Origin of the sequence: Streptomyces sp. NPDC086777, from assembly GCF_040702065.1 — a bacterium.
Taxonomy (GTDB): domain Bacteria; phylum Actinomycetota; class Actinomycetes; order Streptomycetales; family Streptomycetaceae; genus Streptomyces.
The window spans coordinates 57,672-113,842 of record NZ_JBFBJI010000019.1 but is presented as its reverse complement, the minus strand read 5'-3'; the positions used below and the strand labels follow the sequence as shown (position 1 = coordinate 113,842).

54 protein-coding genes and 1 tRNA gene (2 of these 55 cut by a window edge) are annotated in these 56,171 nt (G+C 70.9%); 25 read left to right on the top strand and 30 right to left on the bottom strand.

Going from position 1 to position 56,171, the window contains the following annotated elements; genetic code table 11:
• Positions 1-39: the beginning of an ROK family transcriptional regulator gene (locus AB0472_RS25945; protein ID WP_366359454.1), read on the bottom strand. The gene continues 1,203 nt to the left of window position 1, outside the view; only the first 39 of its 1,242 coding nucleotides appear in the window; the start codon lies at positions 37-39; the stop codon falls past the left edge of the window.
• 319 nt (positions 40-358) lie between these two features.
• Between AB0472_RS25945 and AB0472_RS25940 the strand changes: the two genes are divergently transcribed.
• The 6 genes from AB0472_RS25940 (at position 359) to AB0472_RS25915 (ending at position 7,847) form a co-directional block, all read left to right on the top strand.
• Positions 359-2,173 carry a peptide ABC transporter substrate-binding protein gene (locus AB0472_RS25940; RefSeq protein WP_366359452.1) on the top strand — a complete coding sequence of 605 codons (1,815 nt, stop codon included), beginning with the start codon at positions 359-361 and terminating at the stop codon, positions 2,171-2,173.
• Between the two features lie 166 nt (positions 2,174-2,339).
• Positions 2,340-3,299 (top strand): ABC transporter permease, encoded by a 960-nt coding sequence (locus AB0472_RS25935; protein ID WP_366359450.1) that lies wholly within the window; start codon positions 2,340-2,342, stop codon positions 3,297-3,299.
• A complete protein-coding gene (locus AB0472_RS25930; protein ID WP_366359448.1) occupies positions 3,296-4,195 on the top strand; it encodes an ABC transporter permease in 900 nt (299 codons plus the stop codon). The genes AB0472_RS25935 and AB0472_RS25930 overlap by 4 nt, the downstream gene beginning before the upstream one ends.
• Positions 4,192-6,006 carry an ABC transporter ATP-binding protein gene (locus AB0472_RS25925; protein ID WP_366359447.1) on the top strand — a complete coding sequence of 605 codons (1,815 nt, stop codon included), beginning with the start codon at positions 4,192-4,194 and terminating at the stop codon, positions 6,004-6,006. The genes AB0472_RS25930 and AB0472_RS25925 overlap by 4 nt, the downstream gene beginning before the upstream one ends.
• A gap of 41 nt (positions 6,007-6,047) precedes the next feature.
• A complete protein-coding gene (locus AB0472_RS25920) occupies positions 6,048-6,986 on the top strand; it encodes an ROK family protein (RefSeq protein WP_366359565.1) in 939 nt (312 codons plus the stop codon).
• A gap of 135 nt (positions 6,987-7,121) precedes the next feature.
• Positions 7,122-7,847 (top strand): transporter substrate-binding domain-containing protein, encoded by a 726-nt coding sequence (locus tag AB0472_RS25915; protein ID WP_366359564.1) that lies wholly within the window; start codon positions 7,122-7,124, stop codon positions 7,845-7,847.
• 52 nt (positions 7,848-7,899) lie between these two features.
• Here AB0472_RS25915 and AB0472_RS25910 read toward each other — a convergent pair whose 3' ends face one another.
• The 3 genes from AB0472_RS25910 to AB0472_RS25900 all read right to left on the bottom strand — a co-directional run bounded on the left by AB0472_RS25910 (position 7,900) and on the right by AB0472_RS25900 (position 9,755).
• Positions 7,900-8,352 (bottom strand): hypothetical protein, encoded by a 453-nt coding sequence (locus AB0472_RS25910; RefSeq protein ID WP_366359445.1) that lies wholly within the window; start codon positions 8,350-8,352, stop codon positions 7,900-7,902.
• Between the two features lie 180 nt (positions 8,353-8,532).
• Positions 8,533-9,204, bottom strand: coding sequence for a sigma-70 family RNA polymerase sigma factor (locus AB0472_RS25905; RefSeq protein ID WP_366359443.1), 672 nt, complete (start codon positions 9,202-9,204; stop codon positions 8,533-8,535).
• Positions 9,205-9,467: 263 nt separating this feature from the next.
• The gene (locus AB0472_RS25900) at positions 9,468-9,755 is read right to left on the bottom strand and encodes a hypothetical protein (RefSeq protein ID WP_366359441.1); all 288 of its coding nucleotides are present in this window, start codon (positions 9,753-9,755) and stop codon (positions 9,468-9,470) included.
• Positions 9,756-10,060: 305 nt separating this feature from the next.
• Between AB0472_RS25900 and AB0472_RS25895 the strand changes: the two genes are divergently transcribed.
• The 7 genes from AB0472_RS25895 (at position 10,061) to AB0472_RS25865 (ending at position 16,387) form a co-directional block, all read left to right on the top strand.
• Positions 10,061-10,351 (top strand): SDR family oxidoreductase, encoded by a 291-nt coding sequence (locus AB0472_RS25895; protein ID WP_366359440.1) that lies wholly within the window; start codon positions 10,061-10,063, stop codon positions 10,349-10,351.
• A complete protein-coding gene (locus AB0472_RS25890; protein ID WP_366359562.1) occupies positions 10,285-10,539 on the top strand; it encodes an SDR family oxidoreductase in 255 nt (84 codons plus the stop codon). The genes AB0472_RS25895 and AB0472_RS25890 overlap by 67 nt, the downstream gene beginning before the upstream one ends.
• 163 nt (positions 10,540-10,702) lie before the next feature.
• Complete coding sequence (locus tag AB0472_RS25885; RefSeq protein ID WP_366359439.1) at positions 10,703-11,173, top strand: MarR family winged helix-turn-helix transcriptional regulator; 471 nt, start codon at positions 10,703-10,705, stop codon at positions 11,171-11,173.
• A 222-nt stretch (positions 11,174-11,395) separates the two neighbouring features.
• Positions 11,396-14,266: an AAA family ATPase gene (locus AB0472_RS25880; protein WP_366359437.1), complete on the top strand. Its 2,871-nt coding sequence runs from the start codon at positions 11,396-11,398 to the stop codon at positions 14,264-14,266.
• Between the two features lie 63 nt (positions 14,267-14,329).
• Positions 14,330-14,911, top strand: coding sequence for a putative immunity protein (locus AB0472_RS25875; RefSeq protein ID WP_366359560.1), 582 nt, complete (start codon positions 14,330-14,332; stop codon positions 14,909-14,911).
• 109 nt (positions 14,912-15,020) lie between these two features.
• The gene (locus tag AB0472_RS25870; RefSeq protein WP_366359436.1) at positions 15,021-15,551 is read left to right on the top strand and encodes a GNAT family N-acetyltransferase; all 531 of its coding nucleotides are present in this window, start codon (positions 15,021-15,023) and stop codon (positions 15,549-15,551) included.
• A 353-nt stretch (positions 15,552-15,904) separates the two neighbouring features.
• Positions 15,905-16,387 carry an XRE family transcriptional regulator gene (locus AB0472_RS25865; RefSeq protein WP_366359434.1) on the top strand — a complete coding sequence of 161 codons (483 nt, stop codon included), beginning with the start codon at positions 15,905-15,907 and terminating at the stop codon, positions 16,385-16,387.
• An 8-nt stretch (positions 16,388-16,395) separates the two neighbouring features.
• Here the strand turns inward: AB0472_RS25865 and AB0472_RS25860 are convergent, their stop codons facing one another.
• Positions 16,396-16,959 carry a hypothetical protein gene (locus tag AB0472_RS25860; RefSeq protein WP_366359432.1) on the bottom strand — a complete coding sequence of 188 codons (564 nt, stop codon included), beginning with the start codon at positions 16,957-16,959 and terminating at the stop codon, positions 16,396-16,398.
• 227 nt (positions 16,960-17,186) lie between these two features.
• Positions 17,187-18,614, bottom strand: coding sequence for a ricin-type beta-trefoil lectin domain protein (locus AB0472_RS25855; protein ID WP_366359431.1), 1,428 nt, complete (start codon positions 18,612-18,614; stop codon positions 17,187-17,189).
• Between the two features lie 372 nt (positions 18,615-18,986).
• On the opposite strand from AB0472_RS25855, the gene AB0472_RS25850 reads away from it, so the two are divergent.
• Both AB0472_RS25850 and AB0472_RS25845 read left to right on the top strand, forming a co-directional pair.
• Positions 18,987-19,688 carry a hypothetical protein gene (locus tag AB0472_RS25850; RefSeq protein ID WP_366359430.1) on the top strand — a complete coding sequence of 234 codons (702 nt, stop codon included), beginning with the start codon at positions 18,987-18,989 and terminating at the stop codon, positions 19,686-19,688.
• A gap of 322 nt (positions 19,689-20,010) precedes the next feature.
• A complete protein-coding gene (locus AB0472_RS25845; RefSeq protein ID WP_366359429.1) occupies positions 20,011-21,441 on the top strand; it encodes an MFS transporter in 1,431 nt (476 codons plus the stop codon).
• 38 nt (positions 21,442-21,479) lie between these two features.
• Here the strand turns inward: AB0472_RS25845 and AB0472_RS25840 are convergent, their stop codons facing one another.
• Complete coding sequence (locus AB0472_RS25840; protein WP_366359428.1) at positions 21,480-22,916, bottom strand: glutamate decarboxylase; 1,437 nt, start codon at positions 22,914-22,916, stop codon at positions 21,480-21,482.
• 308 nt (positions 22,917-23,224) lie between these two features.
• Positions 23,225-24,484 (bottom strand): MFS transporter, encoded by a 1,260-nt coding sequence (locus AB0472_RS25835; RefSeq protein WP_366359426.1) that lies wholly within the window; start codon positions 24,482-24,484, stop codon positions 23,225-23,227.
• A 105-nt stretch (positions 24,485-24,589) separates the two neighbouring features.
• Here AB0472_RS25835 and AB0472_RS25830 point away from each other — a divergent pair, with 105 nt between their 5' ends.
• A complete protein-coding gene (locus AB0472_RS25830) occupies positions 24,590-25,171 on the top strand; it encodes a TetR family transcriptional regulator (RefSeq protein WP_366359424.1) in 582 nt (193 codons plus the stop codon).
• A gap of 566 nt (positions 25,172-25,737) precedes the next feature.
• Here the strand turns inward: AB0472_RS25830 and AB0472_RS25825 are convergent.
• The 4 genes from AB0472_RS25825 to AB0472_RS25810 form a co-directional block, all read right to left on the bottom strand.
• Positions 25,738-27,510: an ABC transporter ATP-binding protein gene (locus AB0472_RS25825; RefSeq protein ID WP_366359423.1), complete on the bottom strand. Its 1,773-nt coding sequence runs from the start codon at positions 27,508-27,510 to the stop codon at positions 25,738-25,740.
• A gap of 413 nt (positions 27,511-27,923) precedes the next feature.
• A complete protein-coding gene (locus AB0472_RS25820) occupies positions 27,924-28,226 on the bottom strand; it encodes a DUF3618 domain-containing protein (protein ID WP_366359421.1) in 303 nt (100 codons plus the stop codon).
• Positions 28,223-28,609, bottom strand: a complete 387-nt coding sequence (locus tag AB0472_RS25815; protein ID WP_366359419.1) for a phage holin family protein — start codon at positions 28,607-28,609, stop codon at positions 28,223-28,225. The genes AB0472_RS25820 and AB0472_RS25815 overlap by 4 nt, the downstream gene beginning before the upstream one ends.
• 358 nt (positions 28,610-28,967) lie before the next feature.
• Positions 28,968-29,450, bottom strand: a complete 483-nt coding sequence (locus AB0472_RS25810) for an MSMEG_6728 family protein (RefSeq protein WP_366359417.1) — start codon at positions 29,448-29,450, stop codon at positions 28,968-28,970.
• Positions 29,451-29,884: 434 nt separating this feature from the next.
• On the opposite strand from AB0472_RS25810, the gene AB0472_RS25805 reads away from it, so the two are divergent.
• Complete coding sequence (locus AB0472_RS25805) at positions 29,885-30,397, top strand: NUDIX domain-containing protein (protein ID WP_366359559.1); 513 nt, start codon at positions 29,885-29,887, stop codon at positions 30,395-30,397.
• A 321-nt stretch (positions 30,398-30,718) separates the two neighbouring features.
• Entirely contained in the window at positions 30,719-30,919 is a 201-nt protein-coding gene (locus AB0472_RS25800; protein ID WP_366359415.1) for a DUF397 domain-containing protein, read from the top strand.
• A 267-nt stretch (positions 30,920-31,186) separates the two neighbouring features.
• Here the strand turns inward: AB0472_RS25800 and AB0472_RS25795 are convergent, their stop codons facing one another.
• From AB0472_RS25795 to AB0472_RS25785, 3 genes are all read right to left on the bottom strand, one after another.
• Positions 31,187-31,675 (bottom strand): hypothetical protein, encoded by a 489-nt coding sequence (locus AB0472_RS25795; RefSeq protein WP_366359413.1) that lies wholly within the window; start codon positions 31,673-31,675, stop codon positions 31,187-31,189.
• Between the two features lie 48 nt (positions 31,676-31,723).
• Entirely contained in the window at positions 31,724-32,584 is an 861-nt protein-coding gene (locus AB0472_RS25790; RefSeq protein ID WP_366359411.1) for a helix-turn-helix transcriptional regulator, read from the bottom strand.
• A 459-nt stretch (positions 32,585-33,043) separates the two neighbouring features.
• A complete protein-coding gene (locus AB0472_RS25785) occupies positions 33,044-33,937 on the bottom strand; it encodes a DUF1963 domain-containing protein (protein WP_366359409.1) in 894 nt (297 codons plus the stop codon).
• Positions 33,938-34,157: 220 nt separating this feature from the next.
• On the opposite strand from AB0472_RS25785, the gene AB0472_RS25780 reads away from it, so the two are divergent.
• Together AB0472_RS25780 and AB0472_RS25775 are read left to right on the top strand one after the other, a co-directional pair.
• Complete coding sequence (locus AB0472_RS25780) at positions 34,158-34,553, top strand: MerR family transcriptional regulator (protein ID WP_366359407.1); 396 nt, start codon at positions 34,158-34,160, stop codon at positions 34,551-34,553.
• Positions 34,554-34,658: 105 nt separating this feature from the next.
• Positions 34,659-35,582: an NADP-dependent oxidoreductase gene (locus tag AB0472_RS25775; protein ID WP_366359405.1), complete on the top strand. Its 924-nt coding sequence runs from the start codon at positions 34,659-34,661 to the stop codon at positions 35,580-35,582.
• Positions 35,583-35,800: 218 nt separating this feature from the next.
• Here AB0472_RS25775 and AB0472_RS25770 read toward each other — a convergent pair whose 3' ends face one another.
• The 3 genes from AB0472_RS25770 to AB0472_RS25760 form a co-directional block, all read right to left on the bottom strand.
• Entirely contained in the window at positions 35,801-36,235 is a 435-nt protein-coding gene (locus AB0472_RS25770) for a GNAT family N-acetyltransferase (RefSeq protein ID WP_366359403.1), read from the bottom strand.
• Positions 36,232-36,648 carry a YbaK/EbsC family protein gene (locus tag AB0472_RS25765; RefSeq protein ID WP_366359401.1) on the bottom strand — a complete coding sequence of 139 codons (417 nt, stop codon included), beginning with the start codon at positions 36,646-36,648 and terminating at the stop codon, positions 36,232-36,234. The genes AB0472_RS25770 and AB0472_RS25765 overlap by 4 nt, the downstream gene beginning before the upstream one ends.
• A gap of 407 nt (positions 36,649-37,055) precedes the next feature.
• A tRNA-Met gene (locus tag AB0472_RS25760) sits at positions 37,056-37,130 on the bottom strand.
• A gap of 127 nt (positions 37,131-37,257) precedes the next feature.
• Here AB0472_RS25760 and AB0472_RS25755 point away from each other — a divergent pair.
• Both AB0472_RS25755 and AB0472_RS25750 read left to right on the top strand, forming a co-directional pair.
• A complete protein-coding gene (locus AB0472_RS25755; RefSeq protein WP_366359399.1) occupies positions 37,258-37,782 on the top strand; it encodes a hypothetical protein in 525 nt (174 codons plus the stop codon).
• Between the two features lie 329 nt (positions 37,783-38,111).
• On the top strand, positions 38,112-38,804 hold the full coding sequence (locus AB0472_RS25750) for a hypothetical protein (RefSeq protein ID WP_366359397.1): 693 nt from the start codon (positions 38,112-38,114) through the stop codon (positions 38,802-38,804).
• Between the two features lie 160 nt (positions 38,805-38,964).
• On the opposite strand, the gene AB0472_RS25745 is transcribed toward AB0472_RS25750, so the two are convergent.
• From AB0472_RS25745 to AB0472_RS25735, 3 genes are read right to left on the bottom strand one after another with little or no spacing between them, the layout of a single operon-like run.
• Positions 38,965-39,207 (bottom strand): non-oxidative hydroxyarylic acid decarboxylases subunit D, encoded by a 243-nt coding sequence (locus AB0472_RS25745; protein WP_366359395.1) that lies wholly within the window; start codon positions 39,205-39,207, stop codon positions 38,965-38,967.
• 60 nt (positions 39,208-39,267) lie between these two features.
• The gene (locus AB0472_RS25740) at positions 39,268-40,692 is read right to left on the bottom strand and encodes a non-oxidative hydroxyarylic acid decarboxylases subunit C (RefSeq protein WP_366359393.1); all 1,425 of its coding nucleotides are present in this window, start codon (positions 40,690-40,692) and stop codon (positions 39,268-39,270) included.
• 33 nt (positions 40,693-40,725) lie between these two features.
• Positions 40,726-41,325, bottom strand: a complete 600-nt coding sequence (locus AB0472_RS25735) for a non-oxidative hydroxyarylic acid decarboxylases subunit B (protein ID WP_366359391.1) — start codon at positions 41,323-41,325, stop codon at positions 40,726-40,728.
• 150 nt (positions 41,326-41,475) lie between these two features.
• Between AB0472_RS25735 and AB0472_RS25730 the strand changes: the two genes are divergently transcribed.
• Positions 41,476-42,369 (top strand): AraC family transcriptional regulator, encoded by an 894-nt coding sequence (locus tag AB0472_RS25730; RefSeq protein WP_366359389.1) that lies wholly within the window; start codon positions 41,476-41,478, stop codon positions 42,367-42,369.
• A 90-nt stretch (positions 42,370-42,459) separates the two neighbouring features.
• Here the strand turns inward: AB0472_RS25730 and AB0472_RS25725 are convergent, their stop codons facing one another.
• The 5 genes from AB0472_RS25725 to AB0472_RS25705 all read right to left on the bottom strand — a co-directional run bounded on the left by AB0472_RS25725 (position 42,460) and on the right by AB0472_RS25705 (position 48,571).
• Entirely contained in the window at positions 42,460-43,038 is a 579-nt protein-coding gene (locus AB0472_RS25725; RefSeq protein WP_366359387.1) for a helix-turn-helix domain-containing protein, read from the bottom strand.
• Between the two features lie 117 nt (positions 43,039-43,155).
• Entirely contained in the window at positions 43,156-43,947 is a 792-nt protein-coding gene (locus AB0472_RS25720) for an alpha/beta fold hydrolase (protein ID WP_366359385.1), read from the bottom strand.
• A gap of 76 nt (positions 43,948-44,023) precedes the next feature.
• Positions 44,024-44,923 carry an SDR family NAD(P)-dependent oxidoreductase gene (locus AB0472_RS25715; protein ID WP_366359383.1) on the bottom strand — a complete coding sequence of 300 codons (900 nt, stop codon included), beginning with the start codon at positions 44,921-44,923 and terminating at the stop codon, positions 44,024-44,026.
• Between the two features lie 311 nt (positions 44,924-45,234).
• Positions 45,235-47,361, bottom strand: coding sequence for a SpoIIE family protein phosphatase (locus AB0472_RS25710; protein ID WP_366359381.1), 2,127 nt, complete (start codon positions 47,359-47,361; stop codon positions 45,235-45,237).
• A gap of 358 nt (positions 47,362-47,719) precedes the next feature.
• Positions 47,720-48,571, bottom strand: coding sequence for a helix-turn-helix transcriptional regulator (locus tag AB0472_RS25705; RefSeq protein ID WP_366359379.1), 852 nt, complete (start codon positions 48,569-48,571; stop codon positions 47,720-47,722).
• Positions 48,572-48,664: 93 nt separating this feature from the next.
• On the opposite strand from AB0472_RS25705, the gene AB0472_RS25700 reads away from it, so the two are divergent.
• Positions 48,665-49,441, top strand: coding sequence for an alpha/beta hydrolase (locus tag AB0472_RS25700; RefSeq protein ID WP_366359377.1), 777 nt, complete (start codon positions 48,665-48,667; stop codon positions 49,439-49,441).
• 191 nt (positions 49,442-49,632) lie between these two features.
• Here AB0472_RS25700 and AB0472_RS25695 read toward each other — a convergent pair whose 3' ends face one another.
• From AB0472_RS25695 to AB0472_RS25680, 4 genes are read right to left on the bottom strand one after another with little or no spacing between them, the layout of a single operon-like run.
• Entirely contained in the window at positions 49,633-52,005 is a 2,373-nt protein-coding gene (locus tag AB0472_RS25695; protein WP_366359375.1) for a glycoside hydrolase family 3 N-terminal domain-containing protein, read from the bottom strand.
• 7 nt (positions 52,006-52,012) lie between these two features.
• A complete protein-coding gene (locus AB0472_RS25690) occupies positions 52,013-52,831 on the bottom strand; it encodes a carbohydrate ABC transporter permease (protein WP_366359373.1) in 819 nt (272 codons plus the stop codon).
• On the bottom strand, positions 52,828-53,784 hold the full coding sequence (locus tag AB0472_RS25685) for a sugar ABC transporter permease (protein WP_366359371.1): 957 nt from the start codon (positions 53,782-53,784) through the stop codon (positions 52,828-52,830). Before AB0472_RS25685 ends, AB0472_RS25690 begins: the two co-directional genes overlap by 4 nt.
• Before the next feature lie 7 nt (positions 53,785-53,791).
• Positions 53,792-55,093, bottom strand: coding sequence for an extracellular solute-binding protein (locus AB0472_RS25680; protein ID WP_366359369.1), 1,302 nt, complete (start codon positions 55,091-55,093; stop codon positions 53,792-53,794).
• Positions 55,094-55,235: 142 nt separating this feature from the next.
• Here AB0472_RS25680 and AB0472_RS25675 point away from each other — a divergent pair, with 142 nt between their 5' ends.
• Positions 55,236-56,171 carry the 5' portion of a LacI family DNA-binding transcriptional regulator gene (locus AB0472_RS25675; protein ID WP_366359367.1) on the top strand. 87 nt of this gene lie beyond the right edge of the window, so the window shows 936 of its 1,023 coding nt (coding positions 1-936); its start codon is at positions 55,236-55,238; its stop codon lies off the right edge, out of view.

Here is a 56,171-nt window from a genome sequence, read left to right as displayed (position 1 = left end):
CTTGTTGCTCTTGCGGTCCCGTGCACTTATTTCGGTCATGTACGAAGTAACTTCCGCAGTGATGGGTGTGCCGGAGACAGTACGCCCGATCCGGCACGTGGGGAACGGTTCCGTGGAGACGACCGAGGGTGATGACGCATGGCCGAGGTCGTACAAATCATCACAAAAGTATCGTCTATTGCACCCATGGTGAGCGGTTCCGGCTTTTTTCGAAAACGCAGTAACTTATTTGTTATTCATTCTTGTTTGTTTGTTCGACGCGTCCGTCGTTGACTGTCGCCGTACGCAGCGCCGACCCCGCGGCGCCGGTTTGGGTCCTCCCATGACGTTTGCGGGTCCTTTCACTCTGAGGAGAGCCATGTTCCTTGCTCCCACGGCCCCCGGCCGCCGCTGGGCCCTCGTCGCGGGTGCCGCCGTCATCACCGGCGCGCTGGTCACCGGCTGCTCCGGCGGTGGCACCTCGTCGTCCGGATCGGCGTCGTCGGACACGATCAACTACGCCCTCCCGGCGAACTTCACGCCGAACTGGATCCTCCCGATCGGCACCGCCGCGCACCTCAACACCAACAACTCCTCCATCTCCCAGGCCGTCTGGGAGCCGCTGATCTCGTACGACGGCTCCACCGGCAAGGTCGGCTGGAACAAGGACAACTCGCTGGCCACCGACGCGAAGTTCGCCGCCGACGGCAAGAGCGTGACGATCACCCTCGGTCAGCGCCACTGGAGCGACGGCAAGCCGATCACCTCGCGCGACGTCGAGTTCTGGTTCAACCTCGTCAAGGCGAACAAGGCCGACTGGGCCAGCTACAGCCCCGGCAAGGCCCCGGACAACTGGACGTCCTTCAAGACGGTCGACGACACGCACTTCACGATCACCTTCGACAAGGTCTACAACCAGCAGTGGATGCTCGCCAACGAGCTGAGCATGATCCGCACGATCCCGCAGCACGCCTGGGACAAGACCAGCGACTCGGGCGCCGTCTCCGACCTCGACCGCACGCCCGCCGGCGCCAAGCAGGTCTGGACGTACCTCAACAACGCCGCCAAGAAGATATCCGGCTACGCGACCGACCCGCTGTGGAAGACGGTCAGCGGCCCGTACACCATCAAGTCGTTCTCCACCGCCGGCCGGGTCGAACTCACCGCCAACGCGAAGTACGACGGCGGCGGCAAGGCCAACATCAAGAACGTCAACCTGCTGCCGTTCACCACCACCGAGGCCGAGGAGAACGCCCTCCGCGCCGGCACCGTCGACTACGGCTACATCAACGCCTCCGACCTGAGCCAGGAAGCCTCCTTCAAGGCCAAGGGCTACTCGGTGCAGCCGTGGAGCGGCTGGGCGATCACCTACATGCCGTACAACTTCAACAACCCGTCCATGGGACCGGTGTTCAAGCAGCTGTACGCCCGCCAGGCGATCCAGATGTCGGTCGACCAGACCACGCTCTCCAAGGTCGTCTTCAACGGCAGCGCCGTCTCCACCTACGGCCCGATCCCGCAGGGCCAGGAGTCGTCCTTCGTCTCGGCCGACCAGAAGAACAACCCGTACCCCTTCGACACCGCCAAGGCGAAGAAGCTGCTCACCGACCACGGTTGGACCGAGCAGGGCGGCACGATGGTGTGCAACGAGCCCGGCACCGGCGCGAACCAGTGCGGCGCGGGCGTCGACAAGGGCACCAAGTTCGAGATGCAGGTGCTGTCCCAGTCCGGTTCGACCGTGACCGACAACATGATGAGCGCCCTCCAGTCGTCGTTCGCGAAGACCGGCATCAAGTTCGGCATCAAGACCGCGCCGGTCAACTCCGTGCTGTCGCAGGCCGGCCAGTGCAAGTCCGGCGAGGCGAGCTGCTCCTGGCAGCTGTCCTTCTTCGGCACCGCGGGCAGCTGGTACTTCCCCGCCTACCCGAGCGGTGACTCGCTCTTCGCCACCGGTGGCGGCTCCAACTTCGGCAGCTACTCCAACCCCGCCGTCGACAAGCTGATCACGCAGACCACCACGTCGTCCTCGGACGAGGCGGTGCAGAACTACAGCGCCGCACTCGCCAAGGACCTCCCCGTGATCTGGCTGCCGGAGCCCGACTACCAGATCTCCGTGGTCCGCAACGGCCTCGGCGGCTTCGCCCAGGACTCGCTCGCCAACTTCCACCCCGCCATGTGGAAGTGGACCAAGTAGGCCCGGTCGGTGCCCGCGCGGGCCGACGGCGCCCGGCCCCACGGCCGGCCGCCCGAGGCCCGCGCGCACCCCTCGCGCACCCGCGCCGCACCGACGGCCAGTCGTTGTGACGCCCCTGTCCAGGTGACGCCCAGCGCGCCACGGAGACGAAGCGACCGGAAAACACATGAGCACTTCCTCGTACCTGATCAGACGCGTCCTCCAGGCCGTCGCGGTGATCGTCATCGTGACCGTCGTCGTCTTCGGCCTGTTGCACGCGCTCCCCGGAGGGCCCGCCCGCGGGATCCTCGGCCCCCAGGCCACCGCCCAGCAGATCGCGAGCTTCAACCACGAACAGGGCCTCGACAGGCCCCTGCCCGTGCAGTACTTCCACTACCTCGGCCGGCTCCTGCAGGGCGACCTGGGAACCTCCTACACCCTCAACGAGCCGGTCTCCCAGCTCATCGGCGAACGGCTGCCGAAGACCCTGGTCCTCACCCTGCTGTCGGCCGTCGTCGGCCTCGTCCTCGCGATCCCGCTGGGCATGTGGCAGGCCGTGCGCCGCAACAAGGCCACGGACTACGTCATCACCACCCTCAGCTTCATCGCCTACTCCACGCCCGTGTACTTCCTCGGACTGATCCTGGTGCTGGTCTTCAGCCAGGAACTGGCCTGGTTCCCCTCGCAGGCCCCGCAGGGGGAGACCGTGGGGCAGGTGTTCTCCGACCCGCAGGGCCTGGTGCTGCCGGTGTTCGCGGGCGCGGCCTCCATGATCGCCGTGTTCAGCCGGTACATGCGCGCGGCCACCCTGGAGAACCTCTCCGAGGACTACGTCCGCACGGCCAGGGCGGGCGGCTCCCGCTCCCGCGCCATCCTCGCGCGGCACGTGTTCCGCAACTCGCTGACCCCCGTGGTGGCCATGCTCGGCTACTACATCCCCGTCCTCTTCGGCGGCGCGCTCGTCGTCGAGCAGCTGTTCAACTACCCCGGCATGGGGCTGCTGTTCTGGACGGCGGCCCAGTCCTCCGACTACCCGGTCCTGCTGGGCTGCGTCCTGGTGATCGCCGTCGCCACCGTCACCGGCACGCTGCTCGCCGACATCGTCCAGCGGATCATCGACCCCCGAGTGAAGGCAGGCCGGGCATGAGCGCCGTCATCCAGCCGGACGCGGTCCCGACGAAGGCCACCGAGCCGCGCGAGGCCACCGGCACCCGCCTGGCCGTCCGCCGCTTCCTGCGCAACAGGCTGGCCGTCGTCGGCCTCGCCGTCGTGGTCCTCTTCTTCCTGTTCTGCTTCGTGGGTCCGCTGGTGTACTCCACCGACCAGACCCACACCCTGCTCGAACAGGTCAACCTCGCCCCCAGCGGCGCCCACTGGCTCGGCACCGACGCCGTCGGCCACGACGAGCTGGGCCGGCTCATGTACGGCGGCAAGGTCTCGCTCATCGTCGGCCTCGCCGCGGGCGTCCTCGCCACCTGCATCGGCACGCTGTGGGGCGCGGCCGCCGGTTACGCGGGCGGCTGGATCGACGCCCTGATGATGCGGATCGTCGACGCCGGCATCGCCATCCCCGCGCTGTTCATCCTGCTGGTGGTCTCCGCCATCACCACACCGGGCCTCGGCGGACTCGTCCTCATCCTCGGCCTGGTGTCCTGGCTGGTGCCCTCCCGGCTGGTCCGCGCCGAGACCCTGACCCTGAAGAACCGGGACTACGTGCTGACCCTGCGCGCCATCGGCGGCACGCACGCCCGCGCCATCCTGCGGCACATCCTGCCCAACTCGGTCTCCACCGTCATCGTCGCCGCCACCTTCCAGGTCGCCGACGCCATCCTGCTGGTCGCCTACGTCTCCTACCTGGGCATGGGAGTACGGCCGCCGCAGACCGACTGGGGCGGCATGCTCTCCGCCGGCCTCACCGCCGCCTACTCCGGCTACTGGTGGCTGATCCTGCCGCCCGGCCTGGCCATCATCCTGGTGGTGTGGGCGTTCAACGCGATCGGGGACGGCCTCCGCGACGCATTCGATGTGAGGGGACGCGGATGACCGCCACCACCGACGGCTCCGCCGCCCGCACCACGGCGGCCGAACCCGAACCGATCCTCGAACTCGACGGCCTCGGCGTCGTCTTCACCACCGAGACCGGCGACGTGCCCGCGGTCAAGGGCGTGTCCCTCCAGGTCCGGCCCGGCGAGACACTCGCCCTCGTCGGCGAGTCCGGCTCCGGCAAGTCGACCATCGCGCTCGCCGCGATGGGCCTGCTCACCGGGAACGCCCGCGCCACCGGCAGCGCCGTCATCGCCGGCACCCAGATCGTCGGCGCCTCGGAGAACGGCCTCGCGGCACTGCGCGGCAGAACCGCCTCCATGGTGTTCCAGGAGCCGGCCACCGCGCTCGACCCGCTCACCCGCATCGGGAAGCAGATCGCCGAAGTGATCCGCAACCACCGCGAGGTGAGCGCCAAGGACGCGGCCGCCGAGGCCGTCGACCTGCTGCGCCGGGTCGGCATCCCCGAACCGGAGCGGCGGGCCCGCGCCTACCCGTTCCAGCTCTCCGGCGGACAGCGCCAGCGCGTCGTCATCGCCATGGCCATCGCCAACGAGCCCCGACTGCTCATCGCCGACGAGCCCACCACGGCCCTCGACGTCACGGTGCAGGCCGAGATCCTCGACCTGCTGCGCCGGCTCGCCGTCGAGACCGGCACCGGCGTGCTCCTCGTCACCCACAACATGGGCGTCGTCGCCGACTTCGCGGACCGCGTCGCCGTCATGTACCAGGGCGGGATCGTGGAGACCGGGGCGGTCGAGGACGTCCTGCTGCGGCCCACCCACGACTACACCCGACGCCTGCTGGCCGCCGTACCGCGCCTGTCGGTGGCGGAGCCGGTGGCCCACGGGGAGACGGCCACGGCCGCCCAGTCCGTGACCGAACCGGCCGCCGTGCACGACGTGGTGGCCGAACCGGCGGACGTGCGCGACGTGGTGGCCGAACCGGCGGACGTCGCCGCCGAGTCCGGCGAAGCGGTGGTCGAACTGCGCGACATCAGCGTGGTGTTCGGTCGTGGAAAGACCGCCGTGCACGCCCTCGACGGAGTCTCCTTCCGGGTCGGCCCGGGACAGACCCTCGGACTGGTCGGCGAGTCCGGCTCGGGCAAGTCGACCGCCGCACGGGTCGCGCTCGGCCTGATCGCGCCCACCTCCGGCACCGTCTCCCTGTTCGGCACCGACCTGGGCCGTACCCGCGCCCGGGCCCGCCGCGCGCTGCGGGCCGGCATCGGCGTCGTCCTCCAGGACCCGGTGGCCTCCCTCGACGCCCGCATGACCATCGGCGAGTGCATCGCCGAACCCCTCCGGATCCACCGCCGCGACCTGACCGCCAAGGACCGCCAGGCCAGAATCGCCGACGTCCTCGACCGGGTACGGCTGCCCCGCGAAGTCGCCCGCCGCGCGCCCCGCGAACTCTCCGGCGGACAGCGTCAGCGGGTCAGCCTGGCCCGCGCCCTGGTCCTCGACCCCCGGCTGCTGGTCGCGGACGAGCCCACCAGCGCGCTCGACGTGAGCGTGCAGGAGGCGGTCCTGGAGGTGATCACCGAACTCCAGCGAGAACTCGGCTTCGCCTGCCTCTTCGTCTCCCACGACCTCGCCGTCGTACAGCACTTCGCCCAGCACGTCGTCGTGATGCGCGCCGGCCGGATCGAGGAGCAGGGCTCCACCGGTACGACCCTGCTGCACCCCGAGACCGACTACACCCGCCGGCTGCTGGCCGCCGTGCCGGTACCCGACCCGGTGGTGCAGCGGGGCCGCAGGGCCGAGCGCCTGGCCGCGCTCGCGGCCGGCCGTACGGAGGCCCAGGCGTGACCCGACCCCTTCTCTCCCCCCACACCCCGCAGGACCTCGCGATGCACACCTCCCACCGGCCGCTGTTCGCCGGTATCGACATCGGCGGCACCACCACCCAGGTGGTGCTCTGCTCGGACGACCTCACGGTCCTCGACCGGGCGGAGACGGCCACCCCGGCCCGGGAGGGCGGCGCGGCCATGGTCGGTACCGCGCTCGCTGCCCTCGCCCCGCTGCTGGCCCGTACGCCGGGCCGTCTGGTGGGCGCGGGAATCGGCGCCGCCGGGGTGGTGGACTCCGCGAACGGCCGCATCCTGGTCGCCAGCGACTCCTTCCACGGCTGGGCAGGCTTCGCCGTCACCGCCGCCGTCGAGGACGCGCTCGGCGTCCCCGCCTACCTGGACAACGACGTCAACGCCTTCCTCTACGGAGAGGTGTACGGCGGGGCGGTGCGCGGCGAGGCCGACGTGCTCGGCATGACCCTCGGCACCGGCGTCGGCGGCGCCCTGTGGACCAACGGCGCCCTGTACGCCGGCCCGCACGGCGCGGCCGGCGAGATCGGGCACATCCCCGGCTTCGGAGACCTGCCCTGCTCGTGCGGCGGCCGCGGCCACCTGGAGACGCTGGCCTCCGGCCGCTCCATCACGGCCCGCTACGCCGACCGCACCGGCCGGCGGCGTACGGCCCGTGAGGTCGCCGAGGCCGCGGCGGGCGGCGACGAGGACGCCCGCGCGGTGTACCGCGCCGCCGGATCGGGCATCGCCCGCGCCATCGTGATCACCGCGGGCGTCGCCGACATCACGACGGTGGTCGTCGGGGGTGGCGTCAGCCGGGCCTGGCCGCTGCTGGAACCGTTCATCCGGTCCGCGCTCGCCGCCGACCCGCCGGTCAGCGGGCACCCCGTACGCCTGGTCCGGGCCGCGCTGGCCGCCGACGCCGTCCCGGTCGGTGCGGCCGCCCGCGTGCGGGGTGAACTGGCCACGAAGCCGACGACGGCGTGACGAGAGGGCGGACGGATCGGCGCGCCGCCTGCCTGCCGACGCCGACAGGAAGCCCGCGCTGCCGTCGGGTGGGTGGACGAGCCGCGCGAGCGGCCCGTCCGGGCCCGCCCGCGGGCCCGTCCTATACTCCACACCATGGAGATCGTCGCCGCAGACGTCGTTGAAGACCTCGCTTCAACAGGTGTGCTGAGAGTCTCGATCAACCTGGGCAACCCCGTCCTCGCGCAGGGCACCTCCGCACAGCCCGCCGGTGTCACGGTGGACCTGGCCCGTGAGATCGGCCGTCGTCTCGCAGTGCCCGTGGAGCTTGTCTGTTTCGACGCCGCGCGAAAGTCGTTCGCGGCGATGGCCTCGGGCCGAGCGGATCTCTGTTTCCTCGCTGTCGAACCGGCTCGGGAGGCAGAGGTCGCCTTCACCGCCCCGTACGTGGTGATCGAGGGCGTGTACGCGGTCCCCGTGGACTCGGATCTCCGCTCCGCCGCCGACGTCGACCGGCCAGGCGTCCGGGTCGGCGTCAAGCAGGGCTCCGCCTATGACCTCTACCTGAGCCGTACTCTGCAGCGTGCGACCGTGGTACGTGGCGACGAGGGCGTGGACGTGTTCCTGAAGCAGGGTCTGGAGGCCGCCGCGGGCATCCGGCAGCCGATGTCCGTCTTCGCCGCGGCACATGCGGATCAGGTCCGGCTGCTGGAGGACCGCTTCATGGAGATCCGACAGGCTGTCGGGGTTCCCCGGAAGTCCGCTCCCGGGACCGTGCGCTTCCTGCACACGGTGGTCGAGGAACTGAAGGCGGAGGGGTTCGTGGCCGACGCCCTTCGCCGCTCGCACCAGGACCCGGCACTCGTCGCGCCGCCTGCCTAGCGTCCCGAAGCCGGACGGCGGCGAACCACAGCGTCGACCGTGGCTCCGCAGGTCACTTGGCGCGGTACAGGCCCCGGCCGGCCCTGTCGATCCGGGACGTGCCGACAAGCCGGTCCAGCGTGCTGCGGACAGCGTTGATGCTTCCGCTGTCGGTGTCACGACCGAGTGCCGCGGCCACGTCGCGGGCCCGGACCTTCGCATCGGGGACCTGCGCGAAGTATCCGAGGATCTGCTCGGTGAGCTTTCCGTACTGCTGCTGCCCGGGCCCGTCCACGGGGGAGGAGCCGTGCGCGCGCACCGTCTCCCCGGTGTCGGGCCGGTCGGCGGAGTGTCCCATCACGACCGACAGGGCCTTCAGAGCCCGTTGGACCGAGTCGAGGTGCGCGACGATGGCGGCCAGTTCCCTCTCCAGCGCCCGCTTCTGCAGCTCCAGACGGGCCAGGTCCTCCTGGAGGCTCTCAGCGGTGGCCTCGATGTCGTGCGCCGTGTGAGCTGCCGGGACCATGGCTGCCTCTCGTCCTCACTTCCCCACCCTTATGACACTGTACGGAAAAGGGTACCTGTCATCAGGGACACACTGGTGAGTCGCGCCGGGGAGACGCGGAGAATGGTCCCACTGTCCTGTGCGAACCACGTCCGACAGACGTGTGCTCTCGGCACCGGCACCGGGAACCTCCCGGCCCCGTCACCGGGCGTCCGCCAGGAGAACCCGCTCCAGGTGCGCCAGGTCGCCGGAACGCGCGGCCCCCAGGAACGCGTGCACCAGGCGACGGTGCGTGACGGCGTCGACCTCCTGGTGGTGCCGGTGGCTGCCGAGCCGCTGCTTCGCACGGGCCACCTGCTGCCGGGCGTTGACGACGCTGAGGTGGAGAAGCGCCGCGATATTGTCGTAGGAGTAGCCGAACCCCTCCCGCAGCACGTAGGCCGCACGCTGCCTGGGGGTCAGTGTGGCCAGCAGCAGGGCGACGCCGCGTGCCACGGAATCCCGCCGCTCGGCGACCGACTCCGGTGTCACGTCGGGGTCCGCCGAATCGGGTATCCACGGACTGGCGCTGAACTCGCGGCGTCTGCGGGCCGACTGCGCCACGTTCTTCGCCAGCCGCGCGGTGATCGTCCTCAGCAGGGCGGACGGATTGTGCACGGCCGCGCGATCGGTGCCCTGCAGCCGCAGCCAGACCTCCTGCACGACGTCTTCGGCCTCGGTCGGGCTGCCGACGATGCGGTTCGCTATGTACAGCAGCGAGGGGCGGGTCCGCGTGAACACGGCAACCGCGTCGTCCAGCTCCGCGATGTCCGGGATGGCGTGCGTGTCCGGCGCGGTGGGTGCGCGCCTTGCTTCGATGAGGCTGGTGTCCACGGTCTTCTCCTGCGTCGCATGGGGGTGGGCCGTCCGGAACGGCCGTGGAACCAACCTCCGGCCCGGAGGCGGTGGGCCGCGCCATTGACAGTCCGTGGCGAGCACGTGGTCACCACGTGGTGGACGCGTGGCCACGGACCACGGGGGAGTACGACACAGGACCGGGCGTACGTGGTGAAGTCGTCGGAGGTGCCGGATGCGAGCACGATCGACAAGGGCAGGGCCCGGCGCCGACCGTGGGGCGGACCTTGCTGTTCAGCCGATCAATGGTCGGACGAGTCCGTGCCCGGCTCGGGCACCCCGTCCGGCACGAAGAGGCTGAGCCGGTAGGTGGTCGGCTGCGTCAGGCGCCCGCAGAAGGTGTCCACCCGCGTCGCGGACCAGTCGATCCGGGTGTCCGATGCTCGCAGTCGGCGCATGTGCTCGCGCCACTCCGGCGCGTCCTGGGTCTCGAAGAGCACTTCCCAGCGGCCTGCCTCCGGCGCGAAACGGTCAGCGGCCCGCTGCCTCTCGTCCCTGTGCTGACGTCGTCTTTTGTGCTGCTCCGGCATCGGCCCAGCATCGCCGCCCGTGGCCGCCAGGACAAGGCCACAGCCCACCGCCCCGATCCGGCGGCCCCGGCACCAGGCAACGGCGGCCGGTGGTCGCCGGCCGCCGCGCCGGCCGAATCACATGTTTGACTCAATGGCACACGGTTACACATCATGTTTGATGTACGACGAGCTTCGAACAATGAGGGTCTCGTGATCACGAAATCAACCGACCGAACCCTCTCCGGACACGTCGCGATCGTCACCGGGGCCGGGTCGGCATCGGACGGGCCACGGCTGTCGCCTTCGCGCAGGCCGGTGCGCACGTGCTCGGAGTGGGCCGGCGGGAGAAGCCGCTGGTCGTGCTCGACCTGCTCGCCCTGAACGTCGTCGCCCCGAGCCGGCTCGCGCACGAGGCCCTGCCGCACCTGCGCGAGACCTCCGGCACGATCATCGACCTGTCCAGCACCTACGGGCACCGCCCGATGGCCGGGGGCGCCCACTACGCCGCCACCAAAGCCGCCGTGGAGCAGCTGACGCGCGGCGGGCGCTGGAGCTCGCCGCCGAGGGCGTCCGCGTCAACGCGATCGCGCCCGGGCCGACCCGGACCGACGTGATGCTGCACGCCGGCCCCAGCCCCGAAGCCGCCGACGACATGTACGCCTACGAGCGTGAGCGCATCCCCACGCACCGCATCGCCCACGCCGAGGAGGTGGCCCACTGGGTCCTGCGCCTCGCGGAGCCGGCCGGACGCCACGCGACGGGACAGGTGCTCACCGTCGACGGCGGTCTCGAACTCGTCTGACCACACCACGGGGAGGCATGCCGCGGTGATCCGTTTTCCGCCCGCTGTCACGTGGAGGGCTTCTGCGTTGTCTGGTCACCGGAAAGCGCGCCTTGGGCGCGGCAGCCAGGACGGTGGTCGTCCCACGATGTGACGGACGGGCCCAGGGAGTGAGCAGTCTCCGGTGAGCGACGATCTGGTGATGGTCAAGCGATGGACCGCGATGAACCGTGTCCACAGGAGCATCGAGGCGCGGATCGAACGAGATCTGCGACGGCACGTGGGACTGGGGGGCCGGGAGTTCTCCGCGTTGGGGGTGCTGCGGCGTGGGACATGGGTGGGCAAGGGATCGCTGTACCTCAGCGACCTGGCGGGCGCCGTCGGGCTGAGCCAGTCGGCGACCAGTCGCCTCGTCGCCCGGCTGCAGGACCGCGGCCTGATCACCGTCCGCACGTCCAGCGACGACCGTCGCAGCATCGAGATCGAACTCACCGCCGTCGCCCACGACACTCTCCGTATCGGCACGCCCGTCCTGCACCAGGCTGTCACCGGCGCCGTGGGACAGATGGGCGCAGAGGACCCCGACGGAGAGCTGCTGCGCTACCTGCGGGGGGAACCGGGCGCAACAGGTACGCCGACGGAGCGGTGCGTCTAGGCGACGACGCCGACGGGTACCACCGAACACACCACCAGGACCGTGCGTCATGGTCGGCCGCCCCGCGCCGGGCGGCGAAACGCTCTCTACCAGCGACAACGAACCAGTCGCGATCCGGTCGTCACAAATGCTGCCCCTTCCCGGTCAGTCGGGTGAACGGGCCTGTGCGCGCACATGCACAGTCCTGTCGAGGTCCCCGTAGTCCGATAGGAGTCGCGTCTCATGACCACCAGCACGCTTCCCGATCTGGTCGGCCGGCACCCTGAACGTGCGCTGCTCGACGAGTTGCTGGTGAGTCTGCGTGCGGGCGAGTCGCGAGTGCGGGTGTTCCGGGGCGAGGCGGGCATCGGGAAGTCGGTGCTGCTGGAGTACGCGGTCGCCCGGGCGGCACAGGTGACGGTCACGGTCACCCGGGCGCAGGGCGTCGAGGCGGACATGGAACTGCCCTACGCCAGCCTGCACCAACTCTGTGCACCGTTCCTGGGACAGCTGGACACGCTTCCGGGACCCCAACGGGACGCGCTCCGGGTAGCCTTCGGCGTGGCGGCAGGAGACCCGCCGGACCGTTTCCTGGTCGGGCTCGCCGTGCTGTCCCTTCTCACCCGGGCCTCGGAGACCCGACCGGTGCTCGTCGTGGTCGACGACGCCCAGTGGCTCGACCAGGTCTCCCTGCAGACCCTGGAGTTCGTGGCGCGACGGCTGCTCGCCGAGGCCGTCGCGATGGTGTTCGCCGTACGCGATCCCGAGGGGAAGGACGCGCTCGCCGACCTGCCGACGACGCGGATCGGTGGACTCGACGCCGCCGCGGCCGCGGAGCTGCTCGAATCCGCGGTGGGCGGGCGGCTGGACAAGCGGGTCCGGGACCGCTTCGTGGCCGAGATGCACGGCAATCCACTCGCCCTGCTGGAGTTCTCCCGGGGCCGTACCGCAGCCGAACTGGCGTACGGCCCGGATTCGTCCGCCTATCCGGGAGTCGAGGGGACGGTGTCGAGCCGACTCGAACGGGACTTCGCCGAGAGACTCGGTTCGCTCCCCGGCCCGACCCGTACCCTGCTGCTCATCGCCGCCGCGGAACCGGTCGGGGACGCCGGCCTGCTGACCCGCGCGGCGGCCGCGCTCGAGATCACTCCCGACGCCGCCCCGGCCAAGTCGGCAGGCCTGATCGACCTGCACGGGTTTCTCCGCTTCCGGCATCCGCTGGTCCGGTCCGCGGTCTATCACCAGGCCGACCCCGAGGAGCGCCGTGCGGTGCACCGGGCACTGGCCGCTGCCACGGACCCGGCCCTGGATCCCGACCGGCGTGCCTGGCACGCCGCCCAGGCCGCCGCCGGACCGGACGACGACGTCGCCGCGGAACTGGAGCGGGCCGCCGACCGGGCGCGGCAGCGCGGTGGCATCGCCGCCGAAGCGGTACTCCTGGAGCGCGCGGCCCAGTTGACGCCGGACATCTGGGCCCGGGGGCGGCGGGCCGTCGCCGCCGCCGAGGCCCACTTCTCGGCCGCCTCGCCGGATCGCGCCACGGAGCAGGCCACGCTCGCCGAACTGTGCCCCCTCAGCTCCCTGGACCGCGCACGCCTGGCGCGCCTGCGGGCCTGGATCCTCTTCGCCCGCAGCCGCAGCGACGAGGCGGCACCGCTCCTGCTGGAGGCCGCCGCACAGTTCACCGCCGCCAAGTCGCCGCTGGCACGGGAGACCTACCTCGAAGCGATCAGCGCGACCATCTTCGCGGGCAGGGTGCACGGTCCGGCAGGTGCTCGCGCCGCGGCCGTCGCGGCCCGCGCATCCGGTGCGCCGCCCTCGGGCTCCGAAGCCGCCGACCTCCTGCTGGAGGGTGTGGCGGCGATCCTCACCAGTGGCTACGAGAGCGGAGTGGTGGCCCTGCGCGGCGCGCTGGGCCTCCTCGCACAGGAGGAACTCCGCACCCGTGAGGCCACCATGCGCTGGCTCCTCCTGGCCCCGGTCGCTCTGGAGACGTTCATCCACTACGCCTGGGACCTGCACGCGTGGGACACCCTGGCGACGCGCGCGGTGCGGCTGGCCCGCGACGTCGGCGCGCTGGGCGCGCTGCCGCCGGCGCTGATCTACGCGGGCGGCGTCCACATCCATTACGGCGACTTCGCCGAGGCCGCCCGCATGATCGACGAGGCCGACACGATCGCCGCCGCGACCGGACACGCGACGCACAAGTACGCGGCGCTCGTCCTGGCCGCCTGGCGGGGCGAGGCGGACGCGGCCGCCCGCATCATCGACGAGGCCCGGGCCAGCGCCGTGGAACGCGGCGAGGTGTCCCTTCTGGGCGCCATGGGTTACATCCAGGGCGTGCTGTTCAACGGACTGGCCCGCTACGAGGAAGCCCTGGAGGCGGCCCGCTCGGGCATCGAGCACGACGGGTTCAACTTCACCGGCCTGTCGCTGGTCGAACACATCGAGGCCGCGACCCGGTGCGGCAGGCCCGACCTGGCCCGCGCCTCGCTCGCCCGGCTGCTCGAGCTCACCCGTGCCGCCGATTCCGGATGGGCCGCCGGCGCCGCGGCGCGCAGCCGGGCCCTGCTCGCCGACGGCGACGAGGCCGACGCCCTCTACCGGAGCGCGATCGAGGAGTTCGGCCGCGGCGGCGTGACCGTGGAAGTCGCCCGCACCCACCTCCTGTACGGCGAGTGGCTCCGCCGCAACCACCGTCCCGCGCTGGCCCGCGACCACCTTCGCACCGCCTACGAGATGTTCGACGGAATGCGGGCCGAAGCGTTCTCCGAACGGGCCCGCCGCGAGCTGACCGCCACCGGCGAGCACGTCAAGGCGCGCGTGACCAAGTCGACGAGCGCCCTGACCGCACAGGAGTCGCAGATCGCGACCCTCGCCGCCGACGGCATGACGAACGCGAGGATCGGTGCCGAACTGTTCCTCAGCCCGCACACGGTGGAGTGGCACCTGCGAAAGGTGTACACGAAGCTCGGGATCAACTCACGCCGCGCACTGCCGGACGCCCTCGCCGGTTCCGTGGCCCTGAACAGCGGGGAACGCCGCGACGGCGTGACTCGACCGGACCGGGCCAAACCACCGACGCGCCCGTCCGGGACCTCCAGGCCACGGTGAACACCGTTGCGGGCACGCGGCCGGCCGACGGTATCGAACGCTGATCCCCGGCTGCCCGGCGTGATGGTCGAGGATGGAGCCATGACAAGGGAACCGAGCGAGATCGCCCTGGGCATGCAGGATCTGCGTGAGGTCACCGGGTTCGCCGCGGCGTGCGCGGAAGTGGTGCTCGACGTGTTCGAAAGCGACCGGCCGGACGACTCACGACCCCGGGACGCTGTCAGCGCCGCGTGGGAGTTCGTTCGCGGTGGCGAGCGGGGGAAGGCCCTGCGCGACCGAGCGTGGGCAGCACTCAGGGCAGCCAGGAGCGCGGACACGGCTGCCGCGCGCGAGGCGGCTCGGGCCGCGATGGCCGCGGCGGCCGCCCCCTACCTGCATCCGCTGGCCAGAGCCACCCAGGTCAAGCACATTCTCGGGGCCGGCGCCCACGCGGCCAGAGCGGCCGAACTCGTCGCCGACGACGATCGCGGCGTCGGCGTCGAGCACCTTCGGCAGTTGGCGCAACGGGCCGCACCGGCCGTCGTCGACGTACTCGCACGCTTTCCGGCGGCGCCGGATGGCGGCGGACGCGTCGGCGAGCTGACCCGCATGCTGGACGACGGCCTGCGTGCACGCACCCGCATCGAGCAGGACGCGGACCGGTGACGACAGGGCGCAGGTGCGTTGGTGGCCGTCCGGCCCGCGGCGACCGCCCGCGACCGACCCCTCGCTGAAAGCGCGGGGCGCCCGTACCGGCCTGTGCGAGGATCTCGGCGTGGACGATCTGCGTTTGCGCCGGGCCGGGGAGAGGGACCTCGCCGCTCTCGTGCGGCTTCGCGACGATGCCGCCCGCTGGATGCTCGCCCGGGGCATCACCGGCCAGTGGCAGCCCGGTCAGCTCGGCGTGGACCACTTCCGCAGGGTCATGGCCGGTGCCGAGGTCTGGCTCGCCGAGGCCGGCGGCCGCGTGGCCGGGGCCTGGGAGCTGTGGTGGGACGACGAGGACGCGTGGGGGCCACAGCCACCGGTGGCCGGCTACGTGCACCGGCTGATGGTGGATCGCGGCAACGCCCGGCCCGGGACCGGGCGGGTCCTGCTCGGTGCGGCGGAACGCCGGGTCGCCACGATGGGGCGGGCGCTCGTGCGTCTGGACTGCCTGTCCGGCAACGCGCGCCTGAACTCCTACTACCTGCAGGCCGGTTACCGGGTCGTCGGCCACAAGGAGGGCAAACCGCAGCCGGGCGGCGTACCCAAGTCGTTCACCCTCATGGAGAAGCCCTGCGCGGCGGCGACGCCGGCCCCGTGACCGCACCCTGAGGAACGCCGCGGCCGAAGACGACGCCGCGAGGGACGGGGACCTGCACCTGCACCGGGGCTTGGCATGCCGCACTGCCCTGTCGATCATCACGCATATGCCCTACCAGGCCATCGAGGCGGTGAACTGCGGTGGCCGACAGGGCAGGTGTGAGGGTAGGCCGTGCACATGTGTGTTACATGCGTCGCATGTGGAGGAGTGTGGCAGAGACACTCTGTTCGGCAGCGTGATCACGCGAGGTGCAGCTGTCCGGGGCACCGACGCTCACGCGCCGGGACCGACACCGGACGACGGAGTTCCGCCGGTGCGCGTCCGAAGCACTCGGCAACAAGAAAGGCCGCCACGTGAATCGACCGCCCTTCGTGCCCGCCGTAGCCCTGGCGGCCAGGCAGAGCCTGGGGTTGTCGCCCCAGCAGGTGACGGAGCAGATGAACGCGTGTGGGGCGCTGGTCGACATCTCACATGTCCACGCCTGGGAGTTCGGCGATTACCACCCCACGGAGCAGGAGCTGTTCGCGCTTGCGGACGTGCTCTGGTGCCGTACGACGGACCTGATGGGGATCGACGAGCCACGCACGCTGACGGAACACCGTCTGGCGAGGCAGTTCTCCACGGCCAGACTGGCTCACTCCATCGGCATGGACGCGGTCCGGTACGAGCAGGCCGAGGAACGAAACCTGTGGACCGGCGACGGGCAGCAGACGGCCTCTCTGCTGCGACTGCTGAACCTCACCCCACTCCAACTCGCCAAGATCATCGAGCTGCCCGGCAGGCCGTGGTCGGACACCTGGACGCCGCCGGAACCGACCCCGAGCCGCGTCCACTGACGTGTGCGTCAGGGCCGGCGGGCGCGGTAGAGGCCTCGTCCGGTGCGCTGGATGCGCGAGGCGCCGACCAGGCGGTCGAGGGTGCTGCGGACTGCGTTGATGGCTCCGCTGTCGGTGTCGCGGCCCAGGGCGGCGGCCACGTCACGGGCGCGTACGTCGGTGTCGCCGGCCGAGTCGAAGAACTCCATGATCTGCTCGGTGAGCCGGCCGTACTTCTGCTCCCCGTCCGTGCCGTCCTCGACCGGAGCGGGACGGTCCGCGTCCTCGGCCTCGGCCTCCGCCGGGGTCTTCCGGGCACCGGACGCCGGTGGTGCCGGGACGGGCGCGGGCTCGGCGGCTGCTGCCGCCTCGCCGGTGGCGGGCTGAGGAACCGTCACCCGCTCCGTGGCGGCCTGGGCACGCATCAGTGTCCCGAAGGCGCCGAGCGCCTGGCGCACCGAGCCCAGATGCGCCACCACCGCGGCCAGTTCCCTCTCCAGCGCCTGCTTCTGGAGCTGCAGCCGGGCCAGGTCCTGCTGGAGGCGTTCGGCGGTGGCCTCGACGTCGTGCATCGAGTGGGTCGCAGAGCCCATGCGTGCCTCTCATCCTGTATGCGCTGCGGCCACATCTCGTCAGCAGCGTGTCGACCGGCCCGGACGCGGAAGTGGGTACGGCGCCCACATGATAGGCACGCTCCCGTCCTCCGGGACGCGTGTCACACCTTTTGGTCGGCGCCGGTCCATCCTCGGGCTCCTCGTCCGACGGCCGTGGCCCGGCGCGTTGTCGTCGCGTCGGGCCACGGCGGGCGTTCTCCCCGGTGTCAGGCCGGCAGGTGGAACTGCTGGTTGGTGCCGCCGGCGCAGGTCCAGATCTGCAGCCGGGCCCCGTTGGCCGTGGACTTGTCCGTGACGTCGAGGCACTTGCCGGACGCGGGGTTCACCAGGGTGCCGCCGCTGCCCGGCTGCCAGACCTGGGCGCCGGTGCCGTTGCAGTCGTACAACTGGACCTTCGTGCCGTTGGCGGTGCCGGCGGAGGTGAGGTCCATGCACTTGCCGAGACTGCGGACGGTGTTGTCGGAACCCACGGTCCACTGCTGGGCCGTGGTGCCGTTGCAGTCATACATCTGAACGGCGGTGCCGTTGGCGCTGTTGGCGCCCGCGACGTCCACGCACTTGCCGCCGAGCCCGGTGATCTGGCCGGTGGAACCGGTGGGCGGCGGCGTGGTGGTACCGCCGGTCACGGTGTTGAAGGTGCTGGAGAACTGCCAGGCGCTCTGCGGGGTGCCGCTGCAGGAGTCGGAGAGCTGACCGTTGGTGGCGCACGCCTTGTCGCGGCCGAGTGCCCAGAAGGCGAGCTCCTGGATGCCCTTGGACATGGCGAAGTTGGCGAGCGTGGTGGCGTTGCCGGTGGTGAAGATCTCGCTGGTGTCGTCGTTGACCCCGATCATCGGGGTGTTGCCCTCCATCGCCCACAGCTGGGCGTCGGACTTCTCCGACCAGATGCTGCCGAGCTGCGCGCGCAGGGCGGTGGCGGCGTCGGTGGCCGCCTTGCCCATGTCCCGGGTGCCGTCGTAGTAGTCCATCGTCATGATGTTGACGAGATTGACGTCGAGCCCGTTGCTCTTGGCGTTGGACAGCAGCTTCGTGCCGTTGTCGTCCAGGCCGTTCGGCATGGACGGCAGGGTGTACTGGACGTCCAGCTTGCGGCCGGCGGCGGCGTAGTCCTGCTGGAGCTGCGCGAGGGCCTTGTTGCGGCGGTCGTTGGCGGCGGTGTCGGCGATCGCGCTGCCCTCGACGTCGAAGTCGACCCGGGTGAGGTCGAGGGTGTCGATGACCTTCTTGTACTGGGCCTTGAGCGAGGCCACGGTGGTACACGCCTGGGCCTCCTCGGTGCCGGAGGCGCCGCCGAAGGAGGCGATGACGTCACCGCCCGCGGCGCGCAGGGAGTTGATCGCCGAGGTCCAGCCGGCGTCGGTGACGGGCGTGTCGCCGTTGAACATGGCGTTGCAGCCGCCGCCGTCGATGACGAAGGCGAGCGTGAAGTACTTCAGTCCGGTGGCGTTGCGGGCGTTGGTCATCGCCGACGGCGAGTTCCACGTCTCGACGTACGGCGCGGCGTAGTGGGCGGGGAAGCCGGGGCCGGGGTTGGCCGCGGCGCTCGCCGAACCGCCTGTGGCGACGACGACGGTGGCAGCCGCCGCGAGGAGCGCGGGAACGGCGGTGAGGGCTCTGGCAGCGGATCTGATCACAGAACGGCTCCTGTCGTGGACGCGACAAACGCGAGGTGGGGGTGTCAGGGCGGAGCGTTTGAAAGCAGAAGACAGCGGTTCACATGAATGAACGACGACTTCACTGCTGAACCGTCGATGGTTGAAGACGGTATGGACTAGACCAGCTGTGCGTCAATACCCCGTACCCCGGCAGCAGTTCGGGCGGCGGCCTCCTCTTCGGTCAGGAGGCCTCTGGTGGCGGAGCCGGACCGCACGCGGTGTCGTCCGTAGCGGCAGCACGTCCACCGGCGACGGCCGGCGCACGGCCGTCGCCGGGGAACCGTGGACCGGGGCCGGTTCGTGTCCTGCTGTGGGCGTGAGGCGTGCCGGCGCCACGCGGAGGAGGGCATCATGCAGATCATCGAGGTGACCGGATATGCCGTCCGGTCTGCCGTGATCACCATGAGACGGTCCCGGACGCCGCTCGAATTCGTGATCTTCCCGATGGTGCACGTGGCGTCGCCGACGTTCTACTCGCAGGTCCGCCTCAGGCTCAGGGAGTGCGATCTCATCGTCGTCGAGGGAATCCGGGGGAGAGCGGCCGGGGTCAGCGCCCTCACGCTGGCCTACCGGTTCGCCCCGCGCCGACGGCGCAACGGCCTGCAGGAGCAACGCGACGAACTGGTGCTTCCCGAAGGTGTGCCGGTGGTCAACCCGGATGTGACCGCGGCCGAGGCGGTCGCCGACCTGAAGACACTGCCGCGGTGGATGTACGTGCTGCTCATGCTCGCGGCCCCCGTGATGGGTCTGGTGTTCGCGCTGCGCGGTCCACGTGCCTTCCTCGACGAGGACCAGGTGGTCGAGGACCTGCCGTCGACACTGCGCGCGGAGATGCTGGCCGACAACCCGGTCGAGCACGCGATGACGGACCGGCGCGACCAGCGGTTGCTCGACGCGCTCGGCGAGATCTACACGGAACGTGGTGCCGAGCCGATCCGGGTGGCCGTCGTCTACGGAGCCGGCCACGTCCCGGCGATCGTGTCGGGCCTGTGGGACCGCTACGGCTACCGGCCGCGCGAGGCGGAGTGGCTCATCGTCCTTGTCCCGGAATAGATCACTCCGGAGTGGATCGCAGGGGACCTCAGGGGGGACCCCAGGGGGGATCGCGTGGATCCCCGCGAAGACGGAGACCGCCCGCGAACCCCACCACAGCTCCCCAACAGTCGACGCCATTCCGGCACCGACCGTGCTCGCCTGGGCCGCTGCCCGCTGCCCGCTGCCCGCTGCCCGCTGCCCGCTGCCCGCTGCCCGCTGCCCGCTGCCCGCTGCCCGCTGCCCGCCGCGAAGGGTGTCACAGCGATCCCTCGGCCGGCGACATGTCCCCTATTGTTGGCTTTCGTTCTCGTGTCCAGGTCGATGGGATGGAGTTGGGGCCGTGGCGTTCGCGGAGTCGTCGGCCGGTGGCGGTGGGGCGAAGTCCTCTGCCCGTTCGGCTCCGAAGCCCGGGCAACGGTCCTGGGCTCCGCTGCTGGCGGTGTGTGCCGGTTATTTCATGGTGATCCTGGACGTGACGGCCATCAACGTCGCCGTGCCGGTGATCGGCCGGGACCTGTCGGCCTCGCTCACCGGCATCCAGTGGATCACCGACGGCTACACGCTGGTCTTCGCCGGACTGCTGCTCACCGGCGGCGCGTTGGGCGACCGGCTGGGCAACCGGCGGGTCTTCTGCGCGGGCGTGGCGGTGTTCACGCTCGCCTCGGCCGCGTGCGCACTCGCGGCGAGCGCCCCCGTCCTGGTCGCGGCCCGGCTGGTCGAGGGGCTCGGCGCGGCCCTGATCGTGCCCGGCTCCCTGGCCCTGCTCCAGCAGGCCTACCCGGCGACGTCCGCACGCTCCCGGGCCTTCGGGCTGTGGGGTTCGATGGCCGGCATCGCGGCCGCCGCCGGTCCGCTGCTGGGCGGGCTGCTCGTCTCCACCCTCGGCTGGCGCTGGGTGTTCCTCGTCAACCTGCCCGTCGGAGCGGCCTGCCTGGTACTGACCCTGCGGCACGTGACCCGCTCACCCCGCCGCGCCGACCGGGCCCTGGACTGGCCCGCGCAGTGTGCGGTGATGGCGACGGCCGCCCTGCTGACCGCCGCGCTCAACGAGGCCGGACGCCGCGGCTGGTCCGATCCGGCCGTGCTCGCCGGGCTCGGCCTGGCCGTCCTGGCCGCCGTGGCGTTCGCGGTACGCGAGCGGCTCGCCCGCTCGCCGGTCCTGCCGCCGAGCATGCTGCGCTCCCGGGCGATGAGCGGGGGAGCCGCCATCGGCCTGCTGTTCAACTTCGGCTTCTACGGCATGGTGTTCACCGCCAGCCTCGAATTCCAGCACCAGCGCCACTTCAGCGCCCTGGGCACCGGGGTGGCGCTGTTCCCGGCAGTGGCGATGACCATGTTCGCCTCCGTCCTGTCCGGGCGGCTGACCCGCCGTACCGGCGATCGTCCACTGGTGATCTCCGGCATGCTCCTGGCCGCCCTCGGACTGGCCGGCTGGGCCGCCGCGGGCGCCGACCCCGCCTACCCGCTGCTCGTCGCCCCGATGATGGCCGCGGGATTCGGCACCTCCTTCGCCCTCACCGGGTCGACCGCCACCGTGATGGGGGCCGCGCCCGCCGCCTACGCGGGCGCCGCCTCCGCCCTGTTCAACACCACCCGCCAGATCGGCAGCGCCACCGGCGTCGCGCTCGGCGGCAGTCTGCTGGCCACCGCCACCGACTACACCACCGGACTGCGTGTCAGCATGGCCGTCGGCGCGCTCGCCTACCTGACCGCCGCGGGCCTGGCCTGGCTGTCCGTACCGGCGCTGCCGAAGGGACCCGGGACTGCCTGAGGACGCCGTGCGGACCCGGGGACGCGGAAGTCGCGAGCCTACACGGAGGTGTTGGCGTGCGCCGGCTCCGCCGCCACGACGAGGGGCTTGACGACCGGCGCGGGCATGGACAAGCGCGGGCGGAGCTGCCGCGTGACGTCCGTCAGGTCCGCGATGAATGTGCCCGCGAGCTCCGCGGTGAACCCGGTGCGGACGACGAGGCGCAGGACGGAGACGTCCTGGCAGGGAGCGGGGAAGGTGTAGGCGGGCAGCTGCCAGCCGCGTGCGTGCATGGCGCGGGAGACGTCGAAGACGGTGAAGCCGTGGGTGCCGTGCGCGAGACGGAAGGCGAGCGCGGGGAGTTCGGAACCGTCGGTGACCAGCTCGTAGGGCCCGACGGACCGGATGCGGGCGGCGAGGGCCTGGGCCGTCGTACGGCTCTGCACCGCGAGGTGGCGCAACCCCTCGAAGCCGTACCGCAGGAAGCTGTAGTACTGCGCGACGACGTGGGCGCCCGGACGGGAGAAGTTGAGGGTGAAGCTGGGGGAGCGGCCGCCGAGGTAGTCGACCTCGAAGACCAGGTCCTCCGGAAGGGCCTCGGCGTCACGCCACAGAGCCCAGCCGAGACCGGGGAAGACGTGCCCGTACTTGTGCCCCGAGGTGTTGATGGACGCGACCCGCTCCAGCTGGAAGTCCCACATCAGGCCCGGGTCGAGGAACGGAGCCACCATCGCGCCGGAGGCGCCGTCGACGTGTACGGGGATGTCGGTGCCGGTCGCGGCCTGGTAGCCGTCCAGGGCCATGCAGATGTCGGCGACGGGCTCGTAGGAGCCGTCGTACGTGGAGCCGAGGACGGTGGCGACGCCGATGGTGTTGTCGTCGCAGTAGGCGGTGAGGGTGTCGGGGGTGAGGTGGTAGCGGCCGGGCTCCATCGGGACGTAACGCGGCTCGACCTCGAAGTAGTTGGCGAACTTCTTCCAGCACACCTGGACGTTCGCGCCCATCACCAGGTTGGGCCGGGCGGTGTCCTTCCCCTGCGCGCGCCGGCGCTGCTGCCAGCGGCGCTTGAGCGCGAGGCCGCCCAGCATCGCCGCCTCGCTGGAGCCGGTGGTGGAGCAGCCCCTGACCTGCTCCGGGTGCGGTGCGTGCCACAGCCGGGCGAGCATCCGCACACAGCGTTCTTCCATCGCGGTGATCTGCGGGTACTCGGCGCGGTCCGCGAGGTTCTTCTCCGCGGTGTCGGCCATCAGTTGCCGTGCCTGCGGCTCCATCCAGGTGGTCACGAAGGTGGCCAGGTTGCGCTGCGCGCTGCCGTCGAGCGCGAGTTCGTCACGCACCCGCTGCAGCACGAGGTCGGGCGGGGACGCCGCCGCCGGCAGTTCGTCGGCGGGCCCGGGGAGCTGGGTGGCGGCTGGCGGGACGAGGGTGTGGGTGCGGGTGTCGGTCTCGGTGTGGAAGTCGGTCGCGGAGATGACGTCGGTATCCGGGATGGGCATGTGCGCCTCGGTGCTTTCTGGTCCGTGTGGCCCCCGTGCACTTTCGACGCTAGATCGCCGAGCGGTGCGGCATCTGTGCTGATTACACCGATCCAGCGACCGGTTTGCGGACCGATGAACTGAATTTTCCCTTGCGTATACGGGCGGGCGGTGGCGGGGCCGCCCGAAGGGAGGGGGAGCGGCCGCGCACCGGCTCCGCGCCGATCCGCCCGGCCGGCGAGCCGACGGCTCCGGTGCCACCGTCGATGCGTGCGACGCGCACCCCGGAGCGGCCGTCCGTCCGATCGACCGGCCGACGGGCTCCGCGCTCAGGTACCGGCCGGTTCCGGCTCGTCCACTTCCCTGGGGTCCCCGGGCTCCCCGGGCTCCCCGGGCTCCCCGGGCTCCTTGGGCTCCTTGGACTCCCGGGGCGAACGGGCGGCCGGTGTGGCGAAGGCGGCCGCGACCACCAGGACGAGCACCAGGATCAGGGCGTGCCGCAGCCCGAAGTGCTCACCTAGGTAGCCGAGGGCGGGCGGGCCCACCAGGAAGGCGACATAGCCGACGGTCGCGGCGAGTGCGACGCGGGCGGCGGAGTCGGCACCGGAGTCGCCCGCCGCGGAGAGCGCGACGGGAAACCCGAGTGACGCCCCGAGACCCCACAGGACGGCGGCGGCAGCCGCGACCACCTGGTTGTCGACGAAGATCACGAGAGCCAGTCCGGCGGCCCCGACGAGCGCGCTCCCGCACAGCGCGGCCGCCCGCCCGAAACGGTCCACGAACCGTCCGCCGGCGAAGCGCCCCAGAGTCATGGCGGCGGCGAAGACCGCGTACACGGCCGAGCCCAGCGCCGCGTCGAAGCCGTGCCCGTCCACCATGACGAGCGGCAGCCAGTCGTTCGCGGTGCCTTCGGCCATCGCGAGCGCGAGGATGACACAGCCGATGAGCAGCAGTGCGGGATCCTTCCACACCGTGGACCGCGGCGCGCCCGTCGCACGGCGTCCGACGGTGGTCTGCCGTCCCACCTCGGCCGGGACGCGCCGGATGACCAGGCCGAGTGCGCCCAGCACCACCGCGGCCACCACGAGCAGATGGACCAGGACCGGGAAGCCGACCGCCGTCAGGCACATGCCGGCGACCGCCCCGAGCACGGTGCCCAGACTGAAGAAGCCGTGCATGGCCGGCAGCGTGGAGCGGCCGAGCAGCCGCTCCACCTCGGCGCCCTCGACGTTGAGGGCCACCTCGCCGCCGCCCATGCCGAGCCCGAACAGTCCGAGGCCCAGCGCGACACAGGCCCCCGAACCGGCGGCGGCCCCCACCCCGACCACCACGGCGCCGGCGGCGACGGCCGACGTGCCGGCCAGGATCACGAGCCGGGCGCCCCAGCGGGCCACGACCGTGCCCGAACACAGGATGCCGAGCATCGAGCCGACCGAGAGCCCGAACAGGATCAGGCCCATCTGCGCCGTGGAGGCGCCGAGCAGGTCGCGCACGTCCGGGGTGCGGGTGACCCAGGAGGAGATGGTCAGCCCGGGCGCGAAGAAGAGGACGAACACGGCGGTGCGACGCCGGGCGAGGTCAGAGGTCATGAGCGGTGGCTCCAGCTGGATCCGTACAGAAGTCTGTACGACCGTACACACTACCTGTACATCTGTACACACTCGGGAGGGGGCAACCCATGGCACATTGAGGGCGTGAGCGGTACACGACGCGAGATCCCGAACGATCCCGGACGCAAGGAGCGGATCCTCGATGCAGCCCTGGACGTGATCTCCGAGAGCGGCGTGCACAGCACCACCCACCGGAAGATCGCGGCGCGTGCGGACGTCCCGCTGGGCTCGCTCACCTACTACTTCGACGGCATGGCCGACCTGCTCGCCCAGGCCTTCGCCCGGCTGTCCGACACCATGTCCGGGCTCTACCGGCGGACGCTGCAGTCCGCCTCCTCCACGGCGGAGGCCGAGGCGGCCGTCGTCGAGCTGATCTGCGGTCCGGCCTACGCCACGGAACGCGACATGACCCTCATCTTCGAGATGTACGCCTACGCCAACCACAACGAGGCGGTCTCCGTCACGACCCGCACCTGGCTCGAACGCAGCAGGGACAGCCTCGCCCTGCACTTCGCCCCCGGCGTCTCCCGCGCACTCGACGCGCTGATCGAGGGCTGGCCGATGCACCGGGCGTTCGCGGACGCACCCCTCGACCGCCGCCTCGTCACCGAAACGGTCCGCGCGATCGTCGCCGCCGACCCACGCCTGTCCACGGACACCACCTGAAGAGCTCGTACGGACCCCCGCATCGCGGTTGCGCCGCAAGCCGGCACGCATCCCCTACCTGCCCGGCCGGAGGGGCAAGCGGAGGCCTCTCAGGCCGAGCACGACGTGGCACTCCCGCAGCCCTGTCGAGACTTCCTCATCAACATGGGCGGCGGTGGTGCGTCTCCATACTGCGGACTGATCCCGTTGAAGGAGTGCACACTCTTCACGATGAACTCCAGAGACACCGGCCGGGCTCAAGGGGATACAGCCGGGCCTCTCGGCGCACTCGCGGTGGAGACCTGTTCCTGCACGTCATCGAACGCGGCTGCAGCGATCTCGTGCTCATCGGAATGACCGGTCCGCTCGCCGGGAGCATGCTCATCGGCCTCATCGGCAACGCAGACGGTTTCCGGGGGCCGAACGTGTCCTCGGCCCCGGACTTTCTCGCCCGGTACGAACGCCGGCTCGACCACATGGCTGCCGGACAGGACAACCGGGCTCTGGCGCTCACTTCACCCCAGCTCCGAGCCCATCCTCCGCAAAGGCGGCTCGCTCACGCGTCGTAGACGCGACCGCGGCGCGCGTCAGGCCACCTGGCTGCCGTGGAGCGCGGTGTAGGCGCCGCCCCGGTGCAGCAGTTCCTCGTGGGTGCCGATCTCACGGATGCGGCCGTCGTCCATCACCACGATGCGGTCGGCGCCGCGCACCGTGGACAGCCGGTGGGCCACCACGAACGTCGTACGGCCGCGCAGCAGGCGGGCCAGCGCCTGCTGGACCAGTGCCTCGGAGCGGGTGTCCAGCGCCGAGGTGGCCTCGTCCAGTACCAGGACGCGCGGGTCCCGGATCAGCGCCCGTGCGATGGCGAGGCGTTGACGCTGACCGCCGGAGAGCCGGGCGCCGCGCTCGCCGACCACGGTGTCCAAGCCGTGCGGCAGCCGGTCCACGAACTCCAGGGCGTTGGCGTCCCGCAGTGCGGCGCGCACCGTTTCCTCGTCGGCCTCGTCCTCCATGCCGTAGGCGACGTTCTCCCGGACCGTGCCGTCGAAGAGGATCGACTCCTGCGGCACGACCGAGACGAACCGCCGGTAGGTGCGCAGGTCGAGGCCGCTCATGTCGGTGCCGTCCAGGAGCAGCCGGCCGGAGGTGGGCCGGATGAAGCCGATGACGAGGTTGAGCACGGTCGACTTGCCGGCCCCCGAGGCGCCCACCAGGGCGACCGTCTCGCCCGGGACCACGTCGAGGCTGAACTCCGCCACGGCCGGACGCCCGGCGTCCTCGTAAGCGAACCCGACCCGTTCGAAGGTGACCGCCCCGCGGACGGCGGTGACCTCCTCCCGGCCCTCGTTGTCCTCCAGTTCGGGCGCCTGGAGCACCTCGCCCACCGAACGCACCGACTCCAGGCCCTTGGTGATGACCGGAGCCAGACTCGTCAGCGTCGTCGTGGAGTTGGTGAGTGTGGTGAGGAAGGCGCTGAGCATGACGACGTCGCCGGGCGTGACACCCCACACGCCGTAGTACGACACCAGCGCGGCCGCGGCCAGGACGGCGACGCCGATCACGTTCAGCACCACCCAGGCCAGCGACCCGAAGCGGCCGTTGACCAGGTCCAGGCGCATCCCCGAGGTGAGCAGCCGGCTCAGGGTGCCGTCCATCCGACGCAGCGCCTTGCCCTCCAGACCGTGGGCCCGGGTGACCGGGATGAGCCGCGTCATCTCGGTCACCCGTGAGGACAGGGTCTCCACCTCGTGCCGGAAGTGCTCGTTGTGGGTCCGCAGCCGCGCCCGCAGCCGGGCCACCAGCACGGTCGCCGCAGGCACCACGATCAGGAAGACGGGCAGGAACTCCGGTGTACGGACGCCGATGATGACCAGCCCGCCGGCCAGCACGGTCAGCGCGCCCAGTCCCTGCTCGGCGGTCTGCTGGACCATCTGCTCGACGGTCTCGACGTCCCGTACGACCTTGGCCTGGAGCACGCCCGCGCTGACCCGGGAGTGGTAGCCGATGGACAGCTGCTGCATCCGCGTGCACAGCGCGGAGCGCAGCGTGGTTCCCATCCGGCGGACGCTGCCGTAGAGGAGCCGTACGTACAGCACGTGCAGCGGATAGTTGACCAGCAGGATCGCCATGATGACCGCGATGGACGTCCACAACCGGGAGACGGGTCCGTGCTGGACGACCGTGTCCACGACGGACGCGGTGATCAGGGGCAGGAGCCAGATGGGGCTGTGCTTGACGGTGAACACCACGACCGCCGCCGCCAGCTTGCGGCGGTCCGCGCCCAGCAGATAGGCGAGTGTCCGGACGGGGTGTTCGCCCCGATAGCGGTGATCGAGCGGCCGTTCCGACGTCGACGCCATCGGCGGTGATCCTCCCCTGCCCTTGCCTTGACCCGCAGCAACCGCTTTCCCTCGGTCCGTGGCTCACCGTACACCGTGCCGCGGCCACCGGCCGAGGGATTATGGGCCGGACCTGCGCGCATGACGGTCGGGCACGGCAGGAGACCGACGAGCCGAGCGAGCACACCACACCCGCCTGGCCCGCCTGGCGATCGAACCAGGCCGGTGCCGCCCTGACAACGCCCCACCGCACAACTGGCGCCGGAGGGCAGCTGGGGAGGCGCGCCCGCCGTACGGCGCCCGCGCCCCCCACACAACGGCGTCACGCCGGGTACGGGGCGGCCCTCGGCCGGGCCACGTCCCGGCCGGCCCGCCCACGACGCCGAGAGCCGGCCCCACCGGCATGTAGGCGATCTTCGCTGCCTTCATCCCGCTCATCCCTTCACGCGACGGCAGGCCGCCCACACCAGCACGGCCGCACCCGCCACTGCGACCGCGCCGACGGTCCTCACCTTCAGTTCCCCGGCCCTGAGGGCGGCCTGTTCCTTGAGCTGTCCGCCCCTCACGGCAACCTGCTCCCTGACCTCGACGCCCTTCCGTCGGGCACGTGCCTTGACGTCGGTCTTCGCGGCGAGGGCCGCGACCGTCCGCCCCAGCTCGGCCCGGGTCCGCTCGACCTGTTCGCGCAGTTCCCCGGGGTCGGCGGCGGTGGCTTCGTCACGCGGCGGCTGCTTCATCGGTGCGCACTCTCCCTGATCGTGGCCACGTCGGCCTTCACGTTCTCGACCGTCTGCTCGGGCGTGGGCGGCGCCGCCCGCCCGACCTGCTTCCTTCCGCTCCTGGCCAGCACGGCGGCGATCACACCGAGCACCGCCGTGACGATCAGGCCCGCCGCCCACACCGGCAGCACCGTCGCCAGCGCGGCGATCACACTGGCGACCAGTGCCTGGAGCGTCAGGAAGCCGACGACACCGGCGCCGCCGAACAGGCCGCCTCCCTTGCCGTAGTGCTTACCCTTCTCCTTGAACTCTGCCTGCGCCAGCCTCAGTTCGCCGCGGACCAGCTCGGTCAGCTGCTGCGAGGCCCGCTGCACCAGCTCACCCACCGGCTCCTGGTCCAAGCGGTCCGTGCTCCTGCTGGATGAGACCTGGGGCGGCTGCGTACTCGACACGGCGCTCACCTTCCATCCTTTTCTGTTCCTGCCCGCCGGTCCTGTCCCGCCCGGCGGCCCGACGAACGCGCGAGTACCCCGCACGGCCGGGTTGAGGACACCGATGACCGGGCGTCGGCGGTGGGGTGCTGCGGGGGCCGGAGTCCGACGCCGAAACCGTCCGAGAGCCTGCCGCCGCGGGCGTTCTGCGGCGCGGGGCGGAGTCGTGCACAGATCCCTGCTCCACCCGGATGTGGAACGAGGACGACGCGCGCCGGCTGGACGATGCCCGACATCTCGCCGCCGGGCACGGCTGTCGTGCCGCGCTTCACCGGCCGGTCGGGCTGCCTGAGCGATCCGACGACGGCCACACGTACGGCAGGTCGTCGTGCACGCCCGGGAACAGGCGGACGTACACGTCGTGGTCCTTGCGGACGAGCGCCGAGCGGTGGCTCTCGTGGAGCGCCTCGTCGCCGAGCCAGGGCGGGAGCTCCCCGGCGGCCGCCAGTTCCGCCTGGTCACGCACCCGGGCGCCCGGCCGGTGCGCGGCGAAGTCGGCGACCAGGGAGGCGGCGCAGCTGTCCTGGTGTCCCTGTTCCCGCCAGACCCGGCAGATCTCCAGGCCGTAGCGCACGAGTGCCTCCTCGTAACCGGTCCACATCCGTACGGCCGGGTGGTGGCGCCATCCGTAGCCGGGGACGGTCAGACCGCGAAGGACCTGCAGTGCCTCGACGCGCTGTTTGCCCAGTCGGCGCCGGTCGAGCAGGAGAGCCGTCTGCCGGAAGTCGGGGTCGGGCAGGAACGTCTGCATCGGTCACCGCTCCGTTTCCTGTGCGGCGCGGGCGAGTTGCGGGCGGCCGCCGGGCCGGCCTGGGCGCCGCCGCTCACCTGGTACCGCGGGGCCTCAGGAGGACCGTCCACCGTACGGCTCGCTGCCCCGGTGATCACGGAGGGCGGCGATGCGCCGCGGCCGCTGCCCGCCTCGCGCGCCCTCCCCGCGCCCTTCGTATTCTCCGTGTGCTCCGTGGTCTTCGCCATCGCTGCCCCATCTCGGACGAACGGGCCCCACCCCGAGACCGCGCCCGCGGACCGGCGCGGTCTCGTCCGCCGACAACCCTGTTCACGGACGGCCGGCCGGACGGACGGATCCCAGCCGTGATCTTCGAGCCGGAGCACGATGGGTGCGGCCTTGGCGCGCCCCCTACCGGCCGTCGGGACGCGGTGTTGTCGGTGGGCTGTGCCAGGGTGTGCGTCGTGGATGAGTGGGTGGAGCGCGTCGACGATCAGGATCGTGTGCTGGGGACGGCGGTCAGCCGTCGGCAGGCCGTCCGGGAGGGCTGGCTCCACCGGGTCGCCGTGACGGTATGCCGTGATGAGCGTGGGCGGATCCTCGTCCACCGACGCTCGGAGCAGCTGTCGCGCTTCCCCGGGCACCACGAGGTCATGGTCGGTGGCGCCGCGCAGGTCGGTGAGTCCTATGAACAGGCCGCCGCGCGGGAGCTGGCCGAAGAGCTGGGCGTTCGGGTGCTGCCGCGCCTGCTGTTCACGTTCGTCAACCGCAGTGGTCTGAGCCCCCACTGGCTCGGCGTGCACGAGGCCGTGCTGCCGGATGCCGTGGTCCCCGATCCCGACGAGGTCGCCTGGCACGGCTGGCTGGCCGAGCCGGAGCTGCGGTCGGCCCTGCTGGAGTGGCGCTTCACCCCCGACAGCCACGAAGCCTTCAGCCGCTACCTCGCGTTCCGTACCGCGCAGCCCTGACCCGGCCCGCCGTACGGGCCGGGACGCCCGCCTGCGGCCGGCACTCACGCCGTGCCTGCGCACGTCAACTCGCTTACGGATCGGCCTGGTTACGCGTCCGGAGCGTGTGGTTGTACTGCAGGCGACTTATCGGCCTGTTCGCATATGGCGGGTTGGTCCGGCCGCCCGTAACCTTGGGTTCGGTAGCCGAAGGTAATTGTGCGGGCGCTGTTCGTCGTCAACGGCCGGAGCGATCCCGCTGTTGCTCTGCGGTAGTGCACAACCGTCCACTAGAGTTGCTGCGCACCATCCGGACGGATCGGGGGATCGGGAGGAACTGAGGTGGTGCATGGGGGGAAACCCTTGTGGCGCAGAAGCAGCAAGAGCGGCAACGAGAACGAGTGTGTGGAGGTCGCGGTGGAGCCTGGCCGTGTCCTGGCCCGCGACTCGAAAAGGCCCGCCCTGGCTGTCGTGACCTTTACCGTCGGCGTCTGGGCCGAGTTCCTGGACGCTGTGAGGGCAGGAGAGTTACAGAACCCGTGACGTTCTTGACCAGCCAGCCGCACAGGGGAGGGGGACGTATGGATGCCGGCGCCTCGGCCGTTCAACGTCCGGGCAGGAAGGGCCGCAGCCGGTCGTCGGCCGTGGGCGGAGCGATCACCTTCACGCTCGCTGCGGGCGCAGTGGCAACATTGGGAGCCGCCGCCGCTTCGACACTCGTTGACAGCGTTGTCCTCAAGCGCATCCTGTGGATCGTGGTGGCCGTGATCATCGCAGTGAGCGCCGGTCTGTGGCGGGCGGGAGCAGCGCCTACGGCGTCCCCCCGGGATCCTGATCCCCTTCCACGCGGCTCCCAGACGGGCTCCCCGCGCTAGCCCGTGCCACCCTGCGGCGTCCGAGGGCCCGCTTGCCCCACCAGACCAGCCCGCTCAGCAGCCCGGCGCCGCCCATGGTCAACGAGCTCGTGCCGACGGCCGGAAGCGGCAGTTTGAGACTGGCGGCCCTGTTCATGACGAACACGGCCGCTGCCGCCACGATGAGCAGGCCGAGCAGGCATATCAGCCCCCGCAGAGCCAGCATCCGGAACTCCGTCCGCCCGCGGGCGGTCTCGAGCTCCACCGCGTTCTGCGTGCGGGCCTTCTCTATCGCAATCAGATTCTGCGCCTGAGCGGGGTCCTGGATGGCCTGGGCCATGAGCACCTCGCTCGCCGCCGCGCCCGCCGGCTCCGTACCGTCGGGCGGATCTGCCTGAGGCTGCAGCCAATCCAGCAGGCGCTGCCATACCGACCTGGAGACCACGTGTGGCCCTCCTCCTGGCGTCCGTCACCGGCGACGGGTGCCAGGCTGCTAACGGACGCCGAGGTCCTGCTGGATACTGCTGATCAGTTCGGCCGACTCGGCCTCACCGAGCGCCATGTCGGTGATCGTGCGGAAGCATTCCTGGTAACGGGCGAGCAGTTCGAGGTCCTCGCCGCCCGTCATACTGCCCGCGGCGTGCTCCAGGTAGAGAAGGTCGTCGTCATCGGGAAAACCGAGCAGGACGAAACTGCCCAGCGTGCTGTAGTGCGCCCCGGCCTCGAACGGCAGCACCCTGATGGACACTTCATCGAGGCCCGAGAGTTCGAGCAGATGGCCCAGCTGCCCGGCGAGGACCTCCGGGCCCCCGATCTTCCGTCGTACGGACGCCTCGTCCAGGACGAACACGCAGGCCGGTCGGCCTGACCCGTCGAACATCCGCTGCTGCCGCTCCATACGCAGACTCACGACCTTGTGGAACGTGTCCTCCTTCAGGTCGCGGGGGGCCAGGAGCGCCTCGGCGTATTCACGGGTCTGCAAATGGCCGGGAACCACGATGGGGTGGTACGTGTGCAGGGTCGCCGCCGCCCCCTCGTAGCCGAGGTACTGGGCGAACTGCGGGCTGAGTACCTCGTGGTAACCGGACCACCAGCTCGGTCCCTTGCTGCCCCGGGCGGCCTGCTCCAACTCCTGCACCTCGTCGGCGTCCGCCACCCCGTACAGCGCCAGCAGCGCCCGCAGATCACTGACCGACACACCGACCGTTCCGGTTTCGACCCGGATCAGTTTCGACTGCGACCACTCGACCTGCTCGGCCGCCTCCCGCTGACTCAGCCCCGCACGCTCACGCGCATGGCGCAGAGCCAGGCGCAACCTGCGCCTGTTCAGACTGGGATCGATCTGGTGTGCCATCACCGCTCCGCTCTGTCTCCGCGCACGTACCCGCAACCGGTTCGGCCATGCACAGAAAGTTCCTAGCTGTTCGCATCGCTCATTATGCCCGGAGCTTTCTGCATAGAGCTAAACGGTGCTGTCGGAAACGAACAGAGTGTCACACCTGGCGAACGCCGGGCTCCCACGACCTGCGCGGCAAACCCATCCGTCCTGACTCAACGTCACAGCCCTCGCCTGCGCTCCCGAACGGCCCACCTTTTTCGCACAGTTGGCGCGCAGGGGAGTGCGGAAGGGGCGTGCGGAGTGAACTAGCCCTGCCTGAACGCTCCTCCGCGCCCCTGGACCGACATGGAGCCGCCGGGGCAGCACAGGCAGAAGCCGAGCTCCGCGTCGTGCCGGCGCCGGCGGGCGGTGGCGAAGTGGTCGACGGCCGCCTCGCGGACACCAGTACGGCTCTTCGACCGAAGCAGCGCGCGGTCAAGAACAATCTGAGCGGTAGGCGAAGGGCCTGTCGGAGCAACTGGTGCATTCGAACAGGTAGATGCCGCCCATGTCGCCGAGCATGAGACCAGGGGCGCGTTGGAGCTCGGTGCGCTGTTCGTAGGGAAGATCCCAGACGGTTCCCGTGGCCGGGGTGTCCTCGATGGGCAGCCATGTGCGCCAACTCTCCCCGTCGAACTCGTTGCTGCTGATCGTCAGGAGATGCTCCATGCGCACCCGGCAGGTCGGGCACGTCGGCCAGTTGGGCTCCTGCGTCCACGTCGGATATCCGCCGACCTTGATGCCGTCCGACACGGAGAGGTGGGACCAGTAGGACCAGCCGGTTTCCTCCTCCAGCTGTTCGAACCTGCTCTCGAGCGCGTCGGCGACCTCGTCCGGGAGGTCCCAGTTCGGGTAGTCGGTGACACGCTCAGGGTGCAGGACGCACGGGTCCGGAACGTAGTCGTCGTCGGCGCCGGTCGGGCGGGGACGGTCGGCCGGCCGCAGCTCGCTCAGGGAACCGTCCCGCCAGTAGATCTCGGGGCGGGGAACGTAACCGTCCTCGTGGTCGAAGGGGCACCACAGCACCTGCAGCAGATCGGTGCCGCCGGGGAAGACCAGGACGGGCACGTCGGCCGCGAAGAGCTGGAGGACCGGGACGAGCGGGATCGGCCCCTGGGCGGGAGGGGAGAACGCCGTGCTCGGGTGGTCGTCCTCGCAGTGCGGCCAGGGCTCCGAGAGCGGCCAGAGCACGGGTCCGCCGAGCGAGCTTTCCCGCGCGCTCGGATCGCCGAGGCGCGGGTGCAGGCGAACGGCCGTCTTCCGATAGCCGGCCACCTCAGGGAACAGCGCCTCGACGTCGAGCGGACGTGGCGGGGTGGTGCGAGCCATCGGAGTGCTCCTCAAGGACCAAGGACCGGCTTGGCCACGACCGAGGCCGCGGTGGGCTGAGAGTAGCCGCACGGCCCGTCGGCCCCGGCAGCAGGCCCCGTTGTCGGTCACGGGCAGCGCGCGGTCGGTACTCAGGCGTGTACAGACGAACGTGCTCGGGAGCGTCCATGACGCGCCGACGGCCTGAACCCGGCGCATGCGCGGGCGTACGCTCTGAGAGATGCGGATAGGCGAGCTGTCCAAGCGCACGGGCGTGAGTCCGCGCTCACTGCGGTACTACGAAGAGCAGGGCCTGCTGACGAGCTCACGCTCCGACGCGGGTCAGCGTCACTATGCCGATGCTGCGGTCCAGCGCGTGTCGCTCATCCGGCAGCTGTTCGACGCAGGTATGTCCAGCCGGGTGATCGCGACTGTGCTGCCCTGTGTGGACGTCCCGGGTGATCTGGGCGTCGCCGAGGAGACGTTCACGGCGATGATGCGCGAGCGCGACCGGATCGACGCCGACATCGCGCACCTGACCGAGACGCGGGCTGCACTCGATGTGCTGATCAGGGCCAACAGTCGGCACCGGGCGGAGCTGTCCACGGGCCCGGAACCGGTGGCGCAGTCCGCCTGATGCTGTGATCTGCATCTCAGCCGGTTGCCCCTCACATCAATGTCAGAGGTGAGGATGGCGGCAACGCCCGGAGTCACCGGGTCGGTCCACGAGAGGCGGCGGCAGATGGGGCAGGCATGGGGTTTCAGCAGGTATGGCGGGCCCGAGGTGCAGGAGTTCTTCGATCGTCCCGATCCGGTCCCCGGTCGCGGTGAGGTGCTGATCCGGGTCGACGTCGCCGGGGTGAATCCCCTCGACCACCTTCTGCGCTCAGGTCTGGTCGACGGGCTCGACGGTGGGCGTCCGTTTCCCCGCGTGCTGGGCATGGAGGCGGCCGGAACCGTTCTCGCCCGGGGCGAGGACGTCGACGGGCTGGAGGTGGGTGACGCCGTCTTCGGCTTCGCACTCACCGGTGGCGGCACCTACGCCGAGACGACGGTGCTGTCCACGCCGAACACCGCCCGCATCCCGCAGGGGCTGTCCGCGACCGTGGCGGCAACGCTGCCGGTGGCCGGGACGACCGCGGTGGACGTGCTCGACCAGCTCGACCTCCCGGCCGGTGCCACGGTCCTGGTCAACGGGGTCGGAGGCGGGGTCGGCCGCGCCGTCGCCCAGCTTGCCGTCGGGCGCGAGCTGCGGGTGATCGGCACCGGGAGTACCGCCAAGCGCGAGCACGCCGAGGCCATCGGGGTGCGGTTCATCAGCTACACCGCCGAGGACGTCACCGCCGCGGCACGCGAGCTCGTTCCGGAAGGCTTCGACGGGATCGTCGACCTGGTCGGAGGCGCCTCGCTGCGGACGGTCGCTCCGCTGGCCCGGGATCCCCGCAACGTCATCGCTGTGGGTGATATGTCTGTGCCCGATCTCGGTGGGCGTTTCGTCGAGCGTCGCATCGACCGCGAGAACCTGGAGCGGTCGGCCCGACTGGCCCTCGACGGAGTGCTCGCACCAGTGATCACCGCGGTCCATCCGCTCTCCGACGCCCCGGCCGCCCTCGCCACCGTCGAGAACGGTCACACCTCGGGCAAGGTTGTCATCAAGGTGACCTGAGAAGTGCCCGGCGGAGGGGTTCCAGAGGACGGCGTCGTCGGTCACCTCGCAGACGCTACCGGCCGGCTCGGACACTCGGACGACGCAGGCCGCTGAGTATGCCCGCGGTCGCAGCACGAGTCGACGGCGAAAGCCTGCTCGGCGGTCGCTTCCGGGGAGTTCGTGACAGCGGGGCGAAGAGGCGGCCTCTCCCGGACGATTCGTCGGCGGTTCGCCGATCACGCAGCGGACCACGTGAGGTGTACGGCGGTCTCACGGAACCCCAGAGCGCGATAGAAGCCGGCCGCTCTGCGGGTGGGCACGGTCACCTCGACGTCCTTCGCTTCCCGGGCCCTTGCCTGGGCGGCCCTGACCAGCGTGGAACCCGTACCGCGGCCGCGCAGGGGCTCGGCCACGGTGAGTTCGAGCAGTGCGAGGACGGTTCCGCCGGCGAACAGGGTGGGCATGCGCACCGCGAGCAGGTACCCGACCACGCAGGACTCCTGTTCGGCGACCAGGAACTCGGCGCTGCCGTCCGACACGGCCGCGACGATCCGGGGGAACGTGACGTCGTCGAACACCTCCCGGTCGGGCCGGTAGCTCGTGACGAACCCGCTCAGCAGACGGTAGATGTCATCGGCGTCCGAGGCCGTGGCGTCGCGGACCGTCGTCATGCCGGCCCGTCCGGCGGGAACCCGGCGATCGACGCCGTAGCGGCCCCCGGGACAGCGGCCATGAGCTCCGCCGCCTCGATCTCGATGCTGCTGTCGGCCCGTCCGCTGCCGCAGTGCACTCGTCCCAGGCTGCTGACCGTCCCGTCGAACACCACCAGCGCAGCCAGGTCGGCGGAGACCGGGCACACTCCGCCCGGCCGCATCCCCGCCCGCGCCAGCCGCCCGGCATCGGCGGGAGTCAGCTCGCCTCGGCGGATCCCGGCCGCGCGGGCGAGGGCGCCGTACCTCAGCCGCGCATGGCCCGGCAGCGCCGCCAGCACGAGGCGGTCCTCGGGGGTGACGAAGGCGAGGGTCTTGACGGTTCGCTCCAGCGGGACGCCCAACGTGGCGCAGACCTCCACCGGGCTGGTCACGTGAGGGTGCTCGTGCAGCCGGAAGGACACGCCGAGCGAAGCGAGGACCGCCGGTGGACCAATGGGTGCGAGACCGTTCACCCCGGCGAGACTACCGCGCACGGTGCGGGAGTTGATCGCCTTTTACCAAGCAGAGGTCGGCCACGTCGTTCCACCGGGATCAACCCGCGATCGCCTGGATGAGCTTGATGGGGTGCGCAGTGCAGTGCAACAGCCCGTCGGCGGGGGGGTGGTGGCCGGGAGGTCCCAGTCGGAGGGGGCGAAGGCCCAGCCCGCCTTGCGCAGGGCCGACTTCGGACCACCGGAGGCAGGGCTGCGGTCCGGGGCCGGCACGGGAAGTGCGCGTCGGTGATCGCCGCTGGATGCGTTCGGCCCCTCCGCAGGATCGCGGAGGGGCCGAACGGTCGTAGCGGGGGCGGGATTTGAACCACGCGACCTCTGGGTTATGAGCCCAGCGAGCTACCGAGCTGCTCCACCCCGCGTCGGTGTCCTTACCGTACGGCATCGGCGTCGCCTCGGCAGGGATTTACGCCGACGGCCGTGCCCCGGGTCTGCCGCTGTGCGGCACCGATGGACCGCGGCGCTCCCCGGGTGGGCATACTCGTGGGTATGAGAGTCCCGCTCCGCGCCCGTCTGTTCGCGGCATTGACGCTGTTGATCGCGTGCGCGGGATCGGCCGGTGGGTATGCCGGGCTTCGGCTGGGCGGTTGGGCAGGCGCGGGCGCCGGGATGCTCGTGGGCATGTCCGTGGTGTGCCTGGGCTCGAGGGTCACGATCTCGATGTGCCGCCTGCAGACGCAGGACTTCCTGAAACGGATCGTGGGCGACGGCAGGTCCGAGGCATCGGCGGATGCGGTTCTGCGGGGGATCATGCTGTACGAGGCGGCAGTCTTCCCGCTGGCTGCCGACGGGGTAAGTGCCGCGGAACGGAAGGCCCGTCGCACCGTCGCGTACCAGTGCGCCGCTTTCGACGACCTGCCGCTGTCCGTGCGTCTGGCGGCGGCCGAGACGCTGGAGGTCGTCGACCGGGGCCAGGACCGGGAGCAGGCGCGGGCCGCGGTGTGGGCGCTGGCAGAAGCGGTCCGAGAGTGCCGTGCCGGTCACGTCGGTGTCCGCGACGAGCAGACTTCCTGACCTCCGCGCGCCGGACGTGACAGTGGCGCCGGGACTCCGCGGGCGGGTCGTCAGGGGGAGGGGCGAGGGCAGCAGCCAACGCGGGCACCGCGGCGGACCCGGCTCTCCCCACCCGCCCTCCTGCGGCCGGACGGCGCGGTCGAGTCGGCCAGGCCACTGAACGGCCTGGCATGTCCGCGGTCCATGCCCTTCTGGCGAACCCTTTCTCCGGTAAGACTGTTCCGCCGTGTGGGTGGGACACCGGCATGACCGCTGTCATCGACACCTGACATGTCGGTAGACAAGGGGGTGTCACCCGCCCCCACGTCGTTTGAATGGGTCGTCACATCATGCTGAAGGCTGCCCTCCGGGTCCTCGCCGCCACTCTCCTGTCGTACGCCGCCGTCACACCGTCCGCCGCGGCGGCACCTGCCGTCGACGACGAGACCACCGCTCCGTGCGGCCCGGTCGCGGACTACCGCGCGGGGGACTGGTGGCGCACCACCACCCAGCCGCAGATCGCCTCCACCGTCGCCGGTACGGCGGTCAGCGAGCGCTGGCGGTGGCGCAACGACGTCAACACCCTGTGGCGCGGCGACACCAGGGAAACCGTGGACGAGATCTTCCGGACCGGATTCACCCCGCGCGGGGACCAGGTCACGCCCCTCGCGGAGTACATCGTGAAGGGGGGAGGGCAGCAGAGCGCCCACCTCAGCACGACCTGTGACGCATCGGTGGCGAAGAGGTTCGCCACCTACGGGGCCGAGAAGGCCGGCTGGGTCTACGAGATCTACGCGCCGGGTGGGATCGACGTCAACGCGACGGCGCGGGTGAACAACTACCAGTCCCCGTACCTGTGGAACAAGGAGATCGATTTCCCGGGCGGGATCGCGGGCCAGTTCATCAAGGGCGCCTGCAAGTACCGCCTGACGGGAACCGACCCGGTCACCAACGACAAGACCTGGGAGAACCTGGGGTGCAAGGACAACCTCGGGTTCGCCCCCTACGCGTTCGATCGCAACCGGTACGGCCTCGCCCGCTGATCCAGGAGTACGGGACGCACGCACGGGAACGGACCGCCGGGCTCCATGTCTTCGCGGTTCGTTTTCGTAGGCCCTCGTAGGCCCTCGTAGGCCCTCGTAGGCCCTCGTAGGCCCTCGTAGGCCCTCGTGGCCTTCGCGGCGAGACCGGCCGCGGCCCAGCTCAGCCGCGGGGGCGGAGGGGCGGGACGGAGGGGACTTCGGTGGTGCGGGCGATGTCCTCCGGGGTCAGCCGGAACTCCGGCGGGTATGCCTCGCGGCGGGTCCGACGGGCCGGTTCGCTGGTGCGCCACATGTACAGGCACTGTCCGCAGTGCAGCACCTCCCATACGCCGGGTACGGGCGAGGTGAAGACGCGCTCGACGGCCGTATGCGCGCAGCGGGGGCAGATCACGGAGTCGGCCATGGTGGCACTTCCTTCCATGGGGCGGGAGTTGTTCCGCGGGTCGACGGAGCCGGTGGGGTGTCAGCGGCCGGCGGCGAGCTGCCGGAGCCGGTCGAGCCAGGCGGCGGCCTCCGGCAGATCGCGGACCGGGGTGCTGTAGTGGCCGCGCCGGTCGGGGGCGGCGGGCGTGGTGGCGTCGATGATCAGCTTGTCGACCATGCCGGGGGTGTCGGCCTGCGGGGCCAGTTCCACGACGGACAGACCGGGGATCCTGATCAGGTCCCGGGCCGGGTTCATCTTCGTCGACAGCGCCCACATGACCTGCGGCAGGTTGAACGGGTCGACGTCCTCGTCGACCACGATGACCGTCGCCGCGTAGCCCAGGCCGTGCGGTGTCGTCAGCACGCGCATGCCGACCGCCCGCGCGAAGCCGCCGTAGCGCTTGCGGGTCGAGACGATGACCACCAGACCGTGCGTGTACATGGCGTTGACCGCCTGCACCTCGGGGAAGTCCTTCGTCAGCTGCTGGTGGATCGGCACGCAGGTGTTGGCCGCCATCAGGTAGTCGATCTCGGTCCACGGCTTGCCGAGGTAGAGGTGCTCGAAGACCGGGCCGGTCCGGTGGGAGATCCGGTCGATCCTTACGACGGGCAGGCTGCGCCCGCCTGAGTAGTGCCCGGTGAACTCGCCGAAGGGGCCCTCGATCTCCCGCTCGCGGCCCTCGACGACACCCTCGATGACCACCTCGCTGCCCCATGGCACCGGCAGCCCGGTCAGCGGGGCCCGCGCGACCGGGGCCGGGACACCGCGCAGCGCGCCCGCCATCTCGTACTCGTTCTCCTCGTACTTCATCGGGGTCGAGGCGACGATGGAGATGACCGGGTCGTTGCCGAGCGTGATGGCGACGGGCAGGTCCTCGCCGCGCTCCTCCGCCGCGCGCAGCTGGAGGGCGAGGTCGTGCACGGGCACCGGCTGCAGGGCGAGCCGGCGCGGGCCTTTGACCTCGATGCGGTAGATGCCGACGTTCTGCTTGCCGCTGTGCTCGGGATCGTCGGGGTCCCGGGAGACGACCGCCGCCTTGTCGATGTAGAAGCCGCCGTCACCGTCGTTGAGCCGGATCAGTGGCAGCACCCGGAAGATGTCGGCGTCCTCGCCGTCCAGGGTGTTCTCGGCCCACGGGGGGTCTTCCCGCCACTCGGGCGGCACCGGGAACTTCTCCCAGCGGCGGATGAACTCGGTCACCTGGTCCCGGGTGCCGGTCTCCTTCGGCAGCCCCAGCGCGAGGGCGTGGTTGGCCCACGAGCCGTGGACGTTCATCGCTATGCGGGCGTCGGTGAAGCCCGTGACATTGTCGAAGTACAGTGCGGGCGCGGCGTCGCCCAGGCGGGTCACGGCGTTCGCGGCGGCCGCGATGTCGGGCTCGGGCATCACCTCCTCGGTGATGCGCAGGAGTTGGCCCTCCTTGTCGAGCGTGCCGAGGAAGCTGCGGAGGTCGTCGTAGGCCATGGGCGGTCCTTGGGTGGTGTGGTGATGCTCTGTTCAGGCACTCGGGCGTGCCGCACGGGCGGCGCGGGCGGCGCGCATCCCCGCCCACCGCTCGGCAGCGGGCGACGGCAGGTCGAACTGGTCGAGGATGCGGGCGGTGATGTGGTCGACGATGTCGTCGACCGACTCGGGGTGGTTGTAGAAGGCCGGCACGGGCGGCATGATCGTCACGCCCATGCGGGACAGCGCCAGCATGTTCTCCAGGTGGATGTCGCTCAGCGGCGTCTCCCGGGCCACCAGGACGAGCCGGCCGCGCTCCTTGAGGACCACGTCGGCCGCCCGGCCCACCAGTCCCTCGGCGTACCCCGCCCGGATGCCCGCCACGGTCTTCATGGAGCACGGCGCGATGACCATGCCGCCGGTGCGGAAGGAACCGGAGGAGATCCGGGCGCCCTGGTCCTCGGGGGCGTACACCTCGTCGGCGAGGGCGGTGACCTCCCGCACCGTGAGCCCGGTCTCCAGCTCGATCGTGGTACGCGCCCACCGGCTGAGCACCAGGTGGGTCTCCACCGAGGGCAGCTCGGCCAGGTGCTGCAACAGCCGCACGCCGAACACGGCACCCGTCGCACCCGTCATGGCTACCACCAACCGCACGCTCGTCTCCTTCGTCGGGTACCCCCGGGCGACTGCCCGGTCCGGGGACGGGGGACGATGCGTCCGTGGACTGTTTCAGACGCCGCCGTCTCCTCGCGCTCCACGCTAGACAGGAAGAACCAGGGCAACGCGTTACGCTGAGGACAGACCATGGACACAAACGGACAGCGTGACGTCACCGAGGTGCCTTACATCCCGTCGGTGGGAGCCCCACCGGGGGTGGAGGTGTTCGACTTCCGTGCCCTCGTCGCACGGGCCGCGTCCCATGACGTCGACCCGTACTCCCCGGTCCGGGTGGCGTTCCACGAACTGATCACCGTGCGCAGCGGTGTCCTGCGCTATGCGCTGGACTTCGCCGACGAGGAACTGTCCGAAGGTGCCTGGATGTGGGCCCGGCCCGGCCAGATCCACCAGTTCCGTTCCGACCTCACCGCGGCCGACGGCGTCGTGATCATGGTCGATCCCGGCTTCGTGGGGGCCGCCACCGCCGAGGCCGCCGGTCTGGACCGCTACCCGGGGCAGGGACCGCTGGTGCCCGACGCCTCCGCCGCGACTGCCCTGCGCGCCATCCTGGACCTCCTGGAGAGCGAGTTCCGTGCCACTCGCGACCTGCCGCTGGAGGTGCGTGTCGAAGTGCTCCGGCACCTGCTCGCCGTGCTCCTGCTTCGCCTGTCCCACGTGCCCGGCGCCCGGGGGGACGCCGCGGCCGGCGACGAGGTCTTCCGTCGCTTTCGCCAGGCCGTGGAGCGCGACTACACCCGCAACCACCGCGTGGAGGACTACGCGACGGAGCTCAGCTACAGCGTCCGCACTCTCACCCGGGCGACCCGTGCCGCTGCCGGTCGCGGAGCCAAGGGTTACATCGACGACCGTGTCCTGCTGGAGGCCAAGCGCCTGCTGGTGCACACCGACCTGTCCGCCACGGCGGTCGGGGACCGGCTGGGCTTCCCGGGCGCCACGGTCTTCACCAAGTTCTTCCGCCGACGGGTCGGCATGACGCCGGGCGCCTTCCGGGCCTCCGCGCGGGGCACCTCCGTGCCGTGAGGTCTCACCGATGCCGGGTGCGTCCGCCGGTCGTCGGTCCGCGGACCCGCGGGTGCGGTGCGGCCGCCGGGACCAGGGGGGAACGGCGGCCTACGCGCCCGGTGACGTGTGGCGCATGCCTTCGAGCAGCATGGCGAGGTAACGCTGCCCGGTGGAGATCCGGTCGGCCCGTGTGCCGCCGTGGATGTGCACGGCGTGGGCGATGCCGCACATGAGCGGGACGAGGTCGCCGGCGTCGAGGTCGGAGCGGACCGCTCCGGATGCGCGGGCCCGGTCGAGGAGTTCGGCGCCCACCGATGCGAGTGACTCCTTGAGTTCGGTGGTGCGGGGCAAGGTGTCCGTGGCCGCCCCGGCGACCGGGGCCAGGGCCGGATCGGTGACCTGCGCCTCGACCACGCGGGACAGGAAGTCCACCAGCGCGTGCCATGAGTCGGTGTCGGCCAGCGCGTGCTGACCGTGTGCGGCGAGGCTCTCCAGACAGGGGGTGGCGACGGTCTCCAGGAGGGCTTCGGGGGTCGTGAAGTGCCGGTAGACGGTGCCCACTCCAAGGCCCGCCCGGCGGGCGACGTCGTTGAGCTGCAGTGCGGTGCCCCGGTCGACGAGATCGCGGGCGACGGCGACGATCCGTTCCCAGTTGAGGGCGGCATCCTTGCGCAGCTGTGTGGCCATCGTGGACCGTCCGGTCACTCGTCTCGATTCGCGGTTGGACGTTCGATCATATGCGGGGTTCCGGGGTGGGGTGGCTACGCCGGGGGTGGGCGGACCGTCCGGCCCGCCCCCCCCGCGTCAGGGACGGTCGTGCGGCCGGCCGAGGAAGCCGGTGATGATCTGCAGCCACTCGTCCGGCCGCTCCAGGAACGGCAGGTGGCCGGTGGCGAGCTGCGCGGTCCGCGCCCCGGGTACGGCCTCGGCCGGCTCCATCTGGAGGGCGGCCGGGATCAGGGGGTCGGCGGTGGTGAGGACGACGAGGGTCGGGGCCGCGACCGCTTCGAGGTCGGCGCGGACGTCGGTCCGGCGGACCAGGTCGACCTGCGCACCGGTGCCGGACGGCAGGGTCGAGGCTGTCTGCTCGGCGGCCGCGCGCAGCTGGTTCGGGGTCAGGGAGTTCAGCACCGGCGCGCTCACGGTCAGGTGGGTGAGGTACCGGGCGAGCAGGAGGTGCTCGCCGGATGCGTAGAGCTGGTGCCAGATCCCGACGGCCAGGTCGGTGCGGGTGTCCAGGCGGGCGAAGGACGTGCTCAGCACGAGTGACGTGACCCGGTGCGGGCGGCGGACGGCGGCTCGGACCGCGACAGCGCCGCCGAGGGAGTATCCGCAGAGGGCGAACCTGTCGATCCCCTCGGCGTCGGCCGCGGCGACGAGCTGGTCCGCCAGGGCGTCGAGTTCCAGGGGCTCGGGCGTGGTGGAGGTCCGCCCGGAGCCCGGGTAGTCGACCCCGACGACGGTGTGCCGCGCGGCGAGTCCTTCGATGATCGGCCCGAAGTTCGCCTCGATGCCGCCGCCCGCACCGTGTGCGAGGAGGAGGGCGGGGCCGGCGCCGCGGACGGTGCGGGCGTAGGACGGGACTGGGTCGGTCATGGTCGTCTCCTCGTGTGATCAGCCTGTGGACAAGGCGCGGTGGACGAATCGCCGGTCGGCGCGCGCCGGCGGGCGTTCATGCGCCCGTCGCCGCCGTCGTGGGGGCATGGGCTTGGCTGAGCCGACGTACGGCCTGGACGAGGCGCGGGTCGGTCGCCGCACGGAACGGTGCCACCGGACGCGCCCTGGGCCCGATGACGACGCCGGTCCGGCCCGTCAGAGCGGGGTCCGTGGCGGCGACGATCGAGGGCCTCGCGGCCGCGGAGGCGGGACCGGACGTGGAGCGTTCGAACGTGCGGCGTACCAGCGGCCACAGCAGCCGCAGGGAGGGGGAGACGATCCTCGGGTCGGTCAGGGTGCCGTCGGTCATGTCGGTCGCGGCGCCGCCGGGGTCCGCGGCGAGGACCGAGACACCGGTGGCCTCGAGCCGGGCGGCCAGGTCGAGCGTGTAGGCGAGGTTGGCGAGCTTGGCCCGTCCGTACCAGTGGAAGCCGTAGTAGCCGCCGGGCGGCTCGACCTCCTCGAACACCCGCTTGGCGACGGCGACCGCGCCCGAGGTCACGTTCACGATCCTGCTCGGCGCCCCCGCTGTCAGCGTGGGCAGCAGCAGCTCCGTCAGCAGGTACGGCGAGAGGTGGTTGACGAGGAACGACGCCTCGACGCCGTCCCGGTCCTGGCGCCGCGCGAACATCGCGCCGACATTGTTGACCAGGACGGTCAGCGGTTCCCCGGTGGTGGCGTGATCGTCCGCCATCCGGTCGGCGAGCGCCCGCACCTGGTCGAGGGAGGCGAGGTCGGCGGCGAGGAACCGGCCGGGACGCGCCGGTTGCGTCGCGTTGATCCGCTCGACCGCCGCGGCTCCACGTCCGGCGTCGCGCCCCACCACGGTGACCGCGAACCCGGCGGCTGCCAGCCCCAGCGCGGTCTCCAGGCCGATGCCGCCCGTACCGGCCGTGATCACAGCTGTCTTCGTCATGCGCTCCTCCACGTGACAGATAAGCGGATTGGTCATCCGGTTAGTGGGACGCTAGCACATCCGGATGAGTTATCCGCTTGTCGCGCCGGGGCGCCGACACGACCGCCGCGGGAGCAGCGACCGGGGCCACGACTGGGGCGGGTGAGCCGACGGCTCCGACTTCGCGGCGACGGGAACCAAGACCCCATGGGGGCGGCGCAGGACGTGGCGGTCGTTCCGCCAGGTGCTGAACTCGCCGGAGCCGCCGATCGGTTCGCTGATCAGGTCGGCCGGTCTGGACGGCGCGGTGGACGGGAGCGTCTGCTCGCTCCTCAGGTCCTGTGGTTCGCCCCTGTCATGGCCGGCACGGCGGGGGTGACGTCGGCGAGGGACTGTTCTGCCCAGATGGTCTTGCCGGTGGGGTGGTATCGAGTGCCCCAGCGGCGCGAGCACTGGGCGACGAGGAAGAGTCCGCGTCCGCCTTCGTCGGTGGTGGCGGCCCTGCGGATGTGCGGGGAGGTGCTGCTGGCGTCGCTGACGGCGATGATCAGCATCCGGTCGCGGATGAGCCGGAGGCGGATCGGCGGGGTGCCGTAGCGGATGGCGTTGGTGACCAGTTCGCTGATGATGAGCTCCGTGCTGAACGCCAGGTCCTGCAGACCCCACTGGCGGACCTGGCGCAGGGCGAGGGCCCGGGTGCCGGCGACGGCGGCGGGGTCGCACGGCAGGTCCCAGGTGGCGACGTCGGCGGCGTCGAGCGAGCGGGTGCGCGCGACGAGCAGCGCCAGGTCGTCCTCGGCGGCCAGGTGCGGGGTGACCGTGCCGACGACGGCCCGGCAGAGGGAATCCGGCGAACTGCGGGACTGCCCGACGACGGCGCGGAGCCGCTCCTCCAACGTACGGTCGGCGTTGACGGCGTCGAGGAGGCTTCGGGTGTACAGCGCGAAAATGCTTCCCTTGGCGAGTTCCATTTCGTGGGGCTCGAAGACGGGGTCGTCCTGTCCCAGTGGTTGGTTGGACGGGAGTTCGGCGATGCGGACCGGGCCGTCCGGATCGATGACGACGGGCGGGGGGTGCCCGGCGCTCGCCATGACGCAGCGGCGGGAAACCGGGTCGTAGACCGCGTACAGGCAGGTGGCGCCGATCAGCTTCTCCAGGATGGGCGCGGAACCCGTGGAGTGTTCGCGTTCGACCAGGCGCGGAACCATGTCGTCGAGGCGGGCCAGTACCTCGTCGGGGGCGAGGTCCAGTTGCGCGAGGGTGCGGACCGCCGAGCAGATCTGGCCCATGCAGGCGGCCGCCTCGATACCTGTGCCGGGAATGTCGCCGACGGCGAGGGCCACGCGGGCGCCGGACAGCGGGATCACGTCGAACCAGCAGCCGCTCACCCCGGCCTGTGCGCGTGCCGGCCGGTAGTGGTGCGCGACCTCGACGGCGCTCTGGTCCGCGACGCTGCGGGGGAGCATGCTCCGTTGGAGGGTGACGGCGGCAGCGCGCTCGCCCGTGTACCGGCGGGCGTTGTCCACGCAGACCGCGGCACGGGTCGCCAGTTCCTGTACGAGGATCAGGTCGTCGGGTTCGAAGGCGTCCGGTCGGGTCGTGGCGCGGTACAGGTGGGCCACCCCCAGGACGGTGTCCCTGGCGCGCAGGGGCACCACCATCATGGAGTGGGTCCCACGTGTCAGCAGGGTCCGGGTTCTGGGATCGGAAGAGTTCCGGATCCAGTCGGCGTCGGCGTCGATGACGGGCAGCAACTGGGGATGCCCGGTGGCGAGGGCCTGGGCGTGGGGTGAGCTTGCGGGGAACTCCTGGACTTCTCCGAGCTGCCGGAGCCCGTCGGCGATCTCCGGACGGGCAACCTTGCGCGCGGTGAGACGGAGCGCGACCGGCCACGCCCGCGGAGGCCGCGGCTCCGCGCCTTCCGCCACGCCGACCAGAAGGTCGATCGTCGTGAGATCGGCAACGCGCGGCACGAGTACGTCGGCGAGTTCCTGGGCCGTGCGCCTGACATCGAGCGTCGTCCCGATGCGGGTGGCCGCTTCGTCGAGCAGGGCCAGGTGCTCGCGGGACCGGTGGCGCTCGGTGATATCGGTGATCATGTCGGTGACGCCCCAGGTGTTGCCGTCCGGGCCGGTCAGCGCGAACGACGACGTCATCCAGACGTGCTCCCTGCCGGGGTCGGCGGGTGTACGTCCGCGGAGCTCCGTGCCGATGACGGGCAGGCCTGTCTCCAGGACCTTGGTGAGTCGGCTCTCGATCTCGTCGGTGTCTATACCGGTCAGGAACTCGCTGATCCGGTGGCCGAGCAGCTGGGCGTTGGGAATCCCGTGGATCCGTTCGAGTGCGGGGTTCGCCCGTACGAGGCGCAGGCGGGTGTCGAACACGGCCACGCCCATCGGTGACTGGTTGAACAGTGCGTCCAGGATGGCGCGATCCTCGTCGAGTCGCAGCTGCCCCATGCGTCGACGCGCTGCACCGCGGTCCGCGGATGCCTCGTCCGGTATCCCCATGGCACTGGCCCCGTCGTTCGGCGATCAGCTGGTTCGGCGGGAATGCTGCTGGAACACCTCCTGCAACCGGAGCGCCGCGGAGAGCGCCACGCCCATCAGCACAGCCGCAGTCGGCAGGGCCGGATCGCGTCCGGGCCGGTGGGCTCCGCGTTCGCCCTTGCGCGGGTCACGAGCCGCCGGTGCGGGGGCCCGCGTCACGTGGACCAGCCTAGCCAGATCGGGACGGTCCCTGCGCGGTGGGACGCGACGCGCGTTCCCTGGCCGCGGTGGGCTGCGGACGGCGCCGCCGACCGTGCGCCTGCCGGGATCAGCGCTCCGTGACCGCTGCCGCCGCCTGCCACGCGCCCGGGCGTGTACCCGTCGCCTGCCGGAAGAAGACCGAGAAGTTGGAGGCGTCGGGGAAGCCGAGCACGGCGGCGCAGCGGGCCGCGGTGAGGCGGTCGTGCGCGAGGAGTCGCTTGGCTTCCAGGACGATCCGGTCGACGAGATACGCCTTGGCGGTGCGGCCGGTGACCTGCTGCACCGCACGTGACAGGGTGCGGGGCGCGTATCCCAGAGCGCGGGCGTAGTAGCCCGCGTCGTGGTGCTCGCGAAAGTGCGCTTCGACGTCGGAGCGGAACGACAGGAAGAGCGGGGGGAGGGATCCCGCGTCGGAGTGGGTCGGCCGCAGCCGGGCGACGAGCGCGGAGAGCAGGATCTGCGGCAGCTCCGCCGAGAAGTTCTCAGGTGGCGCGGACGCCTCGACGAGGAGATGGTCGCGGGCCGTGGCGACGAACGGCCAGTCGGCGTCGGGGACACGCCAGTGCGCGGCGAGATCCGGGGAGGCGACGAGCTCCCGGGTGGCGTGGGTGACCGGCGCGGTCGGCACGAACAGCACGAGGTGCCCCGCGACGCCGGCGACGTCGTCCCAGCGGTGCACCGCGCCGGGGGGAATCCACACCGCGGACCGCTCTTCGAGCGGATGGCGGAGGAAGTCGACCGTGACCGAGCCGGATCCGGCGTCGAGGAGGGCGAGGACATGGAAGTCGGCGCGCTGCGTGCCGCCGTCGTTGAGCTCGCGAAGGCGGTCGAACGTCATCGTCTCGACCGCGGCGCCGGGGCGCTCCGCGGGCTGGTAGGTCATCTGCCGGATCACACTCACGTGTCCAGTTTCCACCATCGGGCGACCAGTCGCGCCGATGCCCCGTCCGAGTGCGGAGGCTTCAATGAATGCAAGGGCCATTCACTCGGAACACCGACCGAAAGACAGATCATGAACACGATGCAGCAGTCACTTCTGCCCACTTACGACCATCGGCCGGGAGCCGGGCCGACGCTGGTGTTCCTGCACTACTGGGGTGGTTCTGCCCGCACCTGGGATCTCGTCGTCGACCGCCTGGCGGGCCGTGGCGTGCTCACCGTCGACTTCCGCGGGTGGAGTCGGTCGAGCGCGCTGCCCGGCCCCTACTCGCTCGGTCGGCTCGCCGACGACACGCTCGCCGTGGTCGCCGATGCGGGGGTCACCGACTACGTCCTGGTGGGGCATTCGATGGGGGGCAAGGTCGCGCAGCTGGTCGCGGCCACCCGGCCCGTCGGCCTGCGTGGCATCGTCCTCGTCGGCTCCGGCCCGGCCAGGCCCGCCGCGCAGATCACCCCCGAGTACCAGGAAGCCCTGTCGCACGCCTACGACTCCGCCGAGTCCGTGGCCTGGGCGCGGGATCACATCCTCACCGCGACCGGGCTGCCCGCCGAGGTCGGGGCGCGGATCGTGACCGACTCGCTGAGCACCACCGACGCCGCCCGCGCCGAGTGGCCGCTGCGCGGCATCGCGCAGGACATCACCGAGCAGACGCGCATGGTCGGCGTTCCCGCCCTCGTGGTCGCCGGAGAGCACGACCAGGTCGAACCCGTCGACGTGCTCCGCGGCAACCTGGTGCCCTACCTCTCCCGGGCCGACCTCACGGTCGTCCGGCACAGCGGTCACCTGATCCCGCTGGAAGCCCCGGACGACCTCGCCGACGCCATCACGGCCTTCGCGCCGGCGGCCTGACCGTCCCCGCGGCCCGGCCACGGGCCCTGCCGCCCAGTGGCAGCAGAGCCGAACAGGCTCACGCGCGGAACGCTCGGCCGGAGGACTCCGGCCGAGCGTTCCGCCGCGGTCGTGGCCGCGGCGCGTCGGTCACCCAGATGGCGGTGACCCCCGGCTGCGCCGGGTCGATGCCCCGGCCCCGTGATCTCCGGCTACTCCTCGCCCGGGGCCTGCTGGACGAAGGTGGCGTGGAATCGCCGGGTCTCGTCCACGGTACGGACGGGGCCGGTGAGAGTGACCGTCGTCGTCAGGTGCGCGGTCGTGCTCGACGACGCCAGGCGGAGTTCCAGGTCGCCCGGCTCCACGATGCGCCGGCCGTCGCGGCCGGTGAAGGACGCGACGTCGGCGGGAACGGTGACCTCGATACGACGGGTCTCGCCCGGCGCGAGGGACACCCTGCTGTAGCCGACGAGGCGTTGCACCGGCTGGACGACGGACGCCGTCGGGTCGTGGAGGTAGAGCTGGACGACTTCGGTCCCGGTCCGCTCGCCGGAGTTGCCGAGGGTGAAGGCGATGGCGAACTCGCCCTCGGTCGAGGCCTGCCGGGTTCCGACCGTGAGATCGCTCCAGGTGAAGGTCGTGTAGCCGAGGCCGTGACCGAAACCGAACGCCGGGGTCGGGTCGATGTTGGAGACGTCACTGGCCTGGGCCAGGCGGGCGCCGAGGTAGGTGGTCGGCTGGGCCCCGGCGCTGCGGGGCACGCTGACGGGCAGACGCCCGGAGGGGTTGGTTCGGCCGCTGAGCACGCCGGCGATCGCCCGGGTGCCCTCGGCTCCCGGGAAGAACGACTGGACGATCGCCGCGGACTCGTCCACCGCACGACCGAGGGCGTAGGGCCGGCCCGCGAGGAGGACGGTGACGACCGGACGCCCGGAGTCGAGCAGTGCGTCCAGGAGTTGCTGCTGGGCGCCGGGCAGGGTGAGTGATTCCGTGTCGCAGCCCTCGCCGCTGGTGCCGCGGCCGAACAGGCCCGCTCGGTCGCCCAGGACGGCGATGACGACGTCCGCGTTCCGGGCCGCGTCCACCGCCGCGTCGATCCCGGAGAGGTCGCCGTCGTCGATGCCGGTGCCGCGGGCGACGGTGACGGCCGCGTCGGGGAACTCGGCCGTCAGGGTGTCGTGGAGGGTGGGCAGGTCGATGCCGACGGGGGCGCTCGGGTGCTGGACGCCGACGTGCATGGGGAACGAATAGCAGCCCAGTACGGCTGTGGCCTCCGCCGCGTTGGGGCCGACGAGGGCGATCCGGCGCGGCGCGGTCAGCGGCAGCACGCCGTCGGCGTTGCTGAGCAGGACCACGGCCTTCTCGGCCAGCTCACGTGCCAGTTCGCGGTTCGCGGGAGGATCCAGGTCGACCTTGCCGCGCAGGGCCTCCGGGTCGTCGGGATCGGTGCCGCGCAGGGCGGCCGGCACCGGGTCCCAGTCGGGGTCCAACATGCCGAGCTCGGCCTTCTGACGCAGAACCCGGCTGAGGGCACCGTCGACGAGGGACTCCGGGATCCGGCCGTCCTTGACGGCCTGGACGAGTGGCGCACCGAAGGTCTTGACGCTGGGCAGTTCGACGTCGACGCCCGCCGCGAGGGCGGTGTTCGCCGCGTCCGCCCAGTCCGCCGCCACACCGTGGAGGGTCTTCAGGAAGGCGATGCCGAAGTAGTCGGCGACGACCGTTCCGTCGAAGCCCCAGGTGTCACGGAGCAGGCCGGTCAGCAACTGCCGGTCGGCGGCGGCGGGTACACCGTCGTTGTCGTTGTAGGCGTGCATGACGGCGCGGGCGCCGCCCTCGCGGACGGCCATCTCGAACGGAGGCAGCAGGACGTCGGCGCGTTCGCGGGGCCCGATCGCGGCGGGCGCGAGGTTGCGTCCCGCGCGGGACGCGGAGTAGCCGACGAAGTGCTTGAGGGTCGCGATGATCCCCGCCGACTCCAGCCCCTGCACGTAGGCCGTCCCGACGGTGCCCACGAGGTACGGGTCCTCGCCGATCGTCTCCTCCACGCGCCCCCAGCGGGCGTCGCGCACCACGTCGAGGACCGGCGCGAGCCCCTGGTGGATACCGACGGAGCGCATGTCATGGCCGATGGCCGCGGCCATGCGGCGCACCGCGTCGGGGTCGAACGTGGCGCCCCAGGACAGCGGGACGGGGTAGGCGGTGGCACCCCAGGCCGCGAAGCCGGCGAGGCACTCCTCGTGCGCGAGCGCGGGGATCCCGAAGCGGTTCGCCGAGACGATGCGGGCCTGGGTGCGTTGCAGGGAGAGGGCCCCGAGGGCGGGGTCGACGGGAGCGGTGCCGAAGGGCCGGGTCAGCTGACCCAGTCCGGCGGGCATCAACGCCTCGAGATCGACCGCTTCCTCCATGTCGTGCTGATGGGGGGCCACCTCGTCGCCCTCGGCGGAGGCGCCGACCCACACGCCGTACAGCTGGGCCGTCTTCTCCTCCAGGGTCATTGCCGCGATCAGGGCCGCCACTCTGGTGGCGAGGGGGCGGGACGGGTCGTTCCACACGGGGGCCGGGTGGGAGGTCTCTACAGCCACGTGGCGGTCACTTTCCTCCGACGCCCATCAGGCCCTGGACCAGGGCGCGACGGGCGAACAGGTAGACGAGCAGGACGGGCACCATGGACAGCATCACGGCGCCGAGCAGGCCGGGGATGTCGATGCCGTGTTCGGTCTGGAAGTTGTAAAGACCCAGCGTGATCACCTTGGTCGAGTCGGACTGGGTCAGCACCAGCGGGAAGAGGAACCCGTTCCATGCCTGGAGCGCCGAGAAGACGATGATCGTGGAGAGGCCGCCGCGCGAGAGCGGTACGACCAGCTGGAAGAACATGCGCCGTGGAGTCGCTCCGTCCACCGCCATGGCCTCGAACAGTTCGGGAGAGATGTCCCGCATGGTGCCGCTGAGGATCAGGGCCGACATCGGAAGGCAGAACGCCGCTGTCGGCAGGATGACGCCGAGCAGGTTGTCGTACAGCCCCGCTTTGCTGATGAGGTAGAACATCGGCACGATGACGGCCTGGGCCGGAATGGCGAGTCCCAGCAGGAACAGGCGGAAGATCAGCGAGGTCACCTTGGAGCGGCTGCGGACGATGGCGTACGCGAGCGGCGGCACCAGGACCAGCACCAGGCCGGCCACGGCCGCCGTGACGGCGATCGTGTTGAGGAAGTACCGGCCGAAGCCGGTGTCGAACGCGTTGAGGTAGTTGTCGAAGGTGAAGGTGTCGGGCACCGACACCGGACCGTTCGCCGCGTAGTCGCCGCGCGTGCGCAGCGTCGCGGCGATCATCACGTACAGCGGCAGTCCGACCAGGAACAGCCAGACGGCGGAGCCGACACCGGCGACGTAGTTGGGACGGCGCCTCATGACACGCCCTCCATGGTGCTGCGCATCTTGTCGTAGCCCGACACGCGGACGACGACGAGCGAGATGACGGTGGAGGCCACGACCAGGGTGAGGGCGATGGCGGCACCGGTGCCGAAGTCGAACTCCTTGAAGGCCTTCTCGTACATGTAGTAGGCGCTGATGGTCGTGTCGGTGCCGGGGCCGCCCTGCGTGAGGATGAGGACCGTCTCGAAGGTGGTCAGACCGCCGACGGTCATCAGAATCATCGAGGTGATCATCGAGTTGCGCAGCTGCGGCAGCGTGATGTGGAAGAACTGCCGGTAGCGGCCCGCCCCGTCGATCTCCGCGGCCTGGTAGAGCACCTGTGGGACGGCCCGGGCCGCGCCTTGGTAGATCAGGGTGTGGAAGGGAGTGAACTGCCAGGTGCTCACGAAGGCCAGGACCCCGATGGCCGTGGCCTGCTTGCCGAACAGGTTCCCGTCACCGAACAGCCAGCCTGCGTCGGCGGGGATGCCGAAGTTGGGGTCGAGCAGGGCCCGCCAGAGAACGGAGACGGCGGTGCCGGACAGCAGCAGCGGGATGAAGTAGATGACGGACAGCACGGCGCGATTGCGCTGGTAGCCGGCGGCCCAGACCCCCAGCAGAATGCTGAGGGGGGTCTGGATGAGGATGCCGAGGGCGGTCAGGAGCAGGGTCACCCAGATGCTCTTGAGCATCACGGGGTCGTCCACGAGACGTGACCAGTTGTCCATGCCGACGAACTGGGGCGACCCCAGCCCGTTCCAGGTCGTGAAGGACAGCACCGCGACCATGATCAGCGGAACGATCGCGAAGACAGCGAAGAACAGGGCGGCGGGAAGTGCCCAGCCGAAGCCGGGTCGCGCCACGTTTGCCGTTGACGAGCCGCCCGCCCGCCGCCGGGCCACCTTGAGGGACCTGGCGGCGGGCGGGGTGCTCGTGATCTGTGTAGTCATGAGCCGTTCATTCACCCGGAAGTGCCTGCATGGCCTTGATGAAGCCGTCCGCGTCGATCTGGCCGTCGAAGAACTGCTGCACGGCCTGCTGGATGGGGGTCCCGGCGGCCGGCGGATACGCCTGGTCCCAGGAGAGCTGGAACGCCGGAGCCTTGGCGACCAGGTTGTACTGGAAGTGCGAGTAGTCCGGGTTGGCCGAGGAGTCGAGGAAGGACTCGGTGTTCGTGGTCGTCGGCAGGTTGCCGATGGCCAGCTGCGCCTTCACGAACTCGTCGGAGTACATGAGCTTCAGGAACTTGGCGGCGGCGTCGGGATACTTGGTCTTGCGCAGTACCGAGTAGAAGTTGTTGGTGTTTCCGACGACGTCGGCGGGGTCGCCCTTGCCGCCGGGAACGGTCGGGAACGCCGTGTAGCCGAGGTCCTTCTCCGCGAAGCTCTTGGCGTCCGTCTGCTGCTGGGCGTAGTACCACGAACCCATGAGCTCGAAGCCGGCCTTGCCGGAGGCGACGAGTGCCGGTGAGGCGCCGTTGGTGTACTTCACCGAGTCGTAGTTCTTGCCGAAGGCGCCGGCGTCCACCAGGTCCTTGAGCATGCTCAGCGCCTTCTTGCTGTCGGCGCTCTCCCAGGCCGACTTGTCGCCGTCGAGTGCCTTCTGGAACAGGCCCGGTCCGGCGATGCGGTCGTAGAGGTACTCGAACCACATCAGGGTCGGCCACCTGTCGCCGCCGCCCAGGGCGATCGGGGTGACACCCTGGGCCTTGAGCTTCTTGACCGCGTCGAGCAGTTCGTCCCAGGTCTGGGGCGGCGTGACCCCCGCGTCCTTGAGGACCTTCTTGTTGTGGAACAGCAGGACGGGCTGCGTGCCACGCATCGGGACGCCGTACGGCTTGCCGTCGACCACCGCGCTGTTGAAGACCGAGGGCAGGAACTTCGACTTCAGGTCCGGGTTCTTCGCGATGAAACCGTCCAGCGGGAGCAGCAGATCGGCCTTGACGAACGGGTGGATACTGCCGCCGCCCCAGTTGAAGAAGATGTCCGGGGCCTGCGGGGTGTTGATGATCGTCTGGAGCTTCTGCTGGTAGTCGGCGCCGGGGATGGTGTCGAGGACGGCCTTGACGTCGGACATCTTGTTGAACGTGCTGACTATCTGCTTCTCGACCTTGTTGCTGGCGTCCCCGTAGACCAGAACGTGGATCTTGCCGTCGCTCGACGACTGGCCGTTGCCGTTGCCGCAGGCGGCCAGCGGGAGCGCCAGGGCGAGCGTCGCACCACAGGCGACCAGTCTGGGCAAGCGCGCGCGTGTCTTCATCGTTGGAGCCCTTCGAAAGTTTCGGCCTCATTACCGAAAGTCAATGCGCTGGGGACATTAGGACAGGCCTGAGGCTCGGTCAACAGTCATGCACGCACACGTCCAAACCGTTACGGGCGTTGCGCGCCTGTATCCTGCGAACATGGGCGAGGACGGCAGGATCGGCAGCAAGGTGACCCTTGCCGAGGTGGCGAGAGTTGCGGGCGTTTCGCTGCCGACAGTTTCGAAGGTGGTCAACGGTCGTTCAGACGTCTCCCGGGTGACCAGGGCCAAGGTCGAGCGAGCACTGGAGGCCCACGGCTACCGTCGCCGCCCCCGGAATCCAGCCCGGCCCGCACTTCTCGAGCTGGTCTTCCACGAGCTGGAGAGCATCTGGGCGATGGAACTGGTCAAGGGGGTGGAGCAGGTCGCGCGGGAGAACCACGCGACCGTGGTCCTCACCGTGAGCGGCACGCGGCACGCGCCGGGACCGGAGTGGCTCGAAGGAGTGCTGAGACGACGGCCGTTGGGCGTCGTCCTGGTCTTCTCGACGCTTCCGCGCGACGTCAGGCAGCGGCTCAGGTCGGCGGCCGTCCCCTTCGTCGTCGTCGACCCCGCGGGCGATCCCGATCCCGACGTGCCGTCGGTGGGCTCGGCGAACTGGGCCGGCGGTCTCGCGGCCACCCGGCATCTCACGGCACAGCACCACCGGCGGATCGCGATCATCACAGGACCGGAGGACATGCTGTGCTCACGTGCGCGCCTCGACGGGTATCGCTCCGCCATGGCGATGGCGTCCCTGGACGCGGACCCGCGGCTCGTGCGGTTCGGCGACTTCCACGTGCAGGGCGGCTTCGACCACGCGATGAGCCTGCTGGACGGGCCGGACCGGCCCACGGCGATCTTCGCGGGCAGCGATCTGCAGGCGCTCGGCGTGCTGGAGGCGGCCCGGCTCAGAGGACTGCGGGTACCGCAGGACCTGTCCGTCGTCGGCTACGACGACGTGCCCCTCGCCCAGTGGTCGAGCCCGCCGCTCACCACGGTGCACCAGCCTCTGCGGCGCATGGCCGAGGAGGCGTCACGGATGCTGTTCGGCCCC

Excerpts from the sequence above, each read along its gene's own strand:
- AB0472_RS25920 (WP_366359565.1), top strand. The coding sequence starts at position 6,048 with ATGCACACCTCCCACCGGCCGCTGTTCGCCGGTATCGACATCGGCGGC.
- AB0472_RS25875 (WP_366359560.1), top strand. The coding sequence starts at position 14,330 with ATGGTCGAGGATGGAGCCATGACAAGGGAACCGAGCGAGATCGCCCTG.
- AB0472_RS25935 (WP_366359450.1), top strand. The coding sequence starts at position 2,340 with ATGAGCACTTCCTCGTACCTGATCAGACGCGTCCTCCAGGCCGTCGCG.
- AB0472_RS25715 (WP_366359383.1), bottom strand. The coding sequence starts at position 44,923 with ATGACGAAGACAGCTGTGATCACGGCCGGTACGGGCGGCATCGGCCTG.
- AB0472_RS25730 (WP_366359389.1), top strand. The coding sequence starts at position 41,476 with ATGGACACAAACGGACAGCGTGACGTCACCGAGGTGCCTTACATCCCG.
- AB0472_RS25725 (WP_366359387.1), bottom strand. The coding sequence starts at position 43,038 with ATGGCCACACAGCTGCGCAAGGATGCCGCCCTCAACTGGGAACGGATC.
- AB0472_RS25925 (WP_366359447.1), top strand. The coding sequence starts at position 4,192 with ATGACCGCCACCACCGACGGCTCCGCCGCCCGCACCACGGCGGCCGAA.
- AB0472_RS25900 (WP_366359441.1), bottom strand. The coding sequence starts at position 9,755 with ATGCCGGAGCAGCACAAAAGACGACGTCAGCACAGGGACGAGAGGCAG.
- AB0472_RS25915 (WP_366359564.1), top strand. The coding sequence starts at position 7,122 with ATGGAGATCGTCGCCGCAGACGTCGTTGAAGACCTCGCTTCAACAGGT.
- AB0472_RS25860 (WP_366359432.1), bottom strand. The coding sequence starts at position 16,959 with ATGGGCTCTGCGACCCACTCGATGCACGACGTCGAGGCCACCGCCGAA.
- AB0472_RS25790 (WP_366359411.1), bottom strand. The coding sequence starts at position 32,584 with ATGGCACACCAGATCGATCCCAGTCTGAACAGGCGCAGGTTGCGCCTG.
- AB0472_RS25680 (WP_366359369.1), bottom strand. The coding sequence starts at position 55,093 with ATGAAGACACGCGCGCGCTTGCCCAGACTGGTCGCCTGTGGTGCGACG.
- AB0472_RS25910 (WP_366359445.1), bottom strand. The coding sequence starts at position 8,352 with ATGGTCCCGGCAGCTCACACGGCGCACGACATCGAGGCCACCGCTGAG.
- AB0472_RS25940 (WP_366359452.1), top strand. The coding sequence starts at position 359 with ATGTTCCTTGCTCCCACGGCCCCCGGCCGCCGCTGGGCCCTCGTCGCG.
- AB0472_RS25690 (WP_366359373.1), bottom strand. The coding sequence starts at position 52,831 with ATGAGGCGCCGTCCCAACTACGTCGCCGGTGTCGGCTCCGCCGTCTGG.
- AB0472_RS25775 (WP_366359405.1), top strand. The coding sequence starts at position 34,659 with ATGGGGCAGGCATGGGGTTTCAGCAGGTATGGCGGGCCCGAGGTGCAG.
- AB0472_RS25710 (WP_366359381.1), bottom strand. The coding sequence starts at position 47,361 with ATGGGGCAGCTGCGACTCGACGAGGATCGCGCCATCCTGGACGCACTG.
- AB0472_RS25700 (WP_366359377.1), top strand. The coding sequence starts at position 48,665 with ATGAACACGATGCAGCAGTCACTTCTGCCCACTTACGACCATCGGCCG.
- AB0472_RS25850 (WP_366359430.1), top strand. The coding sequence starts at position 18,987 with ATGCAGATCATCGAGGTGACCGGATATGCCGTCCGGTCTGCCGTGATC.
- AB0472_RS25930 (WP_366359448.1), top strand. The coding sequence starts at position 3,296 with ATGAGCGCCGTCATCCAGCCGGACGCGGTCCCGACGAAGGCCACCGAG.
- AB0472_RS25745 (WP_366359395.1), bottom strand. The coding sequence starts at position 39,207 with ATGGCCGACTCCGTGATCTGCCCCCGCTGCGCGCATACGGCCGTCGAG.
- AB0472_RS25810 (WP_366359417.1), bottom strand. The coding sequence starts at position 29,450 with ATGCAGACGTTCCTGCCCGACCCCGACTTCCGGCAGACGGCTCTCCTG.
- AB0472_RS25720 (WP_366359385.1), bottom strand. The coding sequence starts at position 43,947 with ATGACCGACCCAGTCCCGTCCTACGCCCGCACCGTCCGCGGCGCCGGC.
- AB0472_RS25785 (WP_366359409.1), bottom strand. The coding sequence starts at position 33,937 with ATGGCTCGCACCACCCCGCCACGTCCGCTCGACGTCGAGGCGCTGTTC.
- AB0472_RS25780 (WP_366359407.1), top strand. The coding sequence starts at position 34,158 with ATGCGGATAGGCGAGCTGTCCAAGCGCACGGGCGTGAGTCCGCGCTCA.
- AB0472_RS25825 (WP_366359423.1), bottom strand. The coding sequence starts at position 27,510 with ATGGCGTCGACGTCGGAACGGCCGCTCGATCACCGCTATCGGGGCGAA.
- AB0472_RS25840 (WP_366359428.1), bottom strand. The coding sequence starts at position 22,916 with ATGCCCATCCCGGATACCGACGTCATCTCCGCGACCGACTTCCACACC.
- AB0472_RS25685 (WP_366359371.1), bottom strand. The coding sequence starts at position 53,784 with ATGACTACACAGATCACGAGCACCCCGCCCGCCGCCAGGTCCCTCAAG.
- AB0472_RS25880 (WP_366359437.1), top strand. The coding sequence starts at position 11,396 with ATGACCACCAGCACGCTTCCCGATCTGGTCGGCCGGCACCCTGAACGT.
- AB0472_RS25740 (WP_366359393.1), bottom strand. The coding sequence starts at position 40,692 with ATGGCCTACGACGACCTCCGCAGCTTCCTCGGCACGCTCGACAAGGAG.
- AB0472_RS25820 (WP_366359421.1), bottom strand. The coding sequence starts at position 28,226 with ATGAAGCAGCCGCCGCGTGACGAAGCCACCGCCGCCGACCCCGGGGAA.
- AB0472_RS25770 (WP_366359403.1), bottom strand. The coding sequence starts at position 36,235 with ATGACGACGGTCCGCGACGCCACGGCCTCGGACGCCGATGACATCTAC.
- AB0472_RS25755 (WP_366359399.1), top strand. The coding sequence starts at position 37,258 with ATGAGAGTCCCGCTCCGCGCCCGTCTGTTCGCGGCATTGACGCTGTTG.
- AB0472_RS25705 (WP_366359379.1), bottom strand. The coding sequence starts at position 48,571 with ATGGTGGAAACTGGACACGTGAGTGTGATCCGGCAGATGACCTACCAG.
- AB0472_RS25750 (WP_366359397.1), top strand. The coding sequence starts at position 38,112 with ATGCTGAAGGCTGCCCTCCGGGTCCTCGCCGCCACTCTCCTGTCGTAC.
- AB0472_RS25835 (WP_366359426.1), bottom strand. The coding sequence starts at position 24,484 with ATGACCTCTGACCTCGCCCGGCGTCGCACCGCCGTGTTCGTCCTCTTC.